Source organism: Streptomyces sp. MNU89, from assembly GCF_020982505.1.
Lineage (GTDB): Bacteria > Actinomycetota > Actinomycetes > Streptomycetales > Streptomycetaceae > Streptomyces > Streptomyces xinghaiensis.
In genome coordinates this window covers 276,005-333,675 of sequence record NZ_JAJKLL010000001.1, presented here as the reverse complement: position 1 = coordinate 333,675, position 57,671 = coordinate 276,005, and the positions used below count along the sequence as shown (strand labels likewise).

Here is a 57,671-nt window from a genome sequence, read left to right as displayed (position 1 = left end):
GAGACCGGAGAGGGCACCGGCGCCGGGGGGCCTGCCTACAAGCCCGGCAAGTTCCTCACCGCGGCCGATCTGGACGGCGAGGAGGCCGCGGCCGAGAACGCCGACTTCAAGACCGTCCTCCTCGACGCCGCCACCGGCCGCCCCGTGGTGCCCGGCGGCTCCCTGGGCCACCGCTTCGGCGAGTCGGGCGCCGGCCACTGGAACCTCGACCTCGGCGACACCGACCCGCTGCTGAGTGCCGACGGCGGCGGCGAGCCGCCGGTGGAGGTCGACCTCGTCCGCTTCGACACCCCCGACGGCTCGGCGGGCCGGCTGCGCCGCGGCGTCCCCGTCCGCCGGATCGGCGGCCGCCTGGTGACGACGGTCTACGACCTGCTGCTGGCCCAGTACGGCGTGAGCCGTGCGGGCCTGCCCGGCGAGTGGCCCACCGGCTACGCGGACTCCGAACTGCCGTACACCCCGGCCTGGCAGGAGAGGATCACCGGGGTGCCGGGGGAGCAGGCGGCCCGCATCGCCCGGGAGTTCGCGGCCAACGCCGAGGAGTCCCGCGGCCGTTCGATGATTGTCATGGGCGCGGGCACCAACCACTGGTTCCACTCCGACACCATCTACCGCGCCTTCCTCACCCTGACCACCCTCACCGGCTGCCAGGGCGTCAACGGCGGCGGCTGGGCGCACTACGTCGGCCAGGAGAAGGTCCGGCCCATCACCGGCTACTCCGCCCTGGCCACGGCCTCCGACTGGAACCGGCCCGCCCGGCAGATGATCCAGACCGCGTACTGGTACCTCCACTCCGACCAGTTCCGCTACGACCCCTTCGGCGCCGACGCCCTCTCCGCCACCACGGCCGGCGGCAGCTTCACCGGCAAGTCCACGGCCGACGTCATCGCGCAGTCCGCCCGGATGGGGTGGATGCCGTCCTATCCCACCTTCAACCGCAACCCGATCACCCTCGCCGAGGAGGCGGCCGCCGCCGGCCGCGAACCCGCCGAGCACATCGTCGGCGAACTGAAGTCCGGCAACCTCCGCTTCGCCGGCGAGGACCCGGACGCGCCCGAGAACTTCCCGCGCGTCCTCACCATCTGGCGGGCCAACCTCCTCGGCTCCTCCGCCAAGGGCAACGAGTACTTCCTCAAGCACCTCCTCGGCGCCGACTCCTCCGTCCGCGCCACCGAGGCCCCGCCCGGTGCCCGCCCCGCGACGTCACCTGGCACGAGGAGGCACCCACCGGCAAGCTCGACCTGCTGCTCACCCTCGACTTCCGGATGACCAGCACCACCCTCTACTCCGACGTGGTGCTGCCCGCCGCCACCTGGTACGAGAAGCACGACCTCAACACCACGGACATGCACCCGTTCGTGAACTCCTTCAACCCCGCGATCCCGCCGCCGTGGCAGACCCGGACGGACTGGGACGCGTTCAACACCATCGCCAAGTCCTTCAGCACCCTCGCCGCCGGCCACCTCGGCACCGTCAAGGACGTGGTCGCGGCCCCCCTGCTGCACGACACACCCGACGAGATGGCCAACCCGCACGGCCGGGTCCGCGACTGGAAGGCGGGGGAGTGCGAGCCCGTCCCCGGCCGCACCATGCCCAAGCTCATCACCGTCGAACGCGACTACACGGCCGTCGCCGACAAGATGACCGCCCTCGGGCCCCTCCTGGACACCCTGGGCGCCACCACCAAGGGCGTCACCTTCCAGTACGAACGGGAACTGGAGTACCTCCGCCGCAAGAACGGCACGGTCCGCGGCGGCCACGCCGACGGCCGCCCCTCCATCGCCCGCGACGTCCAGGCCTGCGAGGCGATCCTCGCCCTCTCCGGCACCACCAACGGCCATCTCGCCACCCAGGGCTTCCGCCAGGTCGAGACCCGCACCGGCGGCCGGCTCGCCGACCTGGCCGGCGAGCACGAGGGCAAGCAGGTCACCTTCGCCGACACCCAGGCCGGGCCCGTCCCCGTCATCACCTCCCCGGAGTGGTCCGGCTCCGAGTCCGGCGGCCGCCGCTACTCGCCCTTCACCATCAACGTCGAACGGCTGAAGCCCTGGCACACCCTCACCGGCCGCCAGCACTTCTTCCTCGACCACGACTGGATCGCCGAACTCGGCGAGTGGATGCCCGTCTACCGGCCCCCGCTCAACATGCACGCCCTGTTCGACGAGCCCCGGCTCGGCGAGCAGAGCGAGACCGGCCTGACCCTGCGCTACCTCACCCCGCACAACAAGTGGTCGATCCACTCCGAGTACCAGGACAACCTCTTCATGCTCTCCCTCTCCCGGGGCGGGCAGAACATCTGGATGGCCCAGGAGGACGCGGCCAAGCTCGGCATCCACGACAACGACTGGATCGAGGCGGTCAACCGCAACGGCGTCGTCACCGCCCGCGCCATCGTCTCCCACCGGATGCCGGAGGGCACCGTCTACATGCACCACGCACAGGACCGGCTCATCGACGTGCCCCGCACCGAGACCACCGGGCGGCGCGGCGGCATCCACAACTCGCTCACGCGGCTGCTGGTCAAACCCACCCATCTCATCGGCGGCTACGCCCAGCTGAGCTATGCCTTCAACTATCTGGGCCCCACCGGCAACCAGCGCGACGAGGTCACCGTCATCCGCCGCCGCGGCCAGGAGGTGCAGTACTGATGCGCGTCATGGCACAGATGGCGATGGTGATGAACCTCGACAAGTGCATCGGCTGCCACACCTGCTCCGTCACCTGCAAGCAGGCGTGGACCAACCGCAGCGGCGTCGAGTACGTCTGGTTCAACAACGTCGAGACCCGCCCCGGCCAGGGCTACCCCCGCCGCTACGAGGACCAGGAGACCTGGCGCGGCGGCTGGGAGCTCAACAAGCGCGGCCGCCTCGGGCTCAAGGCCGGCAGCCGGTTCAAGAAGCTCATCACCATCTTCTCCAACCCCAAGCTCCCCAGCCTCGACGACTACTACGAGCCCTGGACGTACGACTACGAGACGCTCACCAACGCCCCGCTCCAGGAGCACACCCCCGTCGCCCGCCCCAAGTCGCTGATCACCGGCAAGGACATGAAGATCAGATGGTCGGCGAACTGGGACGACGACCTCGGCGGTTCCCCCGACCACGGCGACAAGGACGTGCTCCTCGCCGGCATCGAGGAGAAGGTCAAGTTCCAGTTCGAAGAGACCTTCATGTTCTACCTGCCGCGCATCTGCGAGCACTGCCTCAACCCGTCCTGCGCCGCCTCCTGCCCCTCCGGCGCCATCTACAAGCGGGAGGAGGACGGCATCGTCCTGGTCGACCAGGACCGCTGCCGCGGCTGGCGGATGTGCGTCACCGGCTGCCCGTACAAGAAGATCTACTTCAACCACCGCACCGGCAAGGCCGAGAAGTGCACCTTCTGCTTCCCGCGCGTCGAGGTCGGGCTGCCCACCGTCTGCTCCGAGACCTGCGTCGGCCGGCTCCGCTACATCGGCCTGGTGCTCTACGACGCCGACAAGGTCCTCGAAGCCGCCTCCACTCCCGACGACACCGGGCTCTACGAGGCACAGCGCGAGGTGTTCCTCGACCCGAACGACCCGGAGGTCATCGCCGAGGCCGAGAAGGCGGACATCCCGCGCGACTGGATCGAGGCCGCCCAGCGCTCCCCGATCCACGCCCTCATCAACACCTACAAGGTGGCCCTGCCGCTCCACCCCGAGTACCGCACCATGCCCATGGTCTGGTACATCCCGCCGCTCTCCCCGGTCGTCGACGTCGTCCGCGACACCGGCTACGACGCCGAGGACTCCGGCAACCTCTTCGCCGCCATCGACGCGCTCCGCATCCCCGTCGACTACCTCGCCCGGCTCTTCACCGCCGGTGACCCCGCCCCGGTCGACGCGGTCCTGCACCGGCTGGCCGCCATGCGCGCCTACATGCGCGACATCAACCTCGGCCGCGACCCGGACGGCTCCATCCCCGCCGCCGTCGGCATGGGCGAGGAGCAGATGTACGACATGTACCGGCTGCTGGCCCTCGCCAAGTACGACGAGCGCTACGTCATCCCGCCCGCCCACGCGGAGCAGGCGCACAACCTGGAGGAACTCGCCACCGAGTGCAGCCTCGACTACGAGGGCGGCCCCGGCATGGGAGGCGCCGGCCTGCCGGGCGGCTCCGGTCCCTTCGGTGAGGCGTCCGGCGGCGCCAGCCCCATCGCCGTGGAGAACTACCAGGCGCTGCGCGACCGGCAGACCTCCGACAGCGTCGCCTCCCCCGGGGACAAGACCGCCCGGGTCAACCTCCTCAACTGGGACGGCAAGGGGCACCCCGAGGGACTCTTCCCGCCGGAGAGCGACGAACGCGGATCCTCCCCGAACACCTCCGGCGGCCCGGAGACCTCCGGCACCGGATCCGGCGGCCCGGACGCCGCCGGCGGCCCCGAGCGCAAGGAGGACCGGCCGTGAGCGGCTCCGTCACCCCCTGGATCCCGGTGGCCTGGCAGGTGCAGTCCCTGCTGCTGGCCTACCCGGAGGACGGCTTCCCGGAGCACACCCGGCTCGCCCGGCGGGCCGCCGGGGCCCTGCCGGAGGCGGCCGGTGCCCCGCTCCTCCGCTTCCTCGACCACGCCGGCGCCACCCCGCTCACCTCGCTGGCCGCCGACTACGTGGCCGTCTTCGACCACCGCAAGCGCTGCTGCCCGTTCCTCACGTACTACGCCCACGGCGACACCCGGAAGCGCGGCGTCGCCCTCCTCCGGCTGAAGCAGACGTACGCCCGGGCCGGACTGCGCCTCACCGACGACGAACTCCCCGACCACCTCGCCGTCGTCCTGGAATTCGCCGCCCAGCACCCGGAGGCGGGCCGCACCCTGCTCCTCGACCACCGCGCCGGGCTGGAACTGCTGCGCCTCGCCCTGCGCGACGCGGAGGCGCCCTGGTCGCACGTCCTGGACTCCGTCTCGGCCACCCTGCCCCCGCTCCGCGGAAACGAGCGGGAGGCCGTCGCCCGGCTCGCCGCCGAGGGCCCGCCAGAGGAAGAGGTCGGCCTGGCCCCCTTCACACCCCGCAGTTCATGCCCGACCCCGTCGGAGGCCGCCGATGATTCCCCCCGCCACGTCACCCGGGCCCCTGCGCGCCCTGGCCGCCGAGACCGCCGCGGGACAGTCCGGCGCCCCGGAGATCTTCCTCTGGGTGGTGCTGCCGTACATCGCCCTGACGATGTTCGTCGCCGGCCACGTCTGGCGCTACCGCTACGACAAGTTCGGCTGGACCACCCGCTCCTCCCAGCTCCACGAGAGCCGGCTGCTGCGGATCGGCAGCCCTCTCTTCCACTTCGGCATCCTGGTGGTGCTCATCGGCCACATCGGCGGGCTGGTGATCCCCAAGAGCTGGACCGAGGCCGCCGGGATCAGCGAGCACACCTACCACGTCACGGCCGTCGTGCTGGGCACCATCGCCGGGATCAGCACCCTCGCCGGCATCGCCATCCTCGTCTACCGGCGGCGCACCGTCGGCCCCGTCTTCCTGGCCACCACGCGCAACGACAAGTTCATGTACCTGCTGCTGGTGCTCGCCATCGTCCTGGGGCTCGTCGCCACCGTGGCCGCGAACGTCGTCGGCGGCGGCTACGACTACCGCACCACCATCTCGCCCTGGTTCCGAGGCATCTTCTTCTTCCAGCCCGACCCCGCCCTGATGGCCGGCGCACCCGTGCTCTTCCAGCTGCACGCCCTCAGCGCGCTGGCCCTCTTCGCCGCCTGGCCCTTCACCCGGCTCGTGCACATGCTCACCGCTCCGCTCGGTTACCTCACCCGTCCGTACATCGTCTACCGCAGCCGCGACGTCCAGCTGGGCTCCCGCGGCCCCCGGCGTGGGTGGGAACGTGTCTGAGACCCCGGTGGTCCGGATACCGTGGGAGGCGTGACCCCGGCCGGCGATCGGCCGGCCGGGACCATGTGGAGGTGAGCACAGGGTGGGAAGCGCCGAGGACAGCGGTGTGGTGCGGCTGCCGCAGCTGCGGCTGGACGAACTGCTGGAGGAGCTGCAGGCCCGGATCGACGCCGCCCGGGGCACCCGGGACCGGGTCCACCACCTGCTGGAGGCCGTGCTGTCGGTCGGGCGGGAGCTCGATCTGGAGGGGGTGCTCCAGCGCATCGTCGAGGCGGCCGCGGCCCTGGTCGACGCCGAGTACGCGGCCCTGGGCGTGATCAGCGAGGACGGCAAGGGGCTGGTGAAGTTCCTCACGGTCGGCCTCAGCGAGGAGGAGATCGCCGCCATCGGCCCGTACCCGGCCGGCCACGGCATCCTGGGCGAGCTCATCCGCAACCCGGAGCCGCTGCGGCTGGCCAAGCTCTCCGACCACTCCGCCTCCTACGGTTTCCCCGCCAACCACCCGCCGATGAACAGCTTCGCCGGCACCCCCATCCGGGTCCGCGGCAAGGTCTTCGGCAATCTGTACCTCACCGAGAAGCGCGGCGGCGGGCACTTCGACGACGAGGACGAGGCCGTCCTGTCCACCCTCGCCGTCGCGGCCGGTGTGGCCATCGACAACGCCCGGCTGTACGAGGAGTCCCGGCAGCGCGAGCGCTGGCTGCGGGCGAGCGGCGAGGTCACCTACGAACTGCTCTCCGGCCGGCCGCGCGGCGAGGTGCTCGGCAGGATCGCCGAGCGCGCCCGGGAGATAACGTCCTCCGTCCTGGCCGTCGTCGCCCTGCCGGTCGGCGACGGGACCAATCTCTCCGTGGAGCTGGCGATCGGCCGGGAGTCGGACGTCCACCGCGGTCTGGTGCTGCCCATCGATTCCAGCCTGTGCGGGCTCGCCTTCCGCGAAGCCGTCCCCGTCACCAGCGCCGACTCCGCCGGCGACCCCAGGGTCTCCGCCGGGCCCGAACGGTTCGTCGGCCTCGGCCCCGCGGTGGCCGTGCCCATCGGCACCGCCACCGGCGTCCGCGGCGTGCTCCTCCTCGTCCGGGAGAAGGACCGGCTCGCCTTCAGCGACCAGGAGACGGAGCCGCTGCTGGGCTTCGCCGGACAGGCCGCGGTGGCGATGGAGCTCGCCGAGCGGCAGCAGGACGCCGAGCAGATCGCGCTGCTGGAGGACCGCGACCGGATCGCGAGAGACCTGCACGACCTCGCCATCCAGCGGCTCTTCGCCACCGGCATGACCCTGCAGAGCGCCGCCCGTTTCATCGAGCACGAAGGCGCCTCGGAGCGCGTGGTGCGGGCGGTGGGCGACCTGGACGAGACCATCAAGATCATCCGTTCGACGATCTTCGGCCTGCGCTCCCGCCAGCCGGGGGAGGGCCACAATCTGCGGGCAAGGATCGCGCAGGCGGTCGGCGAGATCGCCGGACCCATGGGCTTCCCGCCGAGCCTGCGCATGGAGGGCCTGCTCGACACCCAGGTGCCCCGCCAGGTGGCCGACCACGCGGTCGCCGTCCTCGGGGAGGCCCTGTCCAACGCCGCCCGGCACGCCCAGGCCACCCGCACCGACGTCGCCGTCAAGGTGACCGCCACGGAACTCGTCCTGTCGGTCTCCGACAACGGAGTGGGCATCCCCGCGGAGGAGGGCCGCCGCAGCGGACTCCGCAACCTCACCGAGCGGGCCGAACAGCTCGGCGGTTCCTTCGAGTTGACCGGTACGCCGGGTGGCGGCACGACCGTCACCTGGCGCGTGCCGCTGGAGACGGACTGACCGCGGCCGGGCCCGGCCGCCCGACGCCGTGCCCGGCGAATCCCTCGATGTCCGGCACGCCCTCTCTCCGGCACCGCGCCGGGCCCGTATCACCGGAGGCGGTGACACGCCGGACACTTGCCCGGACTACAGTCCATCGGGAACGATCGCATGCCCCGGGGGAGTTGCCCGGTTCCGCGTACCGCGGCGCCGATCCGTCACCGCGGCCGGAGACCCGGCCCGCGGGCGCCGGACGGCCGGTCCGGCGGCCCCGCGGAACCACTCCGGCCTGCGTCCCCTATGACACGGAGGAACAGATCGATGGTCTTCGGGCGTTCTGAACGCCGCAGCGCGGCCGCCGTCGAGCCCGTCACGCTGAAAATCCTGGTGGCGGGCGGCTTCGGCGTCGGCAAGACGACCCTGGTGAGCACGGTGAGCGAGATCAAGCCGCTGCGCACCGAGGAGATGCTCACCGAGGTCGGGCGGCCGGTGGACTCCCTCGAAGGCGTCGAGGGCAAGCGCACCACCACCGTCGCCATGGACTTCGGCCGGATCTCGCTCCGCGACGATCTGGTGCTGTACCTCTTCGGCACCCCGGGGCAGGACCGGTTCTGGTTCCTCTGGGACGAACTGGCGCAGGGCGCGCTGGGCGCCGTCGTCCTCGCCGACACCCGCCGGCTGAGCGACAGCTTCGCTGCCGTCGACTACTTCGAGCGCCGCGGCATCCCGTTCACCGTCGCCGTCAACTGCTTCGACGGCGCCGACCGCTACCCGCCCGAGGTGGTCAGCGAGGCCCTCGACCTCACCCCCGGCACCCCGGTGATCCTCTGTGACGTGCGGGAGCGCGCCTCCGCCAAGGAGGTGCTGATCTCCGTCGTCGAGCACGCCATGGCCTTCGCCTCCGACCAGCCGGAGCCCGTCACCACCTGACGGGCCGCCGCCCGCCCGTACCGGCCTCCGCGGGCACCGAGCGGCGCGGACCGGCCGGCCCCCGGTCTCCCGGGGTGTCCCTCCCCGCACCGGACATGGCCGCGCGGGTTCCCGACCACGGGGACCACACCGCCGTCGTGGACGGACATGCCTCCGGGCCTTGCCCCCGATGCGGTCGAGTGCGCTGCCGGGATCTTCCCTTCCGAGGCCAGGACGCTCATCGTCACCTGCGACTCCGCGACACGCCCCACCACCGATGAGGGCCGCTGAACGCCAGGGAGGACGTGCCCTCCCGCCTGACATCACCGGAAGCCACCGCGCTCCTCCGGCAGGAAGACATCGCCGTGATCGACTACGGCACTCTCCAGCAGGCGTCGTCCCGGGCGCGATCCCGGCCCGGCGCACCCCAGTGGACCGCCGGAGAGCCTTCCACCGGGCCGGGCCGCCGGGCTATTCCTCCGAACGGCCGCGGCCGGACAGCGAGCGCCGGTCCACGGGGAAGTCGAAATAGCTGTCGGGGAAGGGCTCGGGCCGGAACGTGTAATGCCACCATTCCTGGGGGTAATTGACGAAACCCGCCCGCTCCAGCCCTTTCTTCAGCAGCAGCCGGTTCCGCCGCTGCTCGCCCTGGACACGCTCGTCGAGGGTGTGGGAGAGGGTGTCGAAGCAGTCGTAACCGGTGCCCATGTCCACGGAGTTGTCCGGGAACCGCTCCTCGCGCGGCGCGGTGCACGGCACCAGCGGCTCACCGGGCCGGTAGGGGCCGGTCTTCCCGGCGGGCAGCCGCACCAGGGTGAGATCGACGGTGCTGCCCCGGCTGTGCCCGGAACGCTCGGCGATGTAGCCGTCCTCGAACAGCCGGGACTTGTCGACCTCCGGGTAGAACTCCCGCTTCATGCGCTGGTCGCCGGGATCCTCGGCCCAGCGCACGAAGTGGTCGACCGCCCGCTGCGGGCGGTAGCAGTCGTAGACCTTCAGGGAGTAACCGCGCGCCCGGAAGGCGCGCTGGGCCTTCTTCAGCGCCCGGGCGGCCGGCTCGGTGAGGAGGCACAGCGGCTTGCGGTAGCCGTCGATCCGGTCGCCGACGAAGTTGTGCCGGGTGGCGTAGCGGATGTCGTGCAGAACCGTCCGGTCGACGGACCGCAGATCGACGAACTCCCGGGGCGCGCGCGGCTCCCGGCCCCGGTCCGGGCCGGTGGCGGCGGAGGGGGCGGCCGAGGCGGCGGGCGCGCCGGCGGCCAGGACGAGCAGGGCGGCGGCCGCGGCCACCGGCCGGGCACGCACACCGGAACGGGACACGAGACCTCTGGGACACAGGAGTTGAGACATGTGCTGTCCTTTACCGCACCGGCGCCCTCCGGGAAACCGCACCGGCGCACACCTGCCGGAGAACCACGACGCGCCTTCCTCCGGAGTACCGTGCCGGCGCACCGCGGCCCGCGGCGTTCGGCGCCCGCCGTCGCGTCCCCGCCCGGTCACGGTTCGCGTGTCCCGGTGGCCGGGACCCGGCGTGCGGGACGGAGCCCGGGACGCCCGCGGGAGCACCCGCAAGCGCGCCGGCCGCTGGGGAGTCTGCCCCGCGCGTACCCTGCCGCGACCGGTGCCCGCCGGGGGCCGGTGACGGGCATCGCTCACCGTGCGGGGTACCCGCCACCCACCGCCCAAACGCCTGCGGCCGGGACGGACCGGAACCCGGGGGGAGCCGCCCGGGGACCCGTCGCGTCCGCTACAGTCCGCCCGTGATCACCGAGCCGCGACCGGATTCCCACTGCTCCTTCTGCGGTGCCGCCTTCCCGCCCGGCACCGCATGGCCCCGTACCTGCGCGAACTGCGCGAGCGTCTCCTACCGCAACCCGCTGCCGGTCGCGGTGGCCCTGCTTCCCGTGCGTACGACGGGCGCAGGCCGGTCCGGCGGCGCGGGGCTGGCCGTGGTCCGCCGTGCCATCGAGCCCGGGCGCGGCCTGCTCGCCCTGCCGGGCGGATTCATCGACCACGGTGAGGACTGGCGTGCCGCCGTCGTCCGCGAACTCCGCGAGGAGACCGGAATCGAGGCCGCCGAACGGGAGGTGCGTCTCGCGGACGTCCTCAGCTCCCCCGGCGGGCACCTGCTGGTCTTCGGGCTGCTGCCCGAACGCGATGCCACGGACCTGCCACCGTCCGCCCCCACCGACGAGACCGACGGCTGGCAGATCCTGAGCGCCCCCGCCGAACTGGCCTTCCCCCTGCACACGGAGGCCGTCCGCGGCTGGTTCGTGGGCCGCTACCGCTACGCGCCGCTCTGACGGGGCAAGGGCGCCCCGGGGCGGCGGGGCGGTGCCCCACGGCAGCCCCGAACGGCACCCGGCCGCGGGCCCCGATCCCGCCCGCTCAGCGCTCCGCCGCCGGAAGCCCGCGGATCCGCAGCGGCAGCCCGGTCTCACCGCCGCCCTCCCGCTCGACCACCACCCGCCCGCCGTCACGCCGGGTGGTGAACCGCTCGAACCGGGGCGCTCCGCACCGTCACCCGTGCCCGCCGCGAACACCCCGCGTCCCGTCCGCCCCGGCGCCGGGGCCCACACCTCCAGCTTCCGCCCGCCGGCGACGCCACCGGCAGCACCGCGCCCGCCCGCGCCAGCACCGGGATCCGCGACAGCGGCGCCTCCAGCACCACTGTCCCCGGCCCTTCGTACACGTCTTCGGTCACCGTGTCGTACCAGCGTCCGCGCGGCAGCCGCACCGCCCGCCGGACCGCCCCCGGCTCCAGCACCGGTGCGACCAGCAGCGCGTCGCCCAGCAGGAACGTGTCCCCGCAGTCCCGCAACCGCCGGTCACCCGGCGCTCCCCACCACGGCGGACGCACATACGGCGCCCCGGTGCGCCGCGCGATCCGCGCCAGCGTCAGGAAGTACGGCAGCAGCCGCTCGCGCCCGGCCAGCGCGGCCCGGGCGTGCTCCAGCACCCAGGGCGCCGCCTCCCACGGCCCCCGCGGCCGGCCCGGCGTCGCCGTACCGGGGCCGCCGGGTGACCGGGTGCGGAACAGCGGCAGATACGCGGCCAGTTGGAACCAGCGCAGGTACAGCTCCGGCGGCAGCGGCTCACCGCCGCCCACGTCCGGCCCGCAATACGGCACCCCGCACAGCCCCAGACCGAGCACCAGCGACAGTGACGCCCGCAGCCCACTCCAGTCCGCCACCGCCGGGCCCGCCACCACGCCCCCATAGCGCTGGCTGCCCGCCCAGCCCGCACGGGAGACGAGGAACGGCCGCTCCTGCGGGCGCAGTTCGTACAGGTGCTCGTAAGCGGCCCGTGCCATCAGCAGGCCGTAGACGTTGTGCGCCTCCCGGTGGTCGCCCTCCCGCCCGTCCAGCGCGTGCCGCGCCGACAGCGGCAGCGTGGCGTCACCGAACGCCGTCAGGGACAGCGGTTCGTTCCCGTCCAGCCAGAGACCGGCGGTACCGCGCGGCAGCCGCTCCTCCAGCAGGCCGCCCCACCACTTGCGCACCCGGACATCGGTGAAGTCGGGGAACACCGCGTCCCCGGCCTCCACCAGGCCCCGCACCTTCCGGCCCCTGGCGTCCCGCACGAAGACATCGGCGGCCACCCCGCCGTCGTACGCGGGATCGCCGCGCTCCGGGCGCACTCCGGGACGGACGGCCGCCACGAGCCGGACCGTCTCCGCGCCGGAGCCGGAGCCGGAGCCGAAGCCGGTCGCGGACCCGGACCCGGGACCGAGCCCCGTTCCGTGGCCGTCACTCCGGGCAGCCCCGTCAACGGACCCGTGCCCGGCCTTCCGCCGCGCCGGAAGGCCGGGGGAGTCCACATGCAGGGCCGACAGCGGCAGCCCGAGCTCCCGGTACGCCGCCGCCACCGCCGGCGCGCCCTCCTCGCCCCCGCCGCCGGACGCGTCGTACGCGTGCTGGTGCCCGAACGCCCAGCCCGGCGGGAGCGCGGGAGCGCCGGTGAGCGCCGTCCAGCCGCGCAGCACCCGGGCCGGGCCGCCCACCACCGTCCAGGAACGCACCGGGCCGCCATCGAACCGCAGTTCGCAGCTGCCCGGCCGGTCGTGCCCGGAACCCGCGCCCTCGGCCCCCTCCCGCAGCCGCACCCAGCCGTTCCAGGAGTTGTCGTGGAAGACCAGATGGGTCCCCGCGTCCGCGACGACCAGCTGCACCGGCATCGTCACCGGCAGCGGGTCGTTCCCCGGCCCGAACGCCCCGCCGGGGGCCGTGTTCCAGAGCCGGTACGGGCCGCCGGCCAGCCGCGGCCCGCCGCGCGGGCGCCCAGGCCGAAGAACCGCGCGTCCGCCGCCACCCGGGAACACTGCGTCCAGCGGGACCCGCCCGCCCGGAGAGCCGCCCCGGCGTCCCCGCGCTCCCGGCGTCCCCGCATCCGCCGCGTCCCACCAGCGCGGCGGCAGATCCCGCCGCAGCACCACCCGCCCGGCGTACGGAACTCCACCGCGCCGAGACGCGAGACCGCCACGGTCATCCGCTCCGAGACCACCCGCCAGCCGCCCTCCGTGTCGGGCTCCAGCTCCGCCCGCGCGTCGGCCGCCGGGCAGCCGTGCGCCAGCCCGTACGACGGCTCCGGCCCGGCGCCGTCCCAGCCGCAGAACACCGCGCCGCCCACCGTCACCCGCACCAGCAGCGAGGACCGCGCGAACCGCACCACCCCGCCACCGGGCCGCGGCTCCGCGCCCACGGCCGCACCCGGTACCCGGGCCCGCTCCGCCCCCGGGCGCGGCAGCGCCGCCGCGTCGGCCCGGCTCCGGCGCCACGCCGACCGGACCGACCGCACACCCCGGGCCGTCCCCAGCACCCCCACCGACCGCACCAGGCCACGCGCATCCATGCTGCTCAGACTGCCACTCGGCCGACCGATGGGGAGAGCCCGGATGTCCTTTGTTCAACTGTCGTTCACCACACCTTGACCGAGCCCCCGGACCGCCGTCGCCACGACGGCGCGCCCCCGCTCCGCACGGACCGGAACCCGGCCCGGCACACGCCCGCGCCCGGCCCGGCGTGTGGCGCGCCCACACCTCCCGCCGACCCGCTGTGGCGGGTCCGCCCTGGTGCGGAGGACGATCCCATGGCATCGTCCTGCACAGCCGCCGCGCACCCGCACGCCCCCCGGCCACCACCCCGGGGGCCGGACCGTGCGCGGCGACGACGCACACGACGCGTGGACACAGCACGGGAGCCGCCATGACCGCCGCGCACAGCGCAGCACCGACGACCGCAGACGGGCCGGAGCAGCCGGAGCCCCTGTGGAGCCCCGGACCCGACCGGATCGAGGGCGCCCGGCTGACCCGCTTCCAGGCCTGGGCCGCCGAACGCTTCGGCGCCCCCGCAGCCGTCCCCGGCGACCCCGCCGCGAGCTACGCCGCCCTGCACCAGTGGTCCGTCGGCGAACTGGCCACGTTCTGGCAGGCGGTGACCGAGTGGTTCGACGTCCGTTTCACCACCCCGTACGAGACGGTCCTCGCCGACCGCTCCATGCCCGGCGCCACCTGGTTCCCCGGCGCCACCCTCAACTACGCCGAGCACGCCCTCCGCGCCGCCGAGGACCCGGCCCGCGCCGGCGACCCGGCCCTGCTGTACGTCGACGAAACCCACGAACCGCTCCCCGTCACCTGGGCCGAACTCCGCCGCCAGGTGGGCTCGCTCGCCGCCGGGCTGCGCCGCCTCGGCGTCCGCCCCGGTGACCGGGTCAGCGGCTACCTCCCCAACATCCCCGAAGCCGCCGTCGCCCTCCTGGCCACCGCCGCCGTCGGTGGCGTCTGGACCTCCTGCGCGCCCGACTTCGGCGCGCGCAGCGTCCTCGACCGCTTCCAGCAGGTCGAGCCCGTGGTCCTGTTCACCGTCGACGGCTACCGCTACGGCGGCAAGGAGCACGACCGCACGGAGACCGTCGCCGAACTCCGCCGCGAGCTCCGGGGCCTGCGCGCCACCGTGCACATCCCGCTGCTCGGCACCCCCGCCCCCGAGGGCGCCCTGGAGTGGGACGCCCTCACCGCCGCCGACACCGAACCGGTCTTCGAACACGTCCCCTTCGACCACCCGCTGTGGGTCCTCTACTCCTCCGGCACCACCGGGCTGCCGAAGGCCATCGTCCAGTCCCAGGGCGGCATCCTCGTCGAACACCTCAAGCAACTCGGACTCCACTGCGACCTCGGCCCGGAGGACCGCTTCTTCTGGTACACCTCCACCGGCTGGATGATGTGGAACTTCCTCGTCTCCGGCCTGCTCACCGGCACCACCGTCGTCCTCTACGACGGCAGCCCCGGTTACCCCGCCACCGACGCCCAGTGGCGCGTCGCCGAACGCACCGGCGCCACCCTCTACGGCACCTCGGCCGCCTATGTCATGGCCTGCCGCAAGGCCGGCGTCCACCCCGGCCGCGACTTCGACCTCTCCCGCGTCCAGTGCGTCGCCACCACGGGCTCCCCCCTCCCGCCCGACGGCTTCCGCTGGATCCACGACGAGGTGTCCGAAGACCTGTGGATCGCCTCCGTCAGCGGCGGCACCGACGTCTGCAGCTGCTTCGCGGGCGCCGTCCCCACTCTCCCGGTCCACACCGGCGAACTCCAGGCACCGGGCCTCGGCACCGGCCTCCAGGCGTGGGACCCGCAGGGAAGGCCCGTCACCGACGAGGTCGGCGAGCTCGTCGTCACCACCCCCATGCCGTCCATGCCCATCCACTTCTGGAACGACCCCGACGGCTCCCGCTACCGCGAGAGCTACTTCGAGATGTTCCCCGGCAACTGGCGCCACGGGGACTGGATCACCGTCACCTCGCGCGGCTCCGTCGTCATCCACGGCCGCTCCGACTCCACCCTCAACCGCCAGGGCGTCCGCATGGGTTCCGCCGACATCTACGAGGCCGTCGAACGGCTCCCCGAAATCCGGGAGTCCCTCGTCATCGGCGTCGAACAGCCCGACGGGGGCTACTGGATGCCGCTCTTCGTCCACCTCGCGGAGGGAGCCGTCCTCGACGACGCGCTCCGTGACCGGATCCGGCGCGTCATCCGCGAGCAGCTCTCCCCCCGCCACGTCCCCGACGAGATCATCGAGGCCCCGGGCGTCCCGCACACCCTCACCGGCAAGCGCATCGAAGTCCCGGTCAAGCGGCTCCTCCAGGGCGTCGCCCTCGACAAGGCGGTCAACCCGGGCTCCGTCGACAACATCGAACTGCTCCGCTTCTACGGGCGCGTCGCCGAGCAACGCGCGGCCGACCGCCCCTGACCCGCGGGCGGGCCGGCCCGCTCCCCCCACCGGCCGGCAGCCGCCCGCCCGCTTGTCAGACCCCCGGTTACGTTCAGTGAGAAATCCGGTTCCGAAGAGAACCGAACGTAACCGAGGGGGAGACCCGGCCATGTCCCGATCCGACCGCAAGACCACCACCGTCCGGCACCCGCTGCTCCGCGAAGCCGCCGCCACCCTCGCCCTGCTGGCCGACGAGGAGGACTTCGCCGCCATGCGGAACTACCCGCCCTTCACCGCGCTCGACGGCCACCGGGCCTACCTCCGCCAGACCGAGGACGCGCTCCGCGCCCTCGCCGCCCGGGACGGCCACACCACCGTCGCCCTCCTCGACCCGGGCCGCTTCCACGCCTACTGCGCCGAGCACGGCATCGACCCGGCCAAGCCCGCCAGCCGCGCCCGCTACACCGCCGAACTCGCCGCGGCCGGCGCCACCGTCCCCTACGACGGACAGCCGGTCGGCCTGCTGGTACCCCAACTCGTCGACGCCGCCGAGCGCCGCGCCGGCCTGGAGGTCGCCACCATGATCCTGGCCGCGGCGGGCGACTGCCCCGGCTGCGGCGAGGACATCGGCCGCACGGCCTGCAGCCGCGCCTCCCACGCCCTCCTGCGGCTGGTCGACGCGGCCGGCCCGGGCGTCCACCACCTCGTCTGCAGCGTGCCGGCAGGCCCCGCGCCCCTCACCGCGGCCCTGCACGCCGAGGGCGGGGAGCGCGGCGGGCTCCGCAGCCCGGAGGCGGAGACGATGCTCTTCTGCTCGGTGCTCGCCGCGGGCATCGCCACCGGCGCCCCGGGCGGAGTCGTGCTGCGCACCAGCGTCCCCGACGGCCGTGACCGGGTCCGCGGCTGGGCCCTGCGGGACGCCTGGCTCCGCCCCCTGACGGCCGCGGAGGTCTTCTCCGCCTACTGCACCGACCCCGGGACCGGTGAACCGGTGGCCCCCGAACCGGGCGTCGACCACCTTCCCGGCCTCGACCTCCCGGAACCGGACGGCTGCTGCGGGCCACCGGCGGACGGCGGCTGACCGGAAACGGCCGGTGGCCGCTCCGCCGCAGCGGAACGGCCACCGGCCGGCAACAACACTCCGTACGGGCACCGGCCCCGCCGGTCACTCCCCGGACAGCACCGCCTGCGCGGCCCGCCGGGCCTCCTCGGCGGTGTCGGCCGCGCGGGCGGCCGCCGCCGCCCGCTCGCACTGGGCCAGGGTGTGCTGGGCCAGTGTCGCCCGCACATACGGCAGCGAGGCGGCGCCCATGGACAGACTCGTGACACCCAGACCCGTCAGCACACAGGCGAGCAGTGGATCCGAGGCGGCCTCCCCGCACACCCCGCAGCTCTTGCCCTCCGCCTTGGCCGCTTCCGCCGAGATCGCCACCAGGTCGAGCAGCGCCGGCTGCCAGGGGTCCTGCAGCCGGGACACGGCACCGACCTGCCGGTCCGCCGCGAAGGTGTACTGCGCGAGGTCATTGGTCCCCAGGGAGAGGAACTCCACCTCCTGCAGGATGGACCGGGCCCGCAGCGCGGCCGACGGAATCTCCACCATGGCCCCGAACTTCGCCCGCAGCCCGGCCTCCCGACAGGCATCGGCGAACGCCCTGGCGTCGGTGCGGTCCGCCACCATCGGGGCCATGACCTCCAGATAGACCGGCAGCCCCTCGGCGGCCCGGGCCAGGGCCGTGAGCTGGGTCCGCAACACCTCGGGATGGTCCAGCAGGGTCCGCAGGCCCCGCACACCGAGCGCGGGATTCGGCTCGTCGGCCGGAGTCAGGAAGGCGAGCGGCTTGTCGGCCCCCGCGTCCAGCACCCGGACGACCACCCGCCCCTCAGGGAACGCCTCCAGCACCGTCCGGTAGGCCTCGACCTGCTTCTCCTCCGACGGCGCGTTCTCACCGTCGTCCAGGAACAGGAACTCGGTGCGGAACAGCCCCACGCCCTCGGCGCCGGCCTCGACCGCCGCCGGCACATCGGCCGGCCCGCCGACGTTGGCGAGCAGCGGCACCTTGTGCCCGTCCGAGGTCGCCCCCGGCCCGGTGACCGCGGTCAGCGCGGCCCGCCGCGCGGCCGCCGCCGCCTCGATCTCCGCCCGCTTCTCCCCGCTCGGCGACACGAACACCTCACCGGTGCTGCCGTCGACGGCGATGACCGTCCCCTCGGCCAGGTCGCACGCCCCCGGCAGCGCCACGACGGCCGGGACCCCGAGGGCCCGCGCCAGAATCGCGCTGTGGCTGGTCGGCCCGCCCTCCTCGGTGACGAAGCCCAGCACCAGCGTCGGGTCGAGCAGCGCGGTGTCGGCCGGCGCCAGATCCCGCGCGATCAGGACATACGGCTCGTCGCTGTCCGGAACCCCCGGCATCGGCACCCCGAGCAGCCGCGCCACGATCCGGTTCCGCACATCGTCCAGATCGGCCACCCGCCCGGCCAGATACTCCCCGGCCCCCGCGAGCAGCGACCGGTACGCCGCAAGGGCGTCGTACACGGCACGCTCAGCGGTGCTGCCCACCGCGATCCGGCGGTCGACATCGGCCATCAGCTCCGGGTCCTGGGCCATCATCGCCTGGGCCTCGAGCACCGCCTGCGCCTCGCCCCCGGCCAACTGCCCACGGGCCGTCAGGTCCGCGGAGACGGCCTCCACGGCCCGCCGCGCCCGGGCCTGCTCACGCGGCGCCTCCTGTTCGGGAATCTGCTTGGCGGGCGGCTCCAGCACCGCCGTCCCCATGTGCCGTACCTCGCCGATCGCCACTCCGTGGCTCACGCCGACGCCTCGCAGTGTTGTCTTCATCGCACCCGTCTCCGATCGATGCGGCCGGGCCCTGCCGCCCGCCGCGAGGGAAGTCGTGTCCGCCGTCCCGCGACGGCGCCGTGCTCAAGTCCAGGAGAAGAGAAGGGCGCCCGCGGCGACGTCACCGGACTCGGAGATGTCGGAGAGCGACTCCGCGGTGGCCTCCAGCGCCACGACCGGGCAGACCGGGGACTTGCCGGCCGCCTCGACCTGCACGGGGTCCCACCGCACGACCGGGTCACCCCGGCGCACCGTGTCGCCCTTGTTGACCAGGAGTTCAAAACCCTCGCCGTTGAACTGCACCGTGTCGATGCCCAGATGTGTCAGCACACCGTGGCCCTCCTCGTCGACGACGACGAAGGCGTGCGGGTGCAGGGAGACGATGATGCCGTCCACGGGTGCGACGGCGACGGACGGCTCACGCACGGGGTCAACGGCGGTGCCCGGGCCCACCATCGCACCGGAGAACACCGGATCGGGCACCGCCGCGAGTCCGATGGAACGGCCGGCGACCGGGGACGTCACGGTGGTCATGGGAAGCCTCTCGAGCGGAGATTGATCAAACGGCGCCCGCCTGGCCGCGCCAGGGGCGGCGTGCTGGCAGAAGCCTAAGTCATGGACCCCAAACGGGCCGATGCCGAATCGATTTGCTTCGCCGCGGCGGTGCGCTGTACTGTCGAACCCCTGCCCACGAGGGAGCACCGGCGGATTGGCCGTGCGGAGTGGGCAGCACCTTCCAACTCTTTGACATGGCTAGCGACTTCCGTTCTCCGCATGTCCTCGGACAGTGGTCGGAGAGAGTCGGAACCACTGATAGAGTTGGAAACACCGAAGGGAAGCGCCCGGAGGGCCCGGTAGACGGGGCCGAAGGAAGCGTCCGTTCCTTGAGAACTCAACAGCGTGCCAAAAGTCAACGCCAGATATGTTGATACCCCGTCCGGGCGGCAACTCTTTGTTTGCTGCCGGGATGAGGTTCCTTTGAAAAAGCCCTCCCGTGCCACCGTTTCGGTGGCGGTCGGGAGGCAATCTTACAGCGAGGACGCTGTGCGCGGTACCGGATTATTCCTCCGGTCCGCGCCGCTCTTGCGTGAAGCATTCACGGAGAGTTTGATCCTGGCTCAGGACGAACGCTGGCGGCGTGCTTAACACATGCAAGTCGAACGATGAACCTCTTCGGAGGGGATTAGTGGCGAACGGGTGAGTAACACGTGGGCAATCTGCCCTGCACTCTGGGACAAGCCCTGGAAACGGGGTCTAATACCGGATACGACCATCTCGGGCATCCGATGGTGGTGGAAAGCTCCGGCGGTGCAGGATGAGCCCGCGGCCTATCAGCTTGTTGGTGGGGTGATGGCCTACCAAGGCGACGACGGGTAGCCGGCCTGAGAGGGCGACCGGCCACACTGGGACTGAGACACGGCCCAGACTCCTACGGGAGGCAGCAGTGGGGAATATTGCACAATGGGCGGAAGCCTGATGCAGCGACGCCGCGTGAGGGATGACGGCCTTCGGGTTGTAAACCTCTTTCAGCAGGGAAGAAGCGCAAGTGACGGTACCTGCAGAAGAAGCACCGGCTAACTACGTGCCAGCAGCCGCGGTAATACGTAGGGTGCGAGCGTTGTCCGGAATTATTGGGCGTAAAGAGCTCGTAGGCGGCTTGTCACGTCGGATGTGAAAGCCCGGGGCTTAACCCCGGGTCTGCATTCGATACGGGCAGGCTAGAGTTCGGTAGGGGAGATCGGAATTCCTGGTGTAGCGGTGAAATGCGCAGATATCAGGAGGAACACCGGTGGCGAAGGCGGATCTCTGGGCCGATACTGACGCTGAGGAGCGAAAGCGTGGGGAGCGAACAGGATTAGATACCCTGGTAGTCCACGCCGTAAACGTTGGGAACTAGGTGTGGGCGACATTCCACGTCGTCCGTGCCGCAGCTAACGCATTAAGTTCCCCGCCTGGGGAGTACGGCCGCAAGGCTAAAACTCAAAGGAATTGACGGGGGCCCGCACAAGCGGCGGAGCATGTGGCTTAATTCGACGCAACGCGAAGAACCTTACCAAGGCTTGACATACACCGGAAAGCCGTAGAGATACGGCCCCCCTTGTGGTCGGTGTACAGGTGGTGCATGGCTGTCGTCAGCTCGTGTCGTGAGATGTTGGGTTAAGTCCCGCAACGAGCGCAACCCTTGTTCTGTGTTGCCAGCATGCCTTTCGGGGTGATGGGGACTCACAGGAGACTGCCGGGGTCAACTCGGAGGAAGGTGGGGACGACGTCAAGTCATCATGCCCCTTATGTCTTGGGCTGCACACGTGCTACAATGGCCGGTACAATGAGCTGCGATACCGCGAGGTGGAGCGAATCTCAAAAAGCCGGTCTCAGTTCGGATTGGGGTCTGCAACTCGACCCCATGAAGTCGGAGTCGCTAGTAATCGCAGATCAGCATTGCTGCGGTGAATACGTTCCCGGGCCTTGTACACACCGCCCGTCACGTCACGAAAGTCGGTAACACCCGAAGCCGGTGGCCCAACCCGTAAGGGAGGGAATCGTCGAAGGTGGGACTGGCGATTGGGACGAAGTCGTAACAAGGTAGCCGTACCGGAAGGTGCGGCTGGATCACCTCCTTTCTAAGGAGCATCTAGGCCGCCGAGCTTGACTGCTCGGTGGTCCAGGGCCATTGCGCCGGCGAGTGTCCGGCGGTGGTTGCTCATGGGTGGAACGTTGACTATTCGGCACGGCCGGTTGGCCGGTCACCAGTACTGCTCTTCGGGGCGTGGAACGTGATCGGGTAACGGGTCGGGCCGGGCGCGCTGTTGGGTGTCTGAGGGTACGGGCTGTGAAGCTTGTGTCCTTTGGTGCCGGTCCCGGTGTACTCATTCCGTGTGGGGTGGGGTGGCGGGTGGCTGGTCGTTGTTTGAGAACTGCACAGTGGACGCGAGCATCTGTGGCCAAGTTTTTAAGGGCGCACGGTGGATGCCTTGGTACCAGGAACCGATGAAGGACGTGGGAGGCCGCGATAGGCCCCGGGGAGCTGTCAACCGAGCTTTGATCCGGGGGTGTCCGAATGGGGAAACCCGGCAGTCGTCATGGGCTGTCACCCATACCTGAACACATAGGGTATGTGGAGGGAACGCGGGGAAGTGAAACATCTCAGTACCCGCAGGAAGAGAAAACAACCGTGATTCCGGGAGTAGTGGCGAGCGAAACCGGATGAGGCCAAACCGTAGGCGTGTGATACCCGGCAGGGGTTGCGCTTACGGGGTTGTGGGAGTTCTCTTGATCGGTCTGCCGGCCGGTCGGCGAGTCAGAAACCGTATGGGTAGGCGAAGGGCATGCGAAAGGCCCGGCGTAGAGGGTAAGACCCCCGTAGCTGAAATCTGTACGGCTCGTTTGAGAACCACCCAAGTAGCACGGGGCCCGAGAAATCCCGTGTGAATCTGGCGGGACCACCCGCTAAGCCTAAATATTCCCTGGTGACCGATAGCGGATAGTACCGTGAGGGAATGGTGAAAAGTACCGCGGGAGCGGAGTGAAATAGTACCTGAAACCGTGTGCCTACAAGCCGTGGGAGCGTCGCGCATCGGACTTGTCCGGTGCGTCGTGACTGCGTGCCTTTTGAAGAATGAGCCTGCGAGTTTGCGGTGTGTTGCGAGGTTAACCCGTGTGGGGAAGCCGTAGCGAAAGCGAGTCCGAATAGGGCGATTCAGTAGCGCGCTCAAGACCCGAAGCGGAGTGATCTAGCCATGGGCAGGTTGAAGCGCGGGTAAGACCGTGTGGAGGACCGAACCCACCAGGGTTGAAAACCTGGGGGATGACCTGTGGTTAGGGGTGAAAGGCCAATCAAACTCCGTGATAGCTGGTTCTCCCCGAAATGCATTTAGGTGCAGCGTCGTGTGTTTCTTGCCGGAGGTAGAGCACTGGATAGGCGATGGGCCCTACCGGGTTACTGACCTTAGCCAAACTCCGAATGCCGGTAAGTGAGAGCGCGGCAGTGAGACTGTGGGGGATAAGCTCCATGGTCGAGAGGGAAACAGCCCAGAGCATCGACTAAGGCCCCTAAGCGTACGCTAAGTGGGAAAGGATGTGGAGTCGCAGAGACAACCAGGAGGTTGGCTTAGAAGCAGCCATCCTTGAAAGAGTGCGTAATAGCTCACTGGTCAAGTGATTCCGCGCCGACAATGTAGCGGGGCTCAAGCGTACCGCCGAAGTCGTGTCATTGGCACATATACCTAACGGGGTGCTGATGGGTAGGGGAGCGTCGTGTGCCGGGTGAAGCCGCGCCGGAAGGCAGTGGTGGACGGTTCACGAGTGAGAATGCAGGCATGAGTAGCGATACACACGTGGGAAACGTGTGCGCCGATTGACTAAGGGTTCCTGGGTCAAGCTGATCTGCCCAGGGTAAGTCGGGACCTAAGGCGAGGCCGACAGGCGTAGTCGATGGACAACCGGTTGATATTCCGGTACCCGCTTTGAAGCGCCAGCGCTGAACCTTCTGATGCTAAGTCCGTGAAGCCGCCGGCTGAGTCTTCGGACGAGGTCGGAGTGGTGGAGCCGACGATCCAAGGGGGTAGTAGGTGAGTGATGGGGTGACGCAGGAAGGTAGTCCAGCCCGGGCGGTGGTTGTCCCGGGGTAAGGGTGTAGCCCGGAGGGTAGGTAAATCCGTCCTCCGTGTAAGGGTGAGACCTGATGCCGAGCCGATTGTGGTGAAGTGGATGATCCTATGCTGTCGAGAAAAGCCTCTAGCGAGTTTCATGGCGGCCCGTACCCTAAACCGACTCAGGTGGTCAGGTAGAGAATACCGAGGCGTTCGGGTGAACTATGGTTAAGGAACTCGGCAAAATGCCCCCGTAACTTCGGGAGAAGGGGGGCCATTGCTGGTGATCGCCCTTGCGGTGTGAGCTGGTGGTGGCCGCAGAGACCAGCGAGAAGCGACTGTTTACTAAAAAACACAGGTCCGTGCGAAGCCGTAAGGCGATGTATACGGACTGACGCCTGCCCGGTGCTGGAACGTTAAGGGGACCGGTTAGTGCGCTTTCGGGTGTGCGAAGCTGAGAACTTAAGCGCCAGTAAACGGCGGTGGTAACTATAACCATCCTAAGGTAGCGAAATTCCTTGTCGGGTAAGTTCCGACCTGCACGAATGGCGTAACGACTTCTCGACTGTCTCAACCATAGGCCCGGTGAAATTGCACTACGAGTAAAGATGCTCGTTTCGCGCAGCAGGACGGAAAGACCCCGGGACCTTTACTACAGCTTGATATTGGTGTTCGGTTCGGCTTGTGTAGGATAGGTGGGAGACTGTGAAGCCCGGACGCTAGTTCGGGTGGAGTCGTCGTTGAAATACCACTCTGGTCGTGCTGGATGTCTAACCTGGGTCCGTGATCCGGATCAGGGACAGTGTCTGGTGGGTAGTTTAACTGGGGCGGTTGCCTCCTAAAGGGTAACGGAGGCGCCCAAAGGTTCCCTCAGCCTGGTTGGTAATCAGGTGTTGAGTGTAAGTGCACAAGGGAGCTTGACTGTGAGACCGACGGGTCGAGCAGGGACGAAAGTCGGGACTAGTGATCCGGCGGTGGCTTGTGGAAGCGCCGTCGCTCAACGGATAAAAGGTACCCCGGGGATAACAGGCTGATCTTCCCCAAGAGTCCATATCGACGGGATGGTTTGGCACCTCGATGTCGGCTCGTCGCATCCTGGGGCTGGAGTCGGTCCCAAGGGTTGGGCTGTTCGCCCATTAAAGCGGTACGCGAGCTGGGTTTAGAACGTCGTGAGACAGTTCGGTCCCTATCCGCTGTGCGCGTAGGAGTCTTGAGAAGGGCTGTCCCTAGTACGAGAGGACCGGGACGGACGAACCTCTGGTGTGCCAGTTGTCCTGCCAAGGGCATGGCTGGTTGGCTACGTTCGGGAGGGATAACCGCTGAAAGCATCTAAGCGGGAAGCCTGCTTCGAGATGAGGACTCCCACCCCCTTGAGGGGTTAAGGCTCCCAGTAGACGACTGGGTTGATAGGCCAGATATGGAAGCACCGCAAGGTGTGGAGTTGACTGGTACTAATAGGCCGAGGGCTTGTCCTCAGATGCTCGCGTCCACTGTGTTGGTTCTGAAATAACGAACTGTGTTGCCGTCCGGTTCGTACAGTTTCATAGTGTTTCGGTGGTTATAGCGTGAGGGAAACGCCCGGTTACATTCCGAACCCGGAAGCTAAGCCTTTCAGCGCCGATGGTACTGCAGGGGGGACCCTGTGGGAGAGTAGGACGCCGCCGAACTCCTTGTGAAGCCGGGTTTCCCGGGCCTTGACCGGCCCGGGAAACCCGGCTTTTTTGCGTGTCCGGATCGCCCGCCGACCCTCTGCGCTCGCCGGCCCCCGCACACCGGTAAGGTCGGGGAGCATCGTCGAAAACGTCCTTCCGGGAGGCCACGGGTGGAGGTCCAGGAGACAAGGGTCCAGACAGACCGTGTCCTCACCATCCCGAACATTCTCAGCATGGCCCGCCTGCTGGGCGTGCCCCTCTTCCTGTGGCTGATTCTGCTGCCGGAGTTCGGGGGGCCCAAGGCCGACGGATGGGCCCTGCTCGTCCTTGCCCTGAGCGGCGTCAGCGACTACCTGGACGGCAAGCTCGCCCGCCGCTGGAACCAGATCAGCAGCCTGGGACGGATCCTCGACCCGGCGGCCGACCGTCTGTACATCCTCACGACCATCGTCGGTCTGACGTGGCGCGACATCATTCCCCTCTGGCTGACCGCGGCGCTCCTCGCCCGGGATCTCATCCTGCTGGTGATGGTGGGCATCCTCCGCCGGCACGGCTATCCGCCGCCCCAGGTCAACTTTCTCGGCAAGGCGGCGACGTTCAACCTCATGTACGCCTTCCCGTTGCTGCTGCTGAGTGACGGAAGCGGATGGCTTCCGCAGCTCGCTGCTATTTTCGGATGGGCGTTCGCGGGATGGGGTACAACTCTCTACTGGTGGGCAGGAACTCTCTATGTGGTTCAGGTCCGCCGACTCGTGAAGGCGGATACCTCGACCGACTGAGCCTGCCCCGACGCCGTGGCCCTGGCCGAACGCAGGGTTTCCGCGTGCCAGTGCGGTGGGTCCACCCCGACGGACCGGCCGAGCTCGGTCGGTGTGACCGTCGTCTCTTCAAGGAGGACGCTTCCGACATGAAGGCCGTCGTGATGGCCGGCGGTGAAGGCACACGCCTTCGCCCCATGACCTCAAGCATGCCCAAGCCACTGCTGCCGGTGGCGAACCGGCCAATCATGGAGCATGTTCTGAGGCTGCTCAAGCGGCACGGGCTGAGCGAGACCGTGGTGACGGTGCAGTTTCTCGCCTCCCTCGTCAAAAACTACTTCGGTGACGGGGAAGAGCTCGGAATGGAGCTCACCTACGCCAACGAGGAAAAACCCCTCGGTACTGCCGGCAGCGTCAAGAACGCTGAGGAAGCCCTCAAGGACGACTCCTTCCTCGTCATCTCCGGTGACGCGCTCACCGATTTCGACCTCACCGAGCTCGTCAACTTCCACAAGGAGAAGGGCGCACTGGTCACCGTCTGCCTGACCAGAGTGCCCAATCCCCTCGAATTCGGCATCACCATTGTCGACGAGGAGGGGAAGGTCGAGCGGTTCCTGGAGAAGCCGACGTGGGGGCAGGTGTTCTCGGACACCGTCAACACCGGCATTTACGTCATGGAGCCCGAGGTCTTCGACTATGTCGAGGCCGATGTCTCGGTCGACTGGTCCGGCGATGTCTTCCCGCAGCTGATGAAGGAAGGCAAGCCGATTTACGGCTACATCGCCGAGGGCTACTGGGAGGACGTCGGAACTCACGAGAGCTACGTCAAGGCGCAGGCCGACGTGCTCGAGGGCAAGGTCGATGTGGACATCGACGGTTTCGAGATCTCTCCCGGTGTCTGGGTGGCCGAGGGCGCCGAGGTGAGTCCGGAAGCGGTGCTGCGCGGCCCGCTCTACATCGGTGACTACGCCAAGGTGGAATCCGGGGTCGAAATCCGGGAGCACACCGTCGTCGGATCGAATGTCGTGGTGAAGAGCGGCGCATTCCTGCACAAGGCCGTCGTCCACGACAACGTGTACATCGGCCAGCAGAGCAATCTGCGCGGCTGCGTCATCGGCAAGAACACCGACATCATGCGCGCCGCCCGGATCGAGGACGGAGCCGTGATCGGCGACGAGTGCCTCGTCGGCGAGGAATCGATTGTGCAGGGCAACGTCCGGGTCTACCCGTTCAAGACCATCGAGGCGGGCGCCTTCGTCAACACCTCGGTGATCTGGGAGTCCCGCGGCCAGGCGCAGCTTTTCGGGGCCCGCGGGGTGAGCGGCATCCTCAACGTCGAGATCACCCCCGAGCTGGTGGTGCGGCTCGCCGGGGCCTATGCGACCACCCTCAAGAAGGGGTCGACGGTCACCACGGCGCGCGACCACTCCCGGGGCGCCCGGGCGCTCAAGAGGGCGGTGATCTCCGCTCTCCAGACCAGCGCCATCGACGTGCGGGACCTGGAGAACGTGCCGCTGCCGGTGGCCCGTCAGCAGACCGCGCGCGGCAGTGCCGGCGGCATCATGATCCGAACGACCCCCGGGGTGCCCGACTCCGTCGACATCATGTTCTTCGACGAACGCGGGGCGGATCTCTCCCAGGCGGGGCAGCGTAAACTCGACCGGGTCTTCGCCCGCCAGGAGTACCGCCGGGCCTTCCCCGGGGAGATCGGCGATCTCCGCTTCCCGGCCAGCGTGTTCGACGCGTACACCGGTTCGCTGCTGCGTGCCGTCGACACCACGGGCGTCGCCGAGGCAGGACTCAAGATCGTGGTCGACGCTTCCAACGGCAGCGCCGGACTGGTCCTCCCCAGCCTCCTCGGGCGGCTCGGGGTCGACGCTCTCACGATCAACCCGGGCCTCGACGAGTCGCGTCCCACCGAGACGGCGGACGCCCGCCGCTCCGGCCTGGTGCGGCTCGGCGAGATCGTCGCCTCCGCCCGCGCCGCGTTCGGGGTGCGCTTCGACCCCGTCGGCGAGCGGCTGTCCCTGGTCGACGAGCGCGGGCGGATCGTGGAGGACGACCGCGCCCTGCTGGTCATGCTGGATCTGGTGGCGGCCGAGCGGCGCAGCGGCCGGGTCGCGCTCCCCGTGACCACCACCAGGATCGCGGAGCAGGTCGCCGCCTACCACGGCACGCAGGTGGAGTGGACGACGACGTCACCGGACGACCTGACCCGGGTCAGCCGTGCGGAGTCCACGGTCTTCGGCGGTGACGGCAGGGGCGGTTTCATCGTCCCCGAGTTCAGCAGCGTCTTCGACGGTACGGCCGCCTTCGTCCGCCTGATCGCCCTGGTCGCCCGGACTCAGCTGACGTTGAGCCAGATCGACGCGCGGATCCCGCGGGCCCATGTGCGGCGCCGGGACATCGCCACGCCGTGGGCGGTCAAGGGCCTCGTCATGCGCAGCGTGGTGGAAGCCGCCGGTGACCGGCACGTCGACACCACCGACGGTGTGCGGGTCGTGGAGGCCGACGGCCGCTGGATCATGGTCCTGCCGGACCCGGCGGAGGCGGTCACCCATCTGTGGGCCGAGGGCCCGGACGACGCCTCCGCGCAGCAGCTGCTCGACGAGTGGGCCGCGGTGGTGGACGGCGCCGGCCGCTGAGCCGTCGCCCTGCAGGGATGCCGTGAGTGGCCCGCCGCATGCCGGCGGGCCACTCACGATCGGCCGAACCGGTGGGCCCATTCGGCGGTGGCGGCCCTCACATGCGACGATGTGCGTCATGTCGCAGCAGTCCCCCGATCGGAGCACTCCCGCGCGCCGGTCGCGTCCCGACGCGTCCATGTCGCTGCTGACAAACGTGACGGAGCACAGCCTGGACGAGGGTTACGCGGAGGCCGCTGCCCGCCGTGCGGCCGAGGGCTCGGCCGGCCTGCCGAAGACCCTGCGGTCGAAGCTGGGGCTCGCGGCGGGCCTGGTGCTCGCGGCGATCGTCGTGACCGTCGGCGCCGCGCAGGCCAGGGTGGAGGCCCCGGTCCGTGCCAAGGAGCGCGAGGAGCTGATCAGCCGGATCGAGGACGGGACGGAACGGTCCGACACGCTGGAGCGGAACGTCGAGCGGCTGCGCCGGGAGGTCGGAGCCGCTCAGCGCGAGGCGCTGGAGAAGCACGGAGGAAGCCAGGAGGAGCTGACCGCGCTGCTGGCGGGGGCGACCCCGGTGCACGGCCCGGGCCTGCGACTGGTGGTGGACGACGCCGAGAGCACGGCGGCGGGCGGCGACGGACCGCGGGAGAGCAGCAGCTTCGCCGACAGCGGACGGGTCCGTGACCGTGACATGCAGCATGTCGTCAACGGGCTGTGGGGCGCGGGGGCCGAGGCGGTCGCGATCAACGGCCAGCGGCTCACCGCCGTCTCGGCGATCAGAAGGGCCGGCGAGGCGATACTCGTCGACAACAGGCCGCTGGCGCCGCCGTACACGGTGCTCGCGGTGGGGAACGGGCAGCGGCTGCGCAAGGCTTTCCAGAACAGTGCCGGCGGTCAGTATCTGAAGGTGCTGCAGGAGAACTACGGGGTCCGTGCGAGCATCTCGGCGCACGAACGGGTCGACCTGCCGGCCGCGCCGAGTCTGATCATTCGAACCGCGAAACCGCTGGGCGCCGGCGGCAAGAGCGCCGCCGACACAGGGAAGGGCATATCGTGATCGCCGTACTGGGCCTCGTCGTGGGCGTCGTGGTCGGACTGCTGATCCGGCCGGAGGTTCCGGCGGTGGTGGAGCCGTATCTGCCCATCGCCGTGGTGGCCGCGCTGGACGCGGTGTTCGGCGGTCTGCGGGCGATGCTGGACGGCATCTTCGACGACAAGGTCTTCGTGGTGTCGTTCCTGTCGAACGTGGTGGTGGCCGCTTTGATCGTCTTCCTCGGTGACAAGCTGGGTGTCGGGGCGCAGTTGTCCACCGGTGTCGTGGTGGTGCTCGGCATCCGGATCTTCTCCAACGCCGCCGCCATCCGCCGGCACATCTTCCGGGCGTGAGGCCGATGAACGACGACAGGACACCGGAGCCGGAGGACACCGGCGCGGACCGCGGCCGGACCCCGGAGGGGCACGCGGAGCCCCGGAGCGGCACGGGTGCCGCGCGGCGCCCGGGGCCGGGACGGCAGCCGCTGCCCGAGGAGAAGACTCCGGGTGCCGGCGGGGAGTGCCCCGGCGGCGAACCGGCGGCGGCGGACGCCTCGTCCGGCGCGCCCACACCCCCCGCACCCGCTCCCGGCGCGGGAGCCGTCGCCCCGGCGCCGGTGAGCCCGCGCGGGGAGGAGGGGGTGACGGGACGTCAGCGGCTGCGGGCCGCTCTCTGGCCGCCGCGGGTCAGCCGCGCCCAGCTCATCGTGGCGCTGCTGCTGTGCGTGCTCGGGCTGGGCCTGGCGATCCAGGTCCGTTCCACGAGCGACGCCAGCGTGCTCCGCGGCGCGCGCCAGGAGGACCTCGTCCGGATCCTCGACGAGATCGGCGACCAGACCCAGCGGCTCCAGGACGAGCAGCAGCGTCTGGAGGAGCAGCGCACAGAGCTGGAGAACAGCTCGGACCAGGCCGAGGAGGCCCGTCGGCAGACGGAGCAGAAGGAGCAGCAACTCGGCGTGCTGGCCGGGACGGTGGCCGCCGAGGGCCCCGGTCTCACCATCACCGTCAGTGCTCCGCAGGGGGCCGTCGACGCGTACAAGCTGCTGGACGCCATACAGGAGCTGCGGGCCGCCGGTGCCGAGGCGATCCAGATCAACGACGTCCGGGTGGTGGCGGGTACGTTCTTCACGCAGGACGGCGACCGGGTCCGCATCGACGGGCAGCGCGTGGAGCAGCCGTTCCGGATCAGGGCGATCGGCGATCCGCAGGATCTGGAGCCCGCCCTCAACATTCCCGGCGGTGTGGTGCAGAGTTTGGAAAAGGAGCAGGCCACGGTGGCCGTCACCCGCGAGGAGAAGATCGTCGTGGACGCCTTGCGGGCGGCGGATCGGCCTGACTACGCTCGGTCGTCACCGCAGTGAGAGGCGGTCGGTCGCCGGGGCGCGGGCGGTACGCGCGAGGGGCTCGCCGGGCGCGTGCGGCTGCGGGGGGTCGGAGCACCGCGAGGGCGGTGCGTGGTGGAAACTGTCTGGTGGGCGCGGACGTTGTCTTCATGTCCGGGTCGGCACACATGGTGTGCAATGAGGTTTCGTCCTGCCCCACGGGCGGGTCTGTTTCGGTCAAGGGGAATCGCCCGTGAAGTTGTTCGGGAAGTTGTTCGGTAAGAGCGCTCGGGAAGAGTCGGGCGGTGCCCGTCACCGGGCCGGTGGCCCGGAAGAGGGCGGCGCGCAGCAGGCGGAGCGGCCGCTATTCCGTGACGAGGTGGCGGGGGCCGAGGGGGGCAGTGGCGCGTCCTCTGTTGACCCTGCCGCGTCCGGACGCATAGGTTCATCAACCTCAAGTGCGGGTGGAGAGTTCGGCTCCGGCCCGTACGCGTCCCAGGCCCCCGGTGGGCCGTCGCAGCAGGAGGCACAGTCCATGTCGGCCTTGCCGGTTTGTACGAGGTGCGGGCACCGGAACGCCGAGGCCAGCCGCTTCTGCTCCAACTGCGGTGCCCCGCTGCGCGGCGCGCCGTCGGAGCGCCCCTCCGAGACCACCTCGACGATCTCGATCTCGGGCCTGGAGGCCTACGAGGCGGAGGCCACCGGCCAGACCGCGCCGCCGCTCTCGCCGGAGGCCCAGGCCGCCGTCGACGCCCTGCCGCCGGGTTCGGCGCTGCTGGTCGTCCGGCGCGGCCCGAACTCCGGCAGCCGCTTCCTGCTGGACGGCGAGCTGACCACGGCCGGCCGCCACCCGCAGAGCGACATCTTCCTGGACGACGTGACCGTCTCCCGGCGCCACGTGGAGTTCCGCCGCGGTCCGGACGGCGGCTTCACCGTGGCCGATGTCGGCAGCCTCAACGGCACCTACGTCAACCGCGAGCGCATCGACTCCGTTCCGCTGACCAACGGTGACGAAGTGCAGATCGGCAAGTACCGGCTGGTCTTCTACGCGAGCCAGCGGAGCATCTGACCGCAGGGAAAGGCCCATGCGCCAGACACCGTCGGGCGGCGCCGGCTCCGGCGCCGCCCCCGACAGCCGTTTGCTCAGCATCGGCCGGGTGCTGGGCCTCCTCCGGGACGAGTTCCCGGAGATCACCATCTCCAAGATCCGGTTCCTGGAGGCGGAGGGCCTGGTCGAGCCGCGGCGCACGCCGTCGGGCTACCGCAAGTTCAGCCCGGACGACGTCGAACGGCTCGCGCGGGTTCTGCGGATGCAGCGCGACCACTATCTGCCGCTCAAGGTGATCCGCGAGCAGCTGGACGCGCTGGAGCGGGGCGAGCGGCCGGACGTCCCCGCGCCCGGCCGGGCCCGGGATCTGCTGGACGGTGTGCTGGACCCCGGGGACGCGGACCCGGCTCCCGCCCGGACCGATCGCGCCGGGCTGCTGGCCGGGGCCGGGGTGGAGGAGCGGGACCTGGCCGAGTGGGAGTCGTACGGCCTGATCTCGCCGCTGGAGGACGGGAGCTACGGCCCCGACGCCGTCACGATCGCCGGGCTGCTCGGGGAGATCGGCCGCTTCGGTCTGGAGCCCCGGCATCTGCGGGTCATGAAGGCGGCCGCGGACCGTGAGGCCGGCCTGGTGGAACAGGTCGTCTCGCCGCTGAGGCGGCACCGCAACCCCCAGACGCGCGCCCACGCCGAATCCACCGCGCGCGAGCTGGCGACCCTCTCGCTGCGGCTCCACGCGGCCCTGGTGCAGTCGTCGCTCGGGGTGCGCCTGCGCTGACTCCGCGCTTCCGAGGGGTGCCCGACTACCCAAAACGGCCGGGCAGGTCCTAGGGTTGCTGTGTGAACGAGCTCGACGTTGTGGGTGTCCGGGTGGAAATGCCCTCCAACCAACCGATCGTGCTCCTGCGTGAGGTGGGAGGCGATCGGTACCTTCCCATCTGGATCGGACCGGGGGAGGCGACCGCGATCGCCTTCGCCCAGCAGGGCATGGCCCCGGCCAGACCGCTGACGCACGACCTGTTCAAGGACGTGCTCGAAGCGGTGGGCCAGGAGCTGACCCAGGTCCGCATCACGGATCTGCGGGAGGGTGTCTTCTACGCGGAGCTGGTCTTCGCGAGCGGTGTCGAGGTGAGCGCCCGCCCGTCCGACGCCATAGCCCTGGCCCTGCGCACCGGTACCCCGATCTACGGCAGTGACGGGGTGCTGGACGACGCCGGTATCGCCATCCCGGACGAGCAGGAGGACGAGGTGGAGAAGTTCCGCGAGTTCCTCGACCAGATCTCGCCGGAGGACTTCGGCACCAGCAGCCAGTGACGCGGGCGGGAGTTCCCCGCAACCGCCCGCCGCGCATTCGCTGAGCCGTTCCCCGCCCGCGGTTACGGAAAACCACCCCAGGGGTGATTATCACCCGGCGTGCCGAGCGCGGCGATCGTTGACGCACCCCCGGCGACTGCCTACCGTCGACAAGGCAGGTCAAGGACGGAGGTCGGCGTGAGCAGCACCGGCGACGGTACAGCGGCGGGCAGTCCCATTCCGCTCCACGCGGGTGGCTCCGCCCCCATCCAGAAGACCGCCGCGACGGGTCCCGTGACATCGCCCGGTCAGCCTTCCGAGAACGTCGGCTACCGGGGCCCCACGGCCTGCGCGGCCGCGGGCATCACCTACCGGCAGCTCGACTACTGGGCCCGTACGGGGCTGGTGGAGCCGAGTGTGCGCTCCGCTCACGGCTCGGGCGGCCAGCGGCTCTACAGCATCGAGGACGTCGTCGTCCTCAAGATCGTCAAGCGGTTCCTGGACACCGGTGTCTCCCTGCAGAACATCCGCGCGGCGGTGCGCCATCTGCGCACCCGTGAGCGGGCCGACCTGGCCCGGATGACGCTGATGAGCGACGGCGCGACGGTCCACGAGTGCTCCTCCCCGGACGAGGTCGTCGGCCTCCTGCAGGGCGGCCAGGGCATGTTCGGCATCGCCGTCGGTGTGGTCTGGCGCGATGTGGAGAGCGCGCTGCAGCAGCTGCACGGGGAGCGGGTGGACACCGGGGAGACCCTGATCGGGCACCACCCCGGTGACGAACTGGCCCGCCGCCGGAACCGCGCCGGCTGAGACCGGCCCCGGCGCGCCGGTCCGGTGGCGGCGCGGCCGCCGGAGCCGTTGTCGGTGCCGTAGGGCAGCATCGGTGCCGTGAGACCGGTTCCGACGATCCTGCACCTGGACATGGACGCCTTCTTCGCCTCGGCGGAGCAGGCGTCCAAGCCCAGTCTGCGCGGAAAGCCGGTCGTCGTCGGCGGTCTCGGGCCGCGCGGCGTCGTCGCCACCGCCTCCTACGAGGCGCGGGTCTTCGGTGTCCACTCGGCCATGTCGACGGCCCAGGCCCGCCGGCTCTGCCCCAACGCCGCCTATCTGACGCCCCGGTTCTCGCTGTACCGGCAGGTGAGCGAAACGGTCATGGAGCTGCTGCGGGAGCTGTCGCCGCTGGTCGAGCCGCTCAGCCTCGACGAGGCCTTCGTGGACCTGGAGGCGGGCCCGGCTCCTCCGGCGACCGCCGCCGCGGCCCGGGAGGCCGGCGAGCGGCTGCGGACCGCGATCCGCGCGCGGACCTCGCTCACCGGCTCGGTCGGCCTGGCCGGATCCAAGATGCTCGCCAAGATGGCGTCCGAACAGGCGAAGCCGGACGGCCTCGTGGTCATCGAGCCCGGTACGGAACGCGAACTGCTAAAGCCGATGTCGGTCCGGGTGCTGCCCGGTGTCGGGCCCGCCACCGCCGAGCAGCTCCGCCGGGCGGGCATCGGCACCGTCGAGGAGATGGCCGGGGCGGGGGAGGCCGAGTTGGTGCGGCTGCTGGGCAAGGCGCACGGCAGCTCGCTGTACGCCCTCGCCACCGGCCGGGACGACCGCCCGGTGGTGGCCGAGCGGGACAGCAAGTCCGTCTCCGTGGAGGACACCTTCGACGTGGACCTGCACGACCGGACCCGGGTGTACGGGGAGGTGGTGCGGCTGGCCGGCCGGTGTGTCACCCGCCTGCGGGCCGCGGGCCGGTCCGGGCGCACGGTCGTCCTCAAGGTCCGGCGCTACGACTTCTCCACGCTGACCCGCTCGGAGACCCTGCGCGGTCCGACCGACGACCCGGGGGTGGTGCGCGAGGCGGCGGTGCGGCTGCTCGACGGGGTGGACACCACCGGCGGGGTGCGGCTGCTCGGCGTCGGCGTCACCGGGCTGGCGGACTTCACCCAGGAGGATCTCTTCGCGCAGGCCGCGCTGGAGGGCACCGGCCCGGCGGCCCCGGCCGTCCGCGCGCGGACCGGACCGGGCGGGGACGAGGACGCGGAGGCGGGCACCCGGCCCGACCGGCCGGGGGAGGGCCTCGCCGCGGCGGAAGCGGCACCGGCCGGTGACGCAGAGGAGGCCGGGGGTCCCCGGGAGGGCTCCCGACGGTGGCACCCCGGGCATGACGTGCGGCACGCGGAGTACGGGACTGGCTGGGTGCAGGGCAGCGGTCTGGGCCGGGTGACCGTCCGGTTCGAGCAGCCCTGGTCGGATCCGGGGCGGGTACGGACCTTCCGCGCGGACGATCCGGCGCTGGAGCCGGCCGCGCCGCCGCCGCTGGTACGGCCGGCCGGCGGCCCGGAGCCCGGCCGGAGCGGGCGCCGGGAACCCGGCCCGCCGGGCGGTCAGGTGCCGGATCCGGCGGTCCGTCCGGAGCCGTCCCGGCCGGGGGCCTCCTCGTCGCCGTCCGGGAGCTCCGCCTCCAGCCCGTAGTGGTGGTAGAGCTGGATCTCCTGCTCCGGCGAGAGGTGGCGGCCCACCCCGAAGTCCGGCGCGCTCCGGATCAAGGACCGGCGGTAGGGCACGTACAGGGTGCCGTCGACGAACTCGCTCGGCTCCAGCGGGACGAAGGCGTCCCGGCCGAACAGGCCGGTGCGCACGGCCGCCCACTCGGGCAGCCCGGTGGCGTCGTCGAGGTACACCTCGTCCACGGTGCCGATCTTCGTACCGTCGCTGTCGAAGGCCTTGCGGCCGATGAGGCTCCGCGGGTCGATCCCCGTGTGCACGGTCCCTCCAACTGGTCGGCGGACTTCCCCGTGGGATCCACGTAAGGCCAGATCCGGCCCGTCGGCCACTCGGGGGTCCGGTCCGGGGCCCCGCTGGTAGGCTGGCTGTGGCCGCAGATCCCGTGCGGGAGAGTCCTCCGCCCCCCGGGGCCGGGGGCGCCGAAGGAGCAAATCCTCCCCGGAATCTCTCAGGCACCCGTACCGCACGGGCGAGGTCACTCTGGAAAGCAGGGCAGGTGCCGGGCCGGCTGTGCCGGAACCTTTCCTCACCGACGGTGAAAGCCGGACCGCGTGTGCGGGGTCCGGCGAAGCTCTCAGGTCGACGACAGAGGGGGAGGCCCCCGTTCGGGGTACCCGTCAGGGTGCCCCTTCGCAGGTCCGCGTCGACCAGGAGGCCTCCGCAGATGACCGCACCCCGCATTCCCCTCTCCCGGCTGGAGCGTGGCACCCCGTTCGCTCAGCGCCATATCGGCCCCGGCCGCGAGGCCCTGGACAAGATGCTCGCCCAAGTGGGCTACGGCTCGCTCGACGAACTCACCGCGGCCGCCGTCCCGGACGTCATCAAGAGCACCGGGGCGGTGGCGCTGCCCGAGGCGCGCGGAGAGGCCGAGGTCCTGGACGAACTGCGGGCCCTGGCCGGCCGCAACCAGGTCCTCACCTCCATGATCGGCCTCGGCTACCACGGCACCTTCACCCCGCCGGTGATCCTGCGCAACGTCATGGAGAACCCGGCCTGGTACACCGCCTACACCCCCTACCAGCCGGAGATCTCGCAGGGCCGGCTGGAGGCGCTGCTCAACTTCCAGACGGTCGTCGCCGACCTCACCGGCCTGCCCACCGCCGGCGCCTCGCTGCTGGACGAGGCCACCGCGGCCGCGGAGGCGATGGCGCTCTCCCGCCGCGTGGGCAAGGTGAAGGACGGGGTCTTCCTGATCGACGCCGACTGCCTTCCGCAGACCATCGCCGTCATCGAGACCCGCGCCGAGCCGGCCGGGACCGAGATCGTCGTCGCCGACCTGTCCGGCGGCATCCCGGACGAGATCGCCGAGCGCGGCGTCTTCGGCGTGCTGCTGCAGTACCCGGGTGCCTCCGGGCGGATCACGGACCCGCGGCCCGTCGTCGAACGGGCGCACGAGCTGGGCGCCGTCGTCACCGTCGCCGCCGATCTGCTCGCCCTCACCCTGCTGACCTCGCCCGGTGACCTGGGCGCCGACATCGCCGTCGGCTCCACCCAGCGCTTCGGCGTCCCGATGGGCTTCGGCGGGCCGCACGCCGGCTACATGGCGGTGCGGGAGTCCTACGCCCGCAACCTGCCGGGCCGCCTGGTCGGCGTCTCCGTCGACGCGGACGGCGCCCCCGCCTACCGGCTGGCCCTGCAGACCCGTGAGCAGCACATCCGCCGGGAGAAGGCGACCAGCAACATCTGCACCGCGCAGGTGCTGCTCGCGGTGATGGCCGGGATGTACGCCGTCTACCACGGGCCGGACGGGCTCGCGGACATCGCGCGCCGCACGCACCGCTACGCGGCCCTGCTCGCCGAGGGCCTGCGGGCCGGCGGCGTGGAGGTCGTCCACGGCGCGTTCTTCGACACGGTGACGGCGCGGGTGCCCGGCCGGGCCGCCGGGGTCGTCGCCGCCGCCCGCGAGGCCGGGATCAACCTGCGGCTCACCGACGCCGACCACGTGGGCATCGCCTGCGACGAGACCACCGGCAGGGACGAGCTGGCCGCGGTCTGGGCCGCGTTCGGCGTCCCGGCCGGCGCCGCCTCCGTCGACGAGCTGGACGCCGCGGTGCCCGACGCGCTCCCCGAAGGGCTGCTGCGCACCGACGAGTACCTCGGCCACCCCGTCTTCCACGAGCACCGCTCGGAGACGGCGATGCTGCGCTATCTGCGCCGGCTCGCGGACAAGGACTACGCGCTGGACCGGGGCATGATCCCGCTCGGCTCCTGCACCATGAAGCTGAACGCGACGACCGAGATGGAGCCGGTCACCTGGCCCGGCTTCGGTGCCCTGCACCCCTTCGCCCCGGCCGAGCAGGCGGAGGGCTACCTCACCCTCATCCGGGAGCTGGAGGAGCAGCTGGCGGCCGTCACGGGCTACGACAAGGTCTCGCTGCAGCCCAACGCGGGCTCCCAGGGCGAGCTGGCCGGACTGCTCGCCGTCCGCGCCTACCACCGCGCGCGGGGCGAGGAGGAGCGCACCGTCTGCCTCATCCCGTCCTCGGCGCACGGCACCAACGCCGCCAGTGCCGTGATGGCCGGCATGCGGGTCGTCGTGGTGAAGACGGCGGAGAACGGCGAGGTCGACACCGAGGACCTGCGCGCCAAGATCGAGAAGCACGGTGACGAGCTGGCCGTGCTCATGGTCACCTACCCCTCCACGCACGGGGTGTTCGAGGAGCACATCGGAGAGATCTGCGCGGCCGTGCACGACGCGGGCGGCCAGGTCTACGTGGACGGCGCCAACCTCAACGCCCTGGTCGGCCTCGCCGAGCCCGGCCGGTTCGGCGGCGACGTCTCGCACCTCAATCTGCACAAGACCTTCTGCATCCCGCACGGCGGCGGCGGGCCCGGGGTCGGTCCGGTCGCCGTGCGCTCCCACCTCGCGCCGTATCTGCCCAACCACCCGCTCCAGCCGGCGGCCGGGCCGGAGACGGGCGTCGGCCCGGTGTCGGCGGCGCCCTGGGGGTCTGCGGGCATCCTGCCCATCTCCTGGGCGTACGTCCGGCTGATGGGTGCCGAGGGGCTGCGGCAGGCCACGCAGGTGGCCGTGCTGAGCGCCAACTACGTCGCCAAGCGGCTGGAGCCGCACTTCCCGGTGCTCTACACCGGTCCCGGCGGGCTGGTGGCGCACGAGTGCATCATCGACCTGCGGCCGCTGACCAAGGCGACCGGGGTGAGCGTCGACGACGTCGCCAAGCGGCTGATCGACTACGGCTTCCACGCCCCCACGATGTCGTTCCCCGTGGCCGGCACGCTGATGATCGAGCCCACCGAGAGCGAGGACCTGGCCGAACTCGACCGGTTCTGCGACGCGATGATCCGTATCCGTGCGGAGATCGAGCAGGTCGCCTCGGAGGAGTGGCCGGCCGAGGACAACCCGCTGCGCAACGCGCCGCACACGGCGGCGGTGCTGGCGGGGGAGTGGGAGCACCCCTACAGCCGGGAGACGGCCGTGTTCCCGCCGGGGGTCGGGGCGGCGGAGAAGTACTGGCCGCCGGTCCGGCGCGTCAACAGCGCCTACGGCGACCGCAATCTGGTCTGCTCCTGCCCGCCGCTGGAGGAGTACGACTCCTGACCGCTCCGGCGCGGCGCCGGCGTGTGGCATGAACGGGGCCGGTCCGGCGATCTGCCGGGCCGGCCCTGTGATCTCTGTGCGGTTATCGTGCGGACCTGTGCGGAGTGATCTCTGTGGGGTGCCCGTCGTTACCGGCTGCCGGGTCAGGCAGCGGTCATCACATGCTCGATGCCCAGTGGCCGGTGCGGAGCGATGATCTGCCCGTCGGGCAGCAGTTCACCGGTGTCCTCGAAGAGCAGGACGCCGTTGCACAGCAGACTCCAGCCCTGTTCGGGGTGGTGCGCCACCAGATGGGCGGCTTCCCGGTCGGCGGAGTCGGCTGTCGGGCACGGTGAGGAGTGCTGGCACATGGCAGGGATCTTTCGCTGTGGTGTGAGTGTCCTGCGGCTTGACGTAGTGTTCACAATCGCCCCCCGTATTCCTTTCCTTGGTCGGTTCCAGTGTTACCCGCGGAATGGTGTTTCGCAGGAATTTCGCTGTACCCGCCCTTCCGGGGTGATGACGCACCACTCTTGCGGACGGTTGCCGTCAAGAGGACGGCCCCTTCGGGTGGTTCACCATGGCCTGAGCGGACTAGTCCGGCCGGGCCGGTGCGGTGGTGCGGTGACGGCGCACCGGCGCGCCCCGCGGCCGGGGGAGCCGCGGGGCGCGCGTGTTCGAGGGGAAGAGCCGGGTGTTCAGGCGGCCGGTGAGGCCGTCGCGTCCAGCAGGGGTGCCACCCGGCCCAGCCGGAGGGTGAGCACCGGCAGCAGGTCCGAGACCCGGTGCGGGCGGTGCGCGGCGATGCCGGGAGGCGCGGGCGCGAGGGGCACCAGCAGATCCGTGGGGGCGGGCTGGCCCTCCGCGGGGTCCGCGGCGGTGTCGCCGTGCAGCCACAGAGTGAGCATGTAGAGCTCGGGCACCGACAGCAGACGCGGCTGGTACACGCCCGACAGCGCCTCCGCCTGGCGCAGGGCCTGCTCGGTCGAGGAGAGGTACGGGCCCCCGAAGAAGTGGGAGAAGGCCCAGCCGTCCGGCGTCGGTTTGGTCTCGGCGGCGGCCACCGCGCGGCCCCCGCTCCGTACGAGGAAGCGCCACGCGGCGAGGCGGGCCGGCGGTGGGCCTTCCTGCCGGGTGATCCCCTCCAGGACATGGACCGGCAAGGGCGATTCCGGGGTCAGCGGCCCGGGGTGCGAGCGGAGCACCGGCGCGGCGGCCGGGGAACCGAGGGCCGCGAGGGTGCTGTGCTGGGCGGGCCTGGGTGCCTGGAGGGAAAGCAGCGGCATGATGGGTCGCCTCTCACTTCGGAGACACGGGTGATGCTGGGCACGTGCGGACGGCAATGTCAGCGTGGCGCGGGGCGGAAGAGGGGCCGGAGCGGAGAATGCCGGCGACACGTACTCTCTGCCCGCGTACCCGGAGTTTATACGGCGCGTGTTCACGGCGCGTTTCGGCTAGCCGACGCGCGCATTACGGGCAAGACTGAAACCGGACCGCGACGGTGGGGGAGTTCCACCATTCTGTCCGTTCGCAAAACCCGTGGCCTTGTGTTATGCCGTGGCAGCCGGTCGGCCGAATCTTGTTGGTGTTTTTCACCACACCTTTGTGCCGCGCCCGTCCCGGACCCCTTTATGCCGATGGAATGTGCCCCCGGGGTGTACTGCGCATCCTAGCGGGCAGATGCTGTCCGCCGGGGCGTTGTGGTCCGGCCGGCCGGGCATCATCCCGGGCACCGGTGCACTGGAGGAGGGACCCTTCGATGGGCGAGAAGGTCGAGGCGGACGGGTTCGACCTGGCGGATCCGCAGCGCTACCGCACCAAACTGCACCAGTGCCTGGAGGGTCTGGGGCGGCTGCTGGAGGAGAAGAGGTTCGACCGCCCGAGGAATCTGATGGGCGTGGAGATCGAGCTGAATCTCGCCGGCGAGGACGGCATGCCCCGCATGATGAATGCGGAAGTGCTCGAGCGCATCCGGAGCGGGGATTTCCAGACGGAGTTGGGGCAGTTCAACCTCGAAGTGAATATTGTGCCGCACCGGTTGTCCGGCCGCGTTCTCGATCAGCTTGCCGAGGAGATCCGTACGGCGCTCGCATATGCCGACCGCAAAGCCCGGGAAGTGGACGCCGGGATCGTGATGATCGGAATTCTCCCGACCCTGGCCGGTCCGGACCTCGTCTCCGCGAACCTGTCCGCGGCGGACCGCTACACCCTGCTCAACGAGCAGATCCTGGCCGCACGCGGGGAGAACCTGGTGCTCGACATCGAGGGCGTCGAACGGCTCCATTACACCAGCGCCTCGATCGCCCCCGAAGCCGCCTGCACCTCGGTGCAGTTGCACCTCCAGGTGACCCCCGGCCGCTTCGCCGCGGTGTGGAACGCCGCCCAGGCGGTGGCCGCCGCGCAGATCGCCGTGGGCGCCAACTCCCCTTTCCTCTTCGGCCGCGAGCTGTGGCGGGAGTCCCGGCCGCCGCTCTTCCTGCAGTCCACGGACACCCGCGCCCCCGAACTCAAGGCCCAGGGCGTGCGGCCGCGAACCTGGTTCGGGGAGCGCTGGATCGAGTCCGCGTACGACCTCTTCGAGGAGAACGTCCGCTACTTCCCCGCCCTGCTGCCGATCTGCGACGAGGAGGACCCGCTCAAGGTCCTCGACGAGCAGGGCGTCCCCGGCCTCCACGAACTGGTGCTGCACAACGGCACCATCTACCGCTGGAACCGGCCGGTCTACGACATCAGCGACGGCCGCCCCCATCTGCGGGTGGAGAACCGGGTGCTGCCGGCCGGGCCGACCGTCGACGACGTCATCGCCAACGCGGCCTTCTACTACGGACTCGTCCGCGCCCTCGCGGAGGAAACCCGGCCGGTGTGGACGCGGCTGCCCTTCGGTGACGCGTCCCGGAACTTCGACGCCGCCTGCCGGTACGGCATCGACGCCACCCTCCGCTGGCCGCGCCCGGGCCGGGGCGGAGCGGTGACGGACGTGCCCGCCCCGCGCCTGGTCCGGGAGGAACTCCTGCCGCTGGCGGCCGCCGGCCTCGACGCCTGGGGTGTGGAGCCCGCGGACCGCGACCACTACCTCGGCATCATCGAGGAGCGCTGCCGGCGGCGGGTGAACGGCGCCTCCTGGCAGGCCGAGGCCTTCCGCCAGGCGCGGGAGCGGGGTCTCGACCGGCAGAGCGCGCTGGCCGCGACCACCCGGCGCTACGCGGAACTCGCGCGCACGGGCGAACCGGTGCACACCTGGCCCGCCGACCTGCCGGACTGAACCCGGGCACAGTCCCGGGGCACGGCCCGGAAGGGGGCCCGGGCCGCCCCGTCATCGTTCACGCCGGCGTACGGTGCGGGGCGGCCGGGGAGTCCGGCGGGGCCCGCGCTGGTGGCGCCGCTTCCCGGCCGTGTAGAAAAGGGGAACGCGGCGGACCGGAGGCGGGTTGTGCGGGCAGAGTCGGGCAGTGCGGCCGGGGTGCCGTGCGAGGAGAAGACGCCGGCGACGCGGGTGCTGCGGCAGGAGACACTGCTCGTGCTGGCCCTCTCCGTCGGCGCCAGTGCGCTCTCGGCGGTGATCAGCTTCACCGGCTCGGTCACCGCGCCCGGCGATCTGCAGGACCGGGCGGCCACCCTCAACGGCTCCCAGGCGCCGGGCCGTCCCTGGCTCGACCTGGCCTGGCAGCTGTTCGGCATCGCCACCGCGCTGGTGCCCGTCGCCCTCGTGGCACATCTGCTGCTCCGCGAGGGCGCCGGCGGACTGCGGGCGCTCGGGCTGGACCGGCGGCGGCCCGGCTCCGACCTCGGCCGCGGCGCGCTCGTGGCGGCGGCCATCGGCGGCACCGGGCTGCTGTTCTATCTGGCGGTGTGGGCGACGGGGGCCAACCTCACGGTGGTGCCCGAGTCGCTCCCCGGCGTCTGGTGGAAGTTTCCGGTGCTCATCGCCTCGGCGGTGCAGAACTCCCTGCTGGAGGAGGTCGTGGTCGTCGGCTATCTGCTGCGCCGCCTCGGGCAGCTGGGCTGGACCCCGGCGGCGGCGCTCCTCGCGAGTTCGGTGCTCAGGGGGACGTACCACCTCTACCAGGGCATCGGCGGATTCGTCGGGAACCTGGTGATGGGCGTCGTCTTCGTGTTCCTCTACCGGCGCTGGGGGCGGATCGGGCCGCTGGTCGCCGCGCACGCGCTGATCGACATCGTGGCGTTCGGCGGCTACGCGCTGCTGGCGGGCGAGGTCGACTGGCTGCCGACCCCGCCCTGACGGACCCGCTCCGGCCGGGCGTACGACCGGACGGCGTGACCCGGAGCACCGGACGTCCGGGTCTCAGTCCGGGGCGGTCAGCAGCTCTCCGTCGATGACGGTGACCGCGCCGCCGGACAGCAGGGTCCGCTCGCCGCGCAGCGCCGTGCGCACCAGCCCCGTGCGGGTGGACGCCTGGAGCCCCGTCAGCTCCTCGCGGCCCAGCCTGGCGGACCAGAAGGGCGCGAGCGCGGTGTGGGCGCTGCCGGTCACCGGGTCCTCGTCGATCCCGACCGCCGGTCCGAAGAAGCGGGAGACGAAGTCGTAGCCCGCCGACGGGTTCCCGGCGGCCGCTGTCGCGATGACGCCGCGGTGGCCGAGCCGGGCGAGGGCGCGGAAGTCGGGGGTGAGATCCCGCACGGCCCGCTCGTCGGGCAGCTCCACCAGCAGGTCGCCGACGGCCGGTCCGGTGTCGTGGGCGGACACCGGCCGTGCGCCGAGTGCTTCCGGCAGCTCCGGGGGCACGTCGACGGCGGTGAGCGGCGCGGTCGGGAAGTCCAGGGTGATGACGCCGTCGTCCCCGGTGGCCGCGGTGAGGACGCCGCCGCGGGTGGTGAAGCGGACCGTCCCGGTGGCGGTGCCGGTGGTGTGCAGGACGTGCGCGGTGGCCAGGGTCGCGTGGCCGCAGAGATCCACCTCCGTGGCGGGGGTGAACCAGCGCAGCGCCCAGTCGGCGTCCGCGCCGGGGCCGAGGCGGTGGGCGAAGGCCGTCTCGGCGAGATTGACCTCGGCGGCCACTTGCTGGAGCCACCCGGCGCGGGGGAAGCCGTCGCCGTCGAGAAGGACGACCCCGGCGGGGTTGCCGGCGAACGGGCGGTCGGTGAAGGCGTCGACGATACGAATCCTCATGGGCGGCACCCTAGGCCGGTGCGGAGGCGGCGCACCAAGGCCACTGGGCGGCCGGTGGCCTTGGTGCGCCGGCCCGGTGGCGGCATGACGGCGGCATGACGGCGGTCCTTCCCCTCGCGTGGCCCTCGTCCGTCCTTCCGCCGTTCTTCCCGCGTTCCCGGTGTTCTCCCGGCGGGTGTCCCCGGCGCGAGGGGCCGCGCGGGCCGCCCGTCCGCCCCGGCGCGTCCGCCCGCCGGGCGCGCCCCCGGTCCGCGCGGTGCTCTCATCCGTGAGGAGGAGATGCCGAACGGAGCCGCCCGTCCCAGGGCGTAGGCGGAGATGAGTCCCCGCGCGGATGCCGGAGCGGCCGGGAACTGATGGGGTGGAAGGGTGCACAACCGTACGTCGCAGACCGCGTCCACCTGTCCGCTCCGCTCCGCCCGCCCGGCCGGGCCCACCGGGTTCCGCGTCGAACCGGCGTCCGTGGCCTCCGGTGCCCGCCGGCGCGCCGTCCGCGACGGGGACCGGCAGACGGACACGGCGCATCTGCTGCACAGCCTCCTGGAGTACGACCCGGACGTACGGGCCGCGTTCGACGGCGGCCCGGCCCAGGTCCTGCGTCTGCGCGGCTATCTGGCCCAGCGCAGCATCGGCTACGGGCTGCGCTGGCGGGGCGCGGCCGAGGGGTCGGAGGCGCCGTTCCGGCCCCGTGCGGGGGGTACGACGCCGCTCTCGCCGGCGGCCGCCGCGGCCGTGGAGGGCGCGTTGACGCGGGCCCGTGCCCGGGGAGCGGACCGGGCGACGGGGACGGACCTGCTGGCCGCCCTGGCCGCCGACCGGAAGTGCCGGGCGGTGGAGGTGCTGCGCCGGGTCGGCGTCGACCCGGAGCTGCTGGTGGCCCGGCTGGAGTGCGGCGCCGTCCGGGACGGCGGCTGAGCGGCCGGCCGGGTCCGTGCCGGTTGCCCGACTGCCCGGGGCGCGGGGTGACGGCGGCCGCGGGCGGGTCCGCAGCGGGGCGTCCCCGGCGGGACGGACTCCCGCCGGGGACGCCGGGCTGAAGGCGGGTCAGCAGGTGACGACCTTGCCGTAGGAACCGATGCGCCAGTGGCCCGTCCAGGTCTGGCCGTGCCGGTAGGTGAGGCACCGCAGGTCCCTGCCCCGGTTGATGACCACCTTCACGTGCATGGTCCGGCCGCAGGTGTTCGTGACAGTGACCTTCTTCCGGTGCTTGACCACGTCCCGCCGGACGCATGCCGGGGCGGTGCCCCGCGCGTCCGCCGCCGCGGCCGGGGCCATCCGCTCCGCGGTTCCGGCGGGCGCCGCGGCCGCGGGGGCGGCGGGGAGGGCGAGGCCGCCGGCGAGGGCCGCGGTGGCGGCGGTGAGTGCGAGACGCCTGCGGGCGGTCCCGGTACGTGTGTTCGTCATGGGTCCGGAGTCCTTTCCGATGGTCCGTTGGACGGACGGTCTGGAGGCCCGGCCCGTGCGGGAGCCCGCCCGGCCCGGCCCTGCTTCCGGTGACGAGACTGGGGGCACGGAAGCCGAACGGTCCAGAATGGACAGGGAAATGACGCAATCGTGGGACATGCGTCTCGCCGAACTGCGGAGGCGCCCGCCAGTGGGACGGTCTCCTGGGACGTCCCGGGCGCCGCCCGGTGCGTTCGCTCGGGCCGGCCGGGATGGCCGACAGGCGTCAATGGTGGTGACAGTCATGACATTGTCCGACGGTGCTGACATGATGAGCCGATGCAGAGGTCCCGTGGAAGATCCGCCGGTCTCGGACTCGCCCTCGTCTCGGCGCTGGCCTTCGGCGGCTCGGGTGTCGCCGCCAAGCCGCTGATCGAGGCGGGCACGGACCCGCTGCAGGTTGTGTGGCTGCGGGTCGCGGGCGCCGCACTGGTGCTGCTGCCCCTCGCCTGGCGCCACCGCGGACTCCTGCGCCGGCGTCCCGCACTGCTCACCGGCTTCGGCCTGCTGGCCGTCGCCGGGGTGCAGGTCTGCTACTTCGCGGCGATCTCGCGCATCCCGGTGGGGGTCGCCCTGCTCGTGGAGTACCTGGCCCCGGCCCTGGTCCTCGGCTGGGTCCGGTTCGTGCAGCGGCGGCCGGTGACGCGGGCGGCGGCGCTCGGGGCCGTCCTCGCCGTCGGCGGCCTGGCGTGTGTGGTGGAGGTCTGGGCGGGGCTCGGCTTCGACGTGCTCGGGCTGCTCCTGGCGCTCGGCGCGGCCTGCTGTCAGGTCGGCTACTTCGTGCTGTCCGACCACGGCAGCGGCGGTGACGACACGGCCGACCCGGCCGGTGTCATCGCGTACGGGTTCCTGATCGGCGCGGCCGCGCTGACCCTGCTCGCCCGGCCGTGGGGCATCGACTGGCACCTCCTCGCCGGGCGGGCGGAGCTGGCGGACACGGCGGTGCCCGCGGCGCTGCTGCTCGGCTGGGTGGTCCTGGTCGCCACCGTGCTGGCCTATCTGACCGGCGTGGTGGCCGTACGGCGGCTGTCGCCGCAGGTGGCCGGGGTGGTGGCGTGCCTGGAGGCGGTCATCGCCACCGTCCTCGCCTGGGTGCTGCTGGGGGAGCACCTGTCCGCGCCCCAACTGCTGGGCGGAGCCGCGGTGCTGGCCGGTGCCCTCATCGCCCAGAGCTCGGTGCCCAAGGACGGGGCGGGGGTGGTGGCCCGGACGGCGGAGCCGCCCTCCCCGGCGCCCGCGAAGGCGGCGGCCGCACCGGCCGGTGCGGCCGCGGAGGGCCGGTCCGTCCGCGAGGGGACCGGCTAAGGTGCTCTCCGTGCGTCTCATGGTTCTGCCGCCTCCCCCCGCGTAGGGCGGGCGGCCATTCCGGAGGACCAGCCCGGCCGGCTGCCGGGCCGGTCGTCGCTGCCCGCGTCAGGAAGTCCCGCGGCCACCGTCCTCGTCTTCCGTGGAGAACCTCACGTGCGCTCTTCGCCTCTTCTCACCCCGTCCGTGCCCGCACCCGGCCTGTCCGTGGGCCGGGCTCTCGTCTTCCTCGCCGTGGCCGGCGCGGCCTGGGGCACCGTCGGAGCGGCCGCCGCGCTGCTGCACGGCCTCAGCGACCTCGGCCCCGTCGCGCTGTCCTTCTGGCGCTGCGCTGGCGGGCTCGTCCTGATGCTCGGCTGGTCGGTGCCGGCCGCCGCGCGGCCCGCGCGGCGGATGCTCGGGGCGCACGAGCCCGCCGGCCGGCGGTGGCTGCGCATCCTCGGAACCGGCTGCGGGATGACCCTGTTCCAGACCGCCTACTTCGCCGCGGTGCTGGAGACCGGGCTCGCGGTCGGCACCGTGGTGACCCTGGGAGCGGGCCCGGTCCTGATCGCTGTCGGCGCCCGGCTGCTGATGGGGGAGCGCCTCGGACGCGGCGGCCTGGCCGCGGTGGCCGGAGCGCTCGCCGGCCTCGTGGTGCTCGTCCTGGGCGGCGGCGGGGCACGGTCCGTCCCCTCGGGGTGGGCTGGCGCTCCTCTCCGCCACCGGATACGCCGGGGTCGGCCTGCTCGCCCGATGGCTGGGGCGGCATGGGGCCCGGGCGGACCACCGCTCCACGACGACGTGGGCTCTCGCGGTCGGGGCGGTCTGCCTGCTGCCCTGGGGCCTGGCGGAGGGACTGCTGCCGCACACCGAGGAACCCGGGCGGGTGCTCGCGCTGCTGGTGTACGTGGCCGCGGTGCCGACCGCGCTGGCCTACGCGCTGTACTTCGCCGGCGCGGCGGTCGTCCGGGCGGCCACCACCTCGGTCGTCATGCTGATCGAGCCGGTTGCCGCGGCCGCTCTGGCGGTGCTTCTCCTCGGTGAACGTCTCACCGGGGCCATGCTGCTGGGCACCGGACTGCTGCTGGCCGCGGTGACGGGACTGGCCGTCGCGGAGGCGCGCACGGCGGCACCGGACCGCGAGCCGCCGGCCGCCCCGGTGTGCCCGGGTGGTCCCGGAGGCTCCGGGGCGCGGCGCTCCGGGGCCGGGCGGCGCGGGTGAGTCCCCCCGCGCCGGGGCTGCGGTGGCTCAGCCGGAGGTGAGGTAGGCCGGGACGGTGACGGACGGGGCCAGGCCGGCGGCCGGCTGCGGGGTGCCGCGGGTGGTGGCGACCGGGAGGACCCCGCTCCAGTGGGGGAGGTCCAGGTCCCCGGGTTCGTCGTTCGGCCCGCCGGTGCGGATCTTCGCCGAGACCTCCCGCAGGTCCACGGAGATGACGGACGTGGCGGCGAGCTCCTTGGCGTTCGCCGGGCGCGTGTCCCGGGAGCGGCCGGGCACAGCCTGGTCGACCAGGGCGTTCAGGGCCGCCGCCCGCTCCTGTTCGCCGAGGACGCTCCGGGCGGTCCCGTGGACCACCACCGAGCGGTAGTTGACGGAGTGGTGGAAGGCGGACCGGGCCAGCACCACCCCGTCGACATGGGTGACGGTCACGCAGACCGGCAGGCCGGTCCCGCTCTCCTCCGTCTCGCGCAGCGGGCGGGAGCCGGTCGAGCCGTGCAGGTACAGGCGCTCGCCGACGCGGGCGTAGATCGTCGGGAGCACGACCGGCGCGCCGTCGCGGATATAGCCGAGGTGGCAGACCCAGCCCTTGTCGAGGATCGCGTGCACCACCTCGCGGTCGTACGAGGCGCGGTGGCGGGCCCGGGTCGGGGTGGTGCGCTCGCTCGGTCCGTAGGGGGCGGGCCCCGGCATGGCGTTCTCCTTTGTTCTAGTGCATAATCGACTTTGTGCTAGGAGATTACCGGATCCAGGGGCGGCGCGCAGCCGAGATCGCGGCGAGCGTGGAGGAGGGCGTGGGCGCGGGCGCCCTCGCCCCCGGGAGGCGGCTGCCGCCCCTGCGGGAACTCGCCGGAGAGCTGGGCGTCAATCCGAACACCGTCGCCGCCGCCTACCGCCTGCTGCGGGACCGCGGGGTGATCGAGACGGACGGCCGGCGGGGCAGCCGCGTCCGCGCCCGGCCGGCCAGCACCGCACGGGAGTCCATCCGGGTCGAGGCGCCCCCGGGCGGGCGCGATCTGTCCACCGGCAATCCGGATCCGGCCCTGCTGCCGCCGCTGGGGCCCGCGCTCGCCGAGGCCGCCCGCCGCTGCGCGGGGCGGCCGGTCCTGTACGGGGCCCCGTCGGTGGACCCGGAGCTGGCGCGGGCCGCCCGCGCGGAGCTGGACGCCGATGGGGTGCCGGACGGGCCCGTCGGCGTCACCTCCGGCTCCCTGGATGCGATCGAACGCGTGCTCGCCGCGCATCTCCGGCCCGGCGACGCGGTGGCGGTCGAGGACCCCGGCTGGGGCAGCATGCTCGACCTCGTGCCGGCGCTCGGGCTGCGGGCGGTGCCCGTCGCGGTCAACGACGACGGGCCGCTGCCCGGCGAGGCCGACCGGGCGCTCCGGGAGGGGGCGCGGGCGCTCGTCGTCACCGACCGCGCCCAGAACCCGACCGGGGCGGCCGTGAGCGCGGCGCGGGCGGCCGAGCTGCGGGCCGTCCTGGCCCGCCATCCGCGCACGCTGCTCATCGAGGACGACCACGGGCACGGCATCGTCTCCCTGCCCCTCCACCCGCTGGCGGGAAGCGTGCCGCACTGGGCCTTCGTCCGCTCCACCGCCAAGGCGTACGGCCCCGACCTGCGGCTCGCCGTCTTCACCGGGGACCCGCTCACCACCGACCGGGTGCGGGGCCGGCAGCGGCTCGGCCCCGGCTGGGTCAGCCATCTCCTGCAGCACACCGTGACGGAGCTGTGGCGGTCCGGCGCGGTGGACCCGGTGGCCGTCGCCCGCTCCTACGGCGCCCGGCGCGAGGCCCTCGTGGCGGCGCTGCGGCGGCGGGGGGTCGCGGCGCACGGGCGGAGCGGGATGAACGTCTGGGTGCCGGTCCCCGATGAAACCGGCGCGGTCGCCCGGCTCCTGCGGTCCGGCTGGGCCGTGGCCCCCGGCGCCCGCTTCCGCACGGCCTCGCGGCCGGGGGTGCGGGTGACCGTGTCGCCGCTGGCGCGGGACGAGATCGAGACGGTGGCCGAGGCGCTGGCGGCGGCCGCCGGCCCGCCCCCCGCGGAGCGCTACGCCTGAGGGCGGCGGCGCCGGCTCTGGGTGAGCGCCGCCCCGGCCAGCACGATCAGCGCTCCGGCCGGGACGTTCCAGTCGAGGCGCTCGCCGAGCAGCGCCACGCCGGCGGCCGTCGCGATGACGGGGATGAAGTACGTGACCATCTGCGCGGTCGTCGGCCCCACCTCGGCGACCAGCCCGTACTGGATGAGGAAGGCCACTCCGGTGCCGAGCGCGCCGAGCGCCGTCACGGCCAGCAGCGGCACCAGCGGGAAGGATGCCGGGACGGAGGTGAACAGCGGCGTGACGACGGCCAGTTGGGCGGTGCCAAGCAGCAACTGGGCGCTCGACATCGCCAGATGGGAATCGTCGCGGCCGGCCAGGGTGCGGCGGACGTGGACCCAGCCGACGGCGTAGCTCGCGGAGGCGGCCAGGGCCATCGCCGTGCCCGCCGGGTCCTGCCCGGAGAAACCCTGCCAGGCGCCCAGGACCGTCAGTACACCGATGAAGCCCAGGCCGAGGCCCGCCACCCGGCGCCGGGTCGGCCGGTCCTCGGAGAGCGCGACCATCGACAGCGCCATGCCCCACAGCGGGGTGGTGGCATTGCAGATCCCGGCCAGCGTGGAGGAGATGGTCAGCTCGGCGTAGGCGAAGAGGGAGTACGGCAGCGCGTTGAGGAAGAGGGCGGAGACGGCCAGATGGCCCCAGGCGCGGGCGCCCCGGGGGAGGCGCTGCCGCCGCAGGCCGAGCGCGGCCAGCAGCACCGCCGTGCCGAACACCATCCGCCCGAGGGTGACCTGCAGCGGGGCGTAGCCCTCCGTTCCCACCTTGATCAGCAGAAAGCTGAAGCCCCAGATCAGCGAGAGGAGGGCGAAGCGGATCCGCCAGTCGACGGCGGGGCGGCGGGCGGGCCGTGGCCGGGGCCGGGGCGGCGGGTGCGGAGCGGGAGTCGTCCGTCGTGGCGGGGCGGTCATGGGCCCCACGATGCTCCGCGAGATCTCGTAGGACAAGCGAAAAAATCTGGACCACACCGTTTAGCATCGCTTACATGTTGAACCTGGATCGGCTGCGCACCCTGGACGCCGTGGCCCGGCACGGCTCCATCAGCGCGGCCGCCGCCGGACTGCACGTCACCACCTCCGCCGTATCGCAGCAGCTCGGCAAGCTCGAACGGGACACCGGGCAGCGGCTGCTGGCCCGCAACGGCCGCGGCATCCGGCTGACGGACGCCGGCCGGCTGCTCGCCGAGCACGCGGCGCGCATCCTCTCCCAGGTCGAACTCGCCCAGGCGGACCTGGAGGCGCGTGCCGGGCAGCCCGTCGGCGAGCTGCGCATCGGTGCCTTCCCCACCGCGGCACGCGGCCTGCTCCCGGCGGCCCTGCGCAGGCTCCGCGGGGAACATCCCCGGCTCCGGGTGCGGCTGCGCGAGCTGGAACCGGACGACGCCGTGCCCGGGACCGTCCGCGGCGACCTCGACCTGGCCGTCGTCCTCGACTGGTACAACAAGCCGCTCTCGCTGCCCGGCGGACTCACCAAGGCACCGCTGCTCGACGATCCCGCCGATGTCGCGATCCCCGCCGGCCACCGGCTCGCCGGCCGGGCCGAGGCGGACCTGGAGGACTTCGCCGGTGACGAGTGGGTCTCCTGGCCGCAGGGCGAGTTCTGCCACGACTGGCTGATGCTCACCCTGCGCGGCAAGGGCATCGAGCCGCGGGTCTCCCACATGGCCGGGGAACACCACACCCAGCTGGCCCTCGTCGCCGCCGGCCTCGGAGTCGCCGTCGCGCCGAGGCTGGGCCGCGGGCCCGTGCCGGAGGGGGTGCGGATGGTGCGGGTCCGCAGCGGGATGCGCCGGCACATCTACGCCGTCTGGCGGGCCGACGCCGACCGCCGGCCCGCGATACGGGCCGCCGTGGCGGCGCTGCGGCAGAGCGCGGCGGGTGCGCGGGACACGGGCGGAGCGGACACGGCGGACGGGGTGCGGCGGACGGGGTGCGGTGGGCGGAGAGTGCTGAGCGCCGGAGTCCGGCGAGCCCTCAGACCTCCGCCATTTTGCGGAAGTCCCACGATGCGACGGCCTCCGGGGTGAGCCGCAGCCAGCCGTGCCGCCCGTCGTGCGGCAGCTCCTCCAGCCCGAGGTACTTGCCGGCGAAGAGCCGCTCGGGCGCGTCGAGTTCGGGGTGCGGCTCCCCGGTGCGGGGCGCCTCCCCGACGAACTCCGCCGTCCCCGACAACTCGGCGCCGCGCAGCTCCCCGTACTCCTCGCCGTCGTCCACGATCACCGCGAGCCGCGGGTCGCGGCGCAGCTGTGCCCAGCGGCGGCTGCGGGTCAGCGAGTAGAGCCAGAGGGACGTGCCGTCCCAGCAGAACCAGAGCGCGCTGACGTGCGGACGGCCGTCCGCGCCGACCGTGGCCACCCGGCAGGTGCGCTGCCCGGTGAGGAAGGCGTCCAGCTCCTCCGGGCTCATCATGATCCGGCGGCCGCGCCGCTGGGTGGCGGTCATCGAGTCCGTCCTCCGTGCTGGTGGTGATCGGGCGTCCGGACAGCATGCGGGCTCGGCGCGGGGCGCGCAACGACGGTTCCGTCACGGGGAAGGGGAGGGCGGAGGGGCCCCGGCGGGTGCGCCGGGCGGTGTCCGCGGTGCGGAGCCCGCCGCGGTGCCGGCTCCGGGAGGAGACGCCGTACGGGGAGCCCGCGCGACGGGGCGCCGGGGCGGCCGGAACGACAGCGCCCGCGGCGCTCCTCCCTGCTGGAGCGCCGCGGGCCCGCACCGCGGTCTTGTCCGGCCTTCCCCTCCCGCCGTCTCCCCTTCTCCGTCCCGCCCCGGCGTGCTCGGCAGCGACAGCCCCGGCCGCCCCGCCGGGAGGGCGGCCGGGGACGGTCAGCCCAGCATCACCGCGTCACCCTGGACGGTGATTTTCGCGGGTGGCAGCGGCTTCGGTGCCGGGCCGGCCTTGACGCTGCCGTCGAGCGCGCTGTACTTGGCGCCGTGGCAGGGGCAGTTGATGAGGCCGTCGGTCACGTCCTTCACCGCGCAGCCCTGGTGGGTGCAGGTCGCCGAGAATGCCTTGAAGTCACCGGCGGTCGGCTGTGTCACGACCACCTTCTGGTCCGGGAAGACCTTGCCGCCGCCCTCGGGTATGTCCGCCGTCTTCGCCAGCTCCGTGCCGCCACCGGCCGCCTCCCCGCCGGTGCCCCCGCCGGCCTCGCCGGAGCCGGCACCGGTGTCCGCGCCCGCCTCGGGCGCCCCGGCGCCGCCGTCCGGCTGCTGTGCCGGGGCGCCGGAGTCACCCGAGTCGCCACAGGCGGCGAGGGCCGCCGTGAGACCGACGGCCCCGGCGGCTGTGACCACGGCGCGGCGGCTGGTGCTCCGCGCGGAGCCCTGAGATCCCGTCATGGTGAGTACGTCCCTTTCGCTGAGGCGCTGTGCGCGATCTGCCCCGGTGACAGCCGCTTGCTTCCCCCGACCTGTACGCAGCGGGACCCCGGGGTGTTCAGCGCCGCCCGGGCCGCCGCCCCGGCACGGGCGCCGGGTCCGGCACGGGCGCACGGCGGCTCCCCGTAACCTGGGGGGATGCTGCGCGACGTCACCGCCACCCGCTACATCGCACCGCTGCGGGAGGGCGGTTCGCTGCCCGGCCTCGTCGAGGCGGACGACCTCGGCCTCTGGGTGGTGAAGTTCGCCGGGGCCGCGCAGGGCCGCAAAACCCTCGTCGCCGAGGTGATCTGCGCCGAGCTGGGCCGCAGACTGGGGCTGCGGGTGTCGGAGCCGGCCGTCGTCCGGCTCGACCCGGTGCTCGGGCTGGCGGAGCCCGACCCGGAGGTGCAGCACCTGCTCAAGGGCGGCGGGCCGAACTTCGGGGCCCGCTTCCTCTCCGGCGCGCTCGGCTTCGACCCGCTGGGCTGGGAGATGACCCCGGCCGACGCCGGCCGCGTCGTCTGGTTCGACGCGCTCGTGGGCAACGTCGACCGCTCCTGGCGCAACCCCAACCTGCTGGTGCGGCAGGGCGAACCCTGGCTGATCGACCACGGAGCCACCATGATCTGGCACCACCACTGGCCCTCGGCGCGGAAGGCCGCGGCACGGCCGTACGACGCCACGGACCACGTCCTCGCCCCGTTCCGCCCCGACGTCCGCCGCGCCGCGGCCGAACTCGCGCCCCGGGTGACCGCGGAACTGCTGGCCGAGATCACCGCCCGGGTGCCCGACGCGTGGCTGGACGGCGAGCCCGGCTTCGACGGCCCGGAGCCGTTGCGCCGCGCGTACGCCGAGATCCTGCTGCGCCGGTCCCGGACCGTCCACGAGAGCCTCCTGGCCGCCCCGGCGGGCGGGAACGGCGCGAGGGCGGCCCGGTGAGCGCGGGAGCGGACGGGCGCGACGTCTTCGAGTACGCGCTGCTGCGGGTGGTGCCGCGGGTCGAGCGCGGGGAGTGCTTCAACGCGGGCGTCGCCGTCTACTGCCGGGCGCGTTCGCTCGTCGTGGCCCGGACCCATCTCGACGAGGCGCGGCTGCGCGCCCTGGACCCGCGGGCCGATGTCGCGGGCGTACGGGCGGCGCTCCGCGCGGCCGAGGAGTTCTGCCAGGGCGGCGCCGGGCGGGCCGCGGAGGAGGACCCGGGCCGGCGGTTCCGCTGGCTGGTGGCGCCACGCAGCACGGTGCTGCAGCCCGGGCCGGTGCACACCGGGCTGACGGCCGACCCGGCCGCCGAGGCGGAGCGGTTGCTGGCGCTGCTGGTGCGGTGAGGCCCGCGGCCGGCGTCCGGGGGTGCCTTATCGGCGCGGCTGTCCCCGGCTCCCGCGGGTTTCCGGCTCCGGCCGCCCGAGCGGCACGCGGGCGGGTGCCGGCCCTGCCGGGTTCGCCTCCATCGGCGGGTGCGGGCCTTCCCGGCTTCGCGCTGGTGTGTTTCCCTCCCTCTCGCCCGTTGCCGCTCGCGGCTCGTTGAAGCGCCGGGTGGGGTGCGGTGCCGGTGTGGGTCCTGGCGGGCCCGGCCGCCCGGGTGTGGCGCTCTTCCGTGCTGTGACATGCGCACCTTGGCGCGACAGGCCGTTGACACGGGGTGCCGGGGCTTCTAGCGTTTCGCCAAATGACCTACTAAGCGGTTGCTCACCCATCCGGCCCCTACTCCCCGCGCCCCGGCGCGGGCGGCCGGCGGGTGAGCCGGACCCGCATCCGAGCGCGAGGAGAACCCGCATGTCCACCACCGAGCAGCGCGTCGCCATTGTGACGGGCGGTGCCCGCGGCATCGGCGCGGCCACCGCCGTACGCCTGGCCGAGGAGGGCCGCGCCGTGGCCGTGCTCGACCTCGACGAGACGGCCTGCAAGGACACCGTGGAGAAGATCACGGCCGCGGGCGGCACGGCCCTCGCCGTCGGCTGCGACGTCTCCGACGCCGGCCAGGTCGAGGCGGCCGTGGCCCGGGTCGCGGAGGAGCTCGGCGCGCCGGTCGTCCTCGTCAACAACGCCGGGGTGCTCCGCGACAACCTGCTCTTCAAGATGTCCGAGGGCGACTGGGACACCGTGATGAACGTGCACCTCAAGGGCGCGTTCCTGATGACCCGCGCCTGCCAGAAGTACATGGTCGACGCCAAGTTCGGACGGGTCGTCAACCTCTCCAGCAGCTCGGCGCTCGGCAACCGCGGCCAGGCCAACTACGCCACCGCCAAGGCAGGTCTGCAGGGCTTCACCAAGACCCTGGCCAAGGAGCTCGGCAAGTTCGGCGTCACGGCCAACGCCGTCGCCCCCGGCTTCATCGTCACCGAGATGACCGCCGCCACCGCCGCCCGCGTGGGCATGGACTTCGAGGACTTCCAGGCCGCGGCCGCCTCGCAGATCCCGGTCCAGCGCGTCGGCCGCCCCGAGGACATCGCCAACGCGATCGCCTTCTTCACCGGCGACGCCGCCGGATTCGTCTCCGGCCAGGTCATGTACGTGGCCGGCGGCCCGCTCAACTAGCCAGCAGGGGAACGGAAACACATGACTGCCGACGTGCAGGACAGCGGAAAGACCGCGATCATCACCGGAGCGAGCCGCGGCATCGGCTACGGCATCGCCGAGGCGCTCGTCGCCCGCGGCGACCGGGTGTGCATCACCGGGCGCACCGAGGAGACCCTCAAGGAGGCCGTGGAGAAGCTCGGCTCCGACCGGGTCATCGGCGTGGCCGGCAAGGCGCACGACCCGGCTCACCAGGCGGAGGCCGTCGAGCGCACCATGGAGGCCTTCGGCCGGGTCGACTACCTCGTCAACAACGCGGGCACCAACCCCGTCTTCGGGCCGATCGCCGACCTCGATCTGAACGTGGCACGCAAGGTGTTCGAGACCAACGTCGTCTCGGCGCTCGCGTTCGCCCAGCTCACCTGGAAGGCCTGGCAGCGGGAGAACGGCGGCGCGATCGTCAACATCGCCTCCGTCGCCGGCGTCTCCGCCTCGCCCTTCATCGGCGCCTACGGCATCAGCAAGGCAGCCATGGTGAACCTGACCCTCCAGCTCGCGCACGAGTACGCGCCGGCCGTGCGGGTCAACGCGATAGCCCCCGCCGTCGTCAAGACGAAGTTCGCGGAGGCGCTCTACGAGGGCCGGGAGGAGGAGGCCGCGGCGGCCTACCCGCTCAAGCGGCTCGGCACCCCGGAGGACATCGGCGGCGCGGCCGAGTTCCTGCTCTCCGACCGGGCCGGCTGGATCACCGGCCAGACGCTCCTCGTCGAGGGCGGCATCTTCCTCAACTCCAGCGTCGGCTGACCTCCGGGGGCCCGCGGCCGCCCGGCCGCTTGACCTCGTGTGCGCTCCAACCGGCACTGTCCTCGGTGCGGGCCCGTCCGGGTCCGCACCGAGGAGCTTTCGGCTCCCTCGGGTGAGCACGGTTCCCGGAGGGACACGCACATGCGGTACCAGAAGCTCGCCGGCGGCGCCGGACCCGAGGTCAGCGTCCTGTGCCTGGGCGTCATGACCTTCGGCACCACGGTCGACGAGGAGACGTCCTTCGCGATCCTCGACCGGTTCGCGGAGGCGGGCGGCACCTTCCTCGACACCTCGAACAACTACGCCTGCTGGGTCGACGGCGCCACCGGTGACGAGGCCGAACTCCTGCTCGGCCGCTGGCTGAAGAGCCGCGGCGCACGCGACCGCATGGTCGTCGCCACCAAGGTCGGCGCCCGGCCCGACCTCTCGCGCGGCCCGCTCTGGTGCGACAAGGCCCCGGACGGCTTCGGCAACATGGAGGGACTCTCGGCCGGCGCGATCCGCGCGGGCCTCGAGGGCAGCCTCCGCCGCCTGGGCACCGACCGGGTCGATCTCCACTACGCCCACATCGAGGACCGCTCCGTACCGCTGGAGGAGACCGTCGGCGCGTTCGCCGGCCTGGTCGCCGACGGCAGGGCCGGGCTGCCGGGCGTGAGCAACCATCCGGCCGGCCGCATTGCGGAGGCCCGGCGGACCGCGGCCCGGCTCGGCCTGCCGGGCTACCGGTGCGTGCAGCAGCGGCACACCTATCTGCGGCCCCGGCCGGACGCGGACTTCGGCGTCCAGCGGCACACCGACGCCGGCCTGTTCGACTACGCGGCCGCGCAGCCGGACCTGACGCTCCTCGGGTACTCCACGCTGATGCACGGCGCCTACACCCGCGAGGAC

At 72.1% G+C, this 57,671-nt stretch carries 41 protein-coding genes, 3 rRNA genes, 4 pseudogenes and 1 riboswitch (2 of these 49 running past the window's edge); of the genes and pseudogenes, 35 read left to right on the top strand and 13 right to left on the bottom strand.

The features are described 5' to 3' along the window. The 6 genes and pseudogenes from E4N63_RS01560 to E4N63_RS01535 form a co-directional block, all read left to right on the top strand. Window positions 1-2,648: pseudogene (locus E4N63_RS01560) on the top strand (nitrate reductase subunit alpha) (it extends 1,095 nt beyond the left edge of the window). Further along, complete coding sequence (gene narH / locus E4N63_RS01555; RefSeq protein WP_125625417.1) at window positions 2,648-4,423, top strand: nitrate reductase subunit beta; 1,776 nt, start codon at window positions 2,648-2,650, stop codon at window positions 4,421-4,423. Before E4N63_RS01560 ends, narH begins: the two are co-directional and overlap by 1 nt. Beyond that, a pseudogene (gene narJ / locus E4N63_RS01550) lies at window positions 4,420-4,851 on the top strand (nitrate reductase molybdenum cofactor assembly chaperone); the annotation flags it as partial. The gene narH and the pseudogene narJ, both read left to right, overlap by 4 nt. A 205-nt stretch (window positions 4,852-5,056) precedes the next feature. Then, window positions 5,057-5,848 carry a respiratory nitrate reductase subunit gamma gene (narI, locus tag E4N63_RS01545; protein ID WP_125625414.1) on the top strand — a complete coding sequence of 264 codons (792 nt, stop codon included), beginning with the start codon at window positions 5,057-5,059 and terminating at the stop codon, window positions 5,846-5,848. Between the two features lie 82 nt (window positions 5,849-5,930). Further along, window positions 5,931-7,652, top strand: a complete 1,722-nt coding sequence (locus tag E4N63_RS01540; RefSeq protein WP_125625412.1) for a GAF domain-containing protein — start codon at window positions 5,931-5,933, stop codon at window positions 7,650-7,652. Window positions 7,653-7,952: 300 nt separating this feature from the next. Beyond that, window positions 7,953-8,561 carry an ATP/GTP-binding protein gene (locus tag E4N63_RS01535; RefSeq protein ID WP_019708246.1) on the top strand — a complete coding sequence of 203 codons (609 nt, stop codon included), beginning with the start codon at window positions 7,953-7,955 and terminating at the stop codon, window positions 8,559-8,561. A 450-nt stretch (window positions 8,562-9,011) separates the two neighbouring features. On the opposite strand, the gene E4N63_RS01530 is transcribed toward E4N63_RS01535, so the two are convergent. Beyond that, the gene (locus E4N63_RS01530) at window positions 9,012-9,890 is read right to left on the bottom strand and encodes a M15 family metallopeptidase (protein WP_230239693.1); all 879 of its coding nucleotides are present in this window, start codon (window positions 9,888-9,890) and stop codon (window positions 9,012-9,014) included. A 410-nt stretch (window positions 9,891-10,300) separates the two neighbouring features. On the opposite strand from E4N63_RS01530, the gene E4N63_RS01525 reads away from it, so the two are divergent. Beyond that, window positions 10,301-10,843 carry an NUDIX domain-containing protein gene (locus E4N63_RS01525; RefSeq protein WP_374112658.1) on the top strand — a complete coding sequence of 181 codons (543 nt, stop codon included), beginning with the start codon at window positions 10,301-10,303 and terminating at the stop codon, window positions 10,841-10,843. An 85-nt stretch (window positions 10,844-10,928) separates the two neighbouring features. Here E4N63_RS01525 and E4N63_RS01520 read toward each other — a convergent pair. Further along, window positions 10,929-13,391, bottom strand: a pseudogene (locus tag E4N63_RS01520) (glycoside hydrolase family 31 protein). A gap of 353 nt (window positions 13,392-13,744) precedes the next feature. Here E4N63_RS01520 and E4N63_RS01515 point away from each other — a divergent pair. After that, a complete protein-coding gene (locus E4N63_RS01515) occupies window positions 13,745-15,784 on the top strand; it encodes an acetoacetate--CoA ligase (RefSeq protein WP_230239692.1) in 2,040 nt (679 codons plus the stop codon). Window positions 15,785-15,914: 130 nt separating this feature from the next. Then, entirely contained in the window at window positions 15,915-16,826 is a 912-nt protein-coding gene (locus tag E4N63_RS01510; RefSeq protein ID WP_125626603.1) for a hypothetical protein, read from the top strand. Window positions 16,827-16,910: 84 nt separating this feature from the next. Here E4N63_RS01510 and ptsP read toward each other — a convergent pair whose 3' ends face one another. After that, window positions 16,911-18,581 (bottom strand): phosphoenolpyruvate--protein phosphotransferase, encoded by a 1,671-nt coding sequence (gene ptsP / locus E4N63_RS01505; RefSeq protein WP_125626602.1) that lies wholly within the window; start codon window positions 18,579-18,581, stop codon window positions 16,911-16,913. Window positions 18,582-18,665: 84 nt separating this feature from the next. Next, the gene (locus tag E4N63_RS01500) at window positions 18,666-19,115 is read right to left on the bottom strand and encodes a PTS glucose transporter subunit IIA (protein WP_230239691.1); all 450 of its coding nucleotides are present in this window, start codon (window positions 19,113-19,115) and stop codon (window positions 18,666-18,668) included. 561 nt (window positions 19,116-19,676) lie between these two features. On the opposite strand from E4N63_RS01500, the gene E4N63_RS01495 reads away from it, so the two are divergent. The 13 genes from E4N63_RS01495 (at window position 19,677) to E4N63_RS01435 (ending at window position 35,362) form a co-directional block, all read left to right on the top strand. Next, window positions 19,677-21,202, top strand: a 16S ribosomal RNA gene (locus E4N63_RS01495). A 319-nt stretch (window positions 21,203-21,521) separates the two neighbouring features. After that, window positions 21,522-24,645, top strand: a 23S ribosomal RNA gene (locus E4N63_RS01490). A gap of 75 nt (window positions 24,646-24,720) precedes the next feature. Beyond that, window positions 24,721-24,837: ribosomal RNA gene (gene rrf, locus E4N63_RS01485) — 5S ribosomal RNA — on the top strand. The 16S, 23S and 5S rRNA genes sit together here, the layout of an rRNA operon. 155 nt (window positions 24,838-24,992) lie before the next feature. Next, entirely contained in the window at window positions 24,993-25,601 is a 609-nt protein-coding gene (locus E4N63_RS01480) for a CDP-alcohol phosphatidyltransferase family protein (RefSeq protein WP_019708252.1), read from the top strand. A gap of 128 nt (window positions 25,602-25,729) precedes the next feature. Then, a complete protein-coding gene (locus tag E4N63_RS01475; RefSeq protein ID WP_230239690.1) occupies window positions 25,730-28,225 on the top strand; it encodes a mannose-1-phosphate guanyltransferase in 2,496 nt (831 codons plus the stop codon). 118 nt (window positions 28,226-28,343) lie between these two features. After that, on the top strand, window positions 28,344-29,261 hold the full coding sequence (locus E4N63_RS01470) for a DUF881 domain-containing protein (protein ID WP_125626161.1): 918 nt from the start codon (window positions 28,344-28,346) through the stop codon (window positions 29,259-29,261). Next, entirely contained in the window at window positions 29,258-29,590 is a 333-nt protein-coding gene (locus tag E4N63_RS01465) for a small basic family protein (protein WP_125626162.1), read from the top strand. The genes E4N63_RS01470 and E4N63_RS01465 overlap by 4 nt, the downstream gene beginning before the upstream one ends. A gap of 5 nt (window positions 29,591-29,595) precedes the next feature. Beyond that, the gene (locus E4N63_RS01460; RefSeq protein WP_230242294.1) at window positions 29,596-30,597 is read left to right on the top strand and encodes a DUF881 domain-containing protein; all 1,002 of its coding nucleotides are present in this window, start codon (window positions 29,596-29,598) and stop codon (window positions 30,595-30,597) included. Window positions 30,598-30,769: 172 nt separating this feature from the next. Further along, the gene (locus E4N63_RS31360) at window positions 30,770-31,627 is read left to right on the top strand and encodes an FHA domain-containing protein (protein WP_078649913.1); all 858 of its coding nucleotides are present in this window, start codon (window positions 30,770-30,772) and stop codon (window positions 31,625-31,627) included. A gap of 16 nt (window positions 31,628-31,643) precedes the next feature. After that, entirely contained in the window at window positions 31,644-32,384 is a 741-nt protein-coding gene (locus tag E4N63_RS01450; protein WP_019708258.1) for a MerR family transcriptional regulator, read from the top strand. Window positions 32,385-32,446: 62 nt separating this feature from the next. Further along, on the top strand, window positions 32,447-32,920 hold the full coding sequence (locus E4N63_RS01445) for a bifunctional nuclease family protein (protein ID WP_039820899.1): 474 nt from the start codon (window positions 32,447-32,449) through the stop codon (window positions 32,918-32,920). A gap of 177 nt (window positions 32,921-33,097) precedes the next feature. Continuing rightward, window positions 33,098-33,709, top strand: a complete 612-nt coding sequence (locus tag E4N63_RS01440; protein WP_125626164.1) for a MerR family transcriptional regulator — start codon at window positions 33,098-33,100, stop codon at window positions 33,707-33,709. A 78-nt stretch (window positions 33,710-33,787) separates the two neighbouring features. Continuing rightward, window positions 33,788-35,362: a DNA polymerase IV gene (locus E4N63_RS01435; RefSeq protein ID WP_230239689.1), complete on the top strand. Its 1,575-nt coding sequence runs from the start codon at window positions 33,788-33,790 to the stop codon at window positions 35,360-35,362. Here the strand turns inward: E4N63_RS01435 and E4N63_RS01430 are convergent. Next, window positions 35,275-35,655 carry a PRC-barrel domain-containing protein gene (locus E4N63_RS01430; RefSeq protein ID WP_185831293.1) on the bottom strand — a complete coding sequence of 127 codons (381 nt, stop codon included), beginning with the start codon at window positions 35,653-35,655 and terminating at the stop codon, window positions 35,275-35,277. The genes E4N63_RS01435 and E4N63_RS01430 overlap by 88 nt on opposite strands. A gap of 115 nt (window positions 35,656-35,770) precedes the next feature. Continuing rightward, a riboswitch (glycine riboswitch) is annotated at window positions 35,771-35,869 on the top strand. Window positions 35,870-36,059: 190 nt separating this feature from the next. Here E4N63_RS01430 and gcvP point away from each other — a divergent pair. Further along, window positions 36,060-38,954, top strand: coding sequence for an aminomethyl-transferring glycine dehydrogenase (gene gcvP, locus E4N63_RS01425; protein ID WP_230239688.1), 2,895 nt, complete (start codon window positions 36,060-36,062; stop codon window positions 38,952-38,954). A gap of 143 nt (window positions 38,955-39,097) precedes the next feature. Here the strand turns inward: gcvP and E4N63_RS01420 are convergent, their stop codons facing one another. Together E4N63_RS01420 and E4N63_RS01415 are read right to left on the bottom strand one after the other, a co-directional pair. After that, window positions 39,098-39,304, bottom strand: coding sequence for a DUF5999 family protein (locus E4N63_RS01420; RefSeq protein ID WP_019708264.1), 207 nt, complete (start codon window positions 39,302-39,304; stop codon window positions 39,098-39,100). A gap of 327 nt (window positions 39,305-39,631) precedes the next feature. Beyond that, on the bottom strand, window positions 39,632-40,219 hold the full coding sequence (locus tag E4N63_RS01415) for a hypothetical protein (protein WP_125625368.1): 588 nt from the start codon (window positions 40,217-40,219) through the stop codon (window positions 39,632-39,634). A gap of 473 nt (window positions 40,220-40,692) precedes the next feature. On the opposite strand from E4N63_RS01415, the gene E4N63_RS01410 reads away from it, so the two are divergent. Together E4N63_RS01410 and E4N63_RS01405 are read left to right on the top strand one after the other, a co-directional pair. Continuing rightward, a complete protein-coding gene (locus tag E4N63_RS01410) occupies window positions 40,693-42,195 on the top strand; it encodes a glutamate--cysteine ligase (protein ID WP_125625366.1) in 1,503 nt (500 codons plus the stop codon). 168 nt (window positions 42,196-42,363) lie between these two features. Continuing rightward, window positions 42,364-43,173 (top strand): CPBP family intramembrane glutamic endopeptidase, encoded by an 810-nt coding sequence (locus E4N63_RS01405; RefSeq protein ID WP_230239687.1) that lies wholly within the window; start codon window positions 42,364-42,366, stop codon window positions 43,171-43,173. A 63-nt stretch (window positions 43,174-43,236) separates the two neighbouring features. On the opposite strand, the gene E4N63_RS01400 is transcribed toward E4N63_RS01405, so the two are convergent. Beyond that, window positions 43,237-44,061 carry a PhzF family phenazine biosynthesis protein gene (locus tag E4N63_RS01400; protein WP_230239686.1) on the bottom strand — a complete coding sequence of 275 codons (825 nt, stop codon included), beginning with the start codon at window positions 44,059-44,061 and terminating at the stop codon, window positions 43,237-43,239. 369 nt (window positions 44,062-44,430) lie between these two features. Here E4N63_RS01400 and E4N63_RS01395 point away from each other — a divergent pair, with 369 nt between their 5' ends. After that, entirely contained in the window at window positions 44,431-44,976 is a 546-nt protein-coding gene (locus E4N63_RS01395; protein WP_125625362.1) for a Clp protease N-terminal domain-containing protein, read from the top strand. Window positions 44,977-45,105: 129 nt separating this feature from the next. On the opposite strand, the gene E4N63_RS01390 is transcribed toward E4N63_RS01395, so the two are convergent. Further along, a complete protein-coding gene (locus E4N63_RS01390) occupies window positions 45,106-45,465 on the bottom strand; it encodes a hypothetical protein (protein WP_125625360.1) in 360 nt (119 codons plus the stop codon). 318 nt (window positions 45,466-45,783) lie between these two features. On the opposite strand from E4N63_RS01390, the gene E4N63_RS01385 reads away from it, so the two are divergent. Then, a complete protein-coding gene (locus E4N63_RS01385) occupies window positions 45,784-46,809 on the top strand; it encodes a DMT family transporter (protein ID WP_230239685.1) in 1,026 nt (341 codons plus the stop codon). Window positions 46,810-46,995: 186 nt separating this feature from the next. Next, window positions 46,996-48,013, top strand: a pseudogene (locus E4N63_RS01380) (DMT family transporter). A 27-nt stretch (window positions 48,014-48,040) separates the two neighbouring features. Here the strand turns inward: E4N63_RS01380 and E4N63_RS01375 are convergent. Then, a complete protein-coding gene (locus tag E4N63_RS01375) occupies window positions 48,041-48,703 on the bottom strand; it encodes a pyridoxamine 5'-phosphate oxidase family protein (protein WP_230239684.1) in 663 nt (220 codons plus the stop codon). Window positions 48,704-48,738: 35 nt separating this feature from the next. Between E4N63_RS01375 and E4N63_RS01370 the strand changes: the two genes are divergently transcribed. After that, complete coding sequence (locus E4N63_RS01370; RefSeq protein ID WP_230239683.1) at window positions 48,739-50,070, top strand: aminotransferase class I/II-fold pyridoxal phosphate-dependent enzyme; 1,332 nt, start codon at window positions 48,739-48,741, stop codon at window positions 50,068-50,070. Here E4N63_RS01370 and E4N63_RS01365 read toward each other — a convergent pair. Then, window positions 50,061-51,056: a DMT family transporter gene (locus tag E4N63_RS01365; RefSeq protein WP_230239682.1), complete on the bottom strand. Its 996-nt coding sequence runs from the start codon at window positions 51,054-51,056 to the stop codon at window positions 50,061-50,063. The two genes, E4N63_RS01370 and E4N63_RS01365, sit on opposite strands and share 10 nt — an antisense overlap. A 38-nt stretch (window positions 51,057-51,094) precedes the next feature. On the opposite strand from E4N63_RS01365, the gene E4N63_RS01360 reads away from it, so the two are divergent. Continuing rightward, window positions 51,095-52,135: a LysR family transcriptional regulator gene (locus tag E4N63_RS01360; RefSeq protein WP_230239681.1), complete on the top strand. Its 1,041-nt coding sequence runs from the start codon at window positions 51,095-51,097 to the stop codon at window positions 52,133-52,135. On the opposite strand, the gene E4N63_RS01355 is transcribed toward E4N63_RS01360, so the two are convergent. Both E4N63_RS01355 and E4N63_RS01350 read right to left on the bottom strand, forming a co-directional pair. Next, window positions 52,083-52,550, bottom strand: a complete 468-nt coding sequence (locus E4N63_RS01355; RefSeq protein WP_230239680.1) for a pyridoxamine 5'-phosphate oxidase family protein — start codon at window positions 52,548-52,550, stop codon at window positions 52,083-52,085. The genes E4N63_RS01360 and E4N63_RS01355 overlap by 53 nt on opposite strands. Before the next feature lie 378 nt (window positions 52,551-52,928). Continuing rightward, window positions 52,929-53,444: a Rieske (2Fe-2S) protein gene (locus E4N63_RS01350; RefSeq protein WP_125626834.1), complete on the bottom strand. Its 516-nt coding sequence runs from the start codon at window positions 53,442-53,444 to the stop codon at window positions 52,929-52,931. A 177-nt stretch (window positions 53,445-53,621) separates the two neighbouring features. Between E4N63_RS01350 and E4N63_RS01345 the strand changes: the two genes are divergently transcribed. The 5 genes from E4N63_RS01345 to E4N63_RS01325 form a co-directional block, all read left to right on the top strand. Further along, window positions 53,622-54,404, top strand: coding sequence for a HipA family kinase (locus tag E4N63_RS01345; protein WP_230239679.1), 783 nt, complete (start codon window positions 53,622-53,624; stop codon window positions 54,402-54,404). Next, complete coding sequence (locus tag E4N63_RS01340; RefSeq protein ID WP_125626832.1) at window positions 54,401-54,790, top strand: DUF3037 domain-containing protein; 390 nt, start codon at window positions 54,401-54,403, stop codon at window positions 54,788-54,790. Before E4N63_RS01345 ends, E4N63_RS01340 begins: the two co-directional genes overlap by 4 nt. 448 nt (window positions 54,791-55,238) lie before the next feature. Then, on the top strand, window positions 55,239-56,000 hold the full coding sequence (fabG, locus tag E4N63_RS01335; RefSeq protein WP_230239678.1) for a 3-oxoacyl-ACP reductase FabG: 762 nt from the start codon (window positions 55,239-55,241) through the stop codon (window positions 55,998-56,000). Between the two features lie 21 nt (window positions 56,001-56,021). Further along, window positions 56,022-56,783 (top strand): SDR family oxidoreductase, encoded by a 762-nt coding sequence (locus E4N63_RS01330; protein ID WP_185831396.1) that lies wholly within the window; start codon window positions 56,022-56,024, stop codon window positions 56,781-56,783. Window positions 56,784-56,924: 141 nt separating this feature from the next. Further along, window positions 56,925-57,671, top strand: partial view of an aldo/keto reductase gene (locus E4N63_RS01325; RefSeq protein ID WP_230239677.1) — the 5' portion only. The gene runs 240 nt beyond the window's last position; 747 of the gene's 987 nt are visible here — the first part of the coding sequence; its start codon is at window positions 56,925-56,927; its stop codon lies off the right edge, out of view.

What these genes read in the sequence shown, in the direction of transcription:
- E4N63_RS01535 (WP_019708246.1), top strand. Translation starts at nt 7,953, where the DNA reads ATGGTCTTCGGGCGTTCTGAACGCCGCAGCGCGGCCGCCGTCGAGCCC.
- E4N63_RS01500 (WP_230239691.1), bottom strand. Translation starts at nt 19,115, where the DNA reads ATGACCACCGTGACGTCCCCGGTCGCCGGCCGTTCCATCGGACTCGCG.
- E4N63_RS01345 (WP_230239679.1), top strand. Translation starts at nt 53,622, where the DNA reads ATGCTGCGCGACGTCACCGCCACCCGCTACATCGCACCGCTGCGGGAG.
- E4N63_RS01330 (WP_185831396.1), top strand. Translation starts at nt 56,022, where the DNA reads ATGACTGCCGACGTGCAGGACAGCGGAAAGACCGCGATCATCACCGGA.
- E4N63_RS01420 (WP_019708264.1), bottom strand. Translation starts at nt 39,304, where the DNA reads ATGTGCCAGCACTCCTCACCGTGCCCGACAGCCGACTCCGCCGACCGG.
- E4N63_RS01360 (WP_230239681.1), top strand. Translation starts at nt 51,095, where the DNA reads ATGTTGAACCTGGATCGGCTGCGCACCCTGGACGCCGTGGCCCGGCAC.
- E4N63_RS01390 (WP_125625360.1), bottom strand. Translation starts at nt 45,465, where the DNA reads ATGACGAACACACGTACCGGGACCGCCCGCAGGCGTCTCGCACTCACC.
- E4N63_RS01510 (WP_125626603.1), top strand. Translation starts at nt 15,915, where the DNA reads ATGTCCCGATCCGACCGCAAGACCACCACCGTCCGGCACCCGCTGCTC.
- E4N63_RS01415 (WP_125625368.1), bottom strand. Translation starts at nt 40,219, where the DNA reads ATGCCGCTGCTTTCCCTCCAGGCACCCAGGCCCGCCCAGCACAGCACC.
- E4N63_RS01375 (WP_230239684.1), bottom strand. Translation starts at nt 48,703, where the DNA reads ATGCCGGGGCCCGCCCCCTACGGACCGAGCGAGCGCACCACCCCGACC.
- E4N63_RS01515 (WP_230239692.1), top strand. Translation starts at nt 13,745, where the DNA reads ATGACCGCCGCGCACAGCGCAGCACCGACGACCGCAGACGGGCCGGAG.
- ptsP (WP_125626602.1), bottom strand. Translation starts at nt 18,581, where the DNA reads ATGAAGACAACACTGCGAGGCGTCGGCGTGAGCCACGGAGTGGCGATC.
- E4N63_RS01385 (WP_230239685.1), top strand. Translation starts at nt 45,784, where the DNA reads ATGCAGAGGTCCCGTGGAAGATCCGCCGGTCTCGGACTCGCCCTCGTC.
- E4N63_RS01350 (WP_125626834.1), bottom strand. Translation starts at nt 53,444, where the DNA reads ATGACGGGATCTCAGGGCTCCGCGCGGAGCACCAGCCGCCGCGCCGTG.
- E4N63_RS01460 (WP_230242294.1), top strand. Translation starts at nt 29,596, where the DNA reads ATGAACGACGACAGGACACCGGAGCCGGAGGACACCGGCGCGGACCGC.
- fabG (WP_230239678.1), top strand. Translation starts at nt 55,239, where the DNA reads ATGTCCACCACCGAGCAGCGCGTCGCCATTGTGACGGGCGGTGCCCGC.
- E4N63_RS01355 (WP_230239680.1), bottom strand. Translation starts at nt 52,550, where the DNA reads ATGACCGCCACCCAGCGGCGCGGCCGCCGGATCATGATGAGCCCGGAG.
- E4N63_RS01410 (WP_125625366.1), top strand. Translation starts at nt 40,693, where the DNA reads ATGGGCGAGAAGGTCGAGGCGGACGGGTTCGACCTGGCGGATCCGCAG.
- E4N63_RS01470 (WP_125626161.1), top strand. Translation starts at nt 28,344, where the DNA reads ATGTCGCAGCAGTCCCCCGATCGGAGCACTCCCGCGCGCCGGTCGCGT.
- narI (WP_125625414.1), top strand. Translation starts at nt 5,057, where the DNA reads ATGATTCCCCCCGCCACGTCACCCGGGCCCCTGCGCGCCCTGGCCGCC.
- gcvP (WP_230239688.1), top strand. Translation starts at nt 36,060, where the DNA reads ATGACCGCACCCCGCATTCCCCTCTCCCGGCTGGAGCGTGGCACCCCG.
- E4N63_RS01400 (WP_230239686.1), bottom strand. Translation starts at nt 44,061, where the DNA reads ATGAGGATTCGTATCGTCGACGCCTTCACCGACCGCCCGTTCGCCGGC.
- E4N63_RS01475 (WP_230239690.1), top strand. Translation starts at nt 25,730, where the DNA reads ATGAAGGCCGTCGTGATGGCCGGCGGTGAAGGCACACGCCTTCGCCCC.
- E4N63_RS01450 (WP_019708258.1), top strand. Translation starts at nt 31,644, where the DNA reads ATGCGCCAGACACCGTCGGGCGGCGCCGGCTCCGGCGCCGCCCCCGAC.
- E4N63_RS01530 (WP_230239693.1), bottom strand. Translation starts at nt 9,890, where the DNA reads ATGTCTCAACTCCTGTGTCCCAGAGGTCTCGTGTCCCGTTCCGGTGTG.
- narH (WP_125625417.1), top strand. Translation starts at nt 2,648, where the DNA reads ATGCGCGTCATGGCACAGATGGCGATGGTGATGAACCTCGACAAGTGC.